General features: G+C 66.8%; 50 protein-coding genes. 45 read left to right on the top strand and 5 right to left on the bottom strand.

From position 1 onward, the window contains the following. The coding region (locus tag AC6H42_RS06575; protein ID WP_497547659.1) for a methyl-accepting chemotaxis protein at positions 1 to 785 on the top strand (785 nt) is incomplete at its 5' end. An 8-nt stretch (positions 786 to 793) separates the two neighbouring features. On the opposite strand, the gene AC6H42_RS06570 is transcribed toward AC6H42_RS06575, so the two are convergent. Continuing rightward, positions 794 to 1873 (bottom strand): porin, encoded by a 1080-nt coding sequence (locus tag AC6H42_RS06570; protein ID WP_497547658.1) that lies wholly within the window; start codon positions 1871 to 1873, stop codon positions 794 to 796. 147 nt (positions 1874 to 2020) lie between these two features. Here AC6H42_RS06570 and AC6H42_RS06565 point away from each other — a divergent pair, with 147 nt between their 5' ends. Further along, positions 2021 to 2512, top strand: a complete 492-nt coding sequence (locus AC6H42_RS06565) for a VOC family protein (RefSeq protein WP_057157074.1) — start codon at positions 2021 to 2023, stop codon at positions 2510 to 2512. On the opposite strand, the gene AC6H42_RS06560 is transcribed toward AC6H42_RS06565, so the two are convergent. After that, positions 2505 to 3461, bottom strand: coding sequence for a 2-hydroxyacid dehydrogenase (locus AC6H42_RS06560; protein WP_497547657.1), 957 nt, complete (start codon positions 3459 to 3461; stop codon positions 2505 to 2507). The genes AC6H42_RS06565 and AC6H42_RS06560 overlap by 8 nt on opposite strands. 103 nt (positions 3462 to 3564) lie before the next feature. On the opposite strand from AC6H42_RS06560, the gene AC6H42_RS06555 reads away from it, so the two are divergent. The 29 genes from AC6H42_RS06555 to AC6H42_RS06415 all read left to right on the top strand — a co-directional run bounded on the left by AC6H42_RS06555 (position 3565) and on the right by AC6H42_RS06415 (position 31886). Then, a complete protein-coding gene (locus tag AC6H42_RS06555; protein WP_057157075.1) occupies positions 3565 to 4530 on the top strand; it encodes a fumarylacetoacetate hydrolase family protein in 966 nt (321 codons plus the stop codon). Next, positions 4527 to 5534 carry an ABC transporter substrate-binding protein gene (locus AC6H42_RS06550; RefSeq protein WP_057157076.1) on the top strand — a complete coding sequence of 336 codons (1008 nt, stop codon included), beginning with the start codon at positions 4527 to 4529 and terminating at the stop codon, positions 5532 to 5534. The genes AC6H42_RS06555 and AC6H42_RS06550 overlap by 4 nt, the downstream gene beginning before the upstream one ends. 1 nt (position 5535) lies before the next feature. Continuing rightward, positions 5536 to 6078, top strand: coding sequence for a VOC family protein (locus AC6H42_RS06545; RefSeq protein ID WP_497547656.1), 543 nt, complete (start codon positions 5536 to 5538; stop codon positions 6076 to 6078). Positions 6079 to 6087: 9 nt separating this feature from the next. Next, positions 6088 to 6831: an ABC transporter permease gene (locus AC6H42_RS06540; protein WP_497547655.1), complete on the top strand. Its 744-nt coding sequence runs from the start codon at positions 6088 to 6090 to the stop codon at positions 6829 to 6831. A gap of 11 nt (positions 6832 to 6842) precedes the next feature. Then, positions 6843 to 7649 (top strand): ABC transporter ATP-binding protein, encoded by an 807-nt coding sequence (locus AC6H42_RS06535; RefSeq protein WP_057157338.1) that lies wholly within the window; start codon positions 6843 to 6845, stop codon positions 7647 to 7649. Continuing rightward, on the top strand, positions 7649 to 8584 hold the full coding sequence (locus tag AC6H42_RS06530; RefSeq protein WP_497547654.1) for an alpha/beta hydrolase: 936 nt from the start codon (positions 7649 to 7651) through the stop codon (positions 8582 to 8584). The genes AC6H42_RS06535 and AC6H42_RS06530 overlap by 1 nt, the downstream gene beginning before the upstream one ends. A gap of 15 nt (positions 8585 to 8599) precedes the next feature. Next, the gene (locus tag AC6H42_RS06525) at positions 8600 to 9517 is read left to right on the top strand and encodes a dihydrodipicolinate synthase family protein (protein WP_497547653.1); all 918 of its coding nucleotides are present in this window, start codon (positions 8600 to 8602) and stop codon (positions 9515 to 9517) included. Beyond that, positions 9514 to 9930 (top strand): RidA family protein, encoded by a 417-nt coding sequence (locus tag AC6H42_RS06520; protein ID WP_057157080.1) that lies wholly within the window; start codon positions 9514 to 9516, stop codon positions 9928 to 9930. The genes AC6H42_RS06525 and AC6H42_RS06520 overlap by 4 nt, the downstream gene beginning before the upstream one ends. Beyond that, positions 9927 to 10529, top strand: a complete 603-nt coding sequence (locus tag AC6H42_RS06515) for a malonic semialdehyde reductase (protein WP_057157081.1) — start codon at positions 9927 to 9929, stop codon at positions 10527 to 10529. Before AC6H42_RS06520 ends, AC6H42_RS06515 begins: the two co-directional genes overlap by 4 nt. A 5-nt stretch (positions 10530 to 10534) precedes the next feature. Then, complete coding sequence (locus AC6H42_RS06510; RefSeq protein WP_057157082.1) at positions 10535 to 11326, top strand: sulfite exporter TauE/SafE family protein; 792 nt, start codon at positions 10535 to 10537, stop codon at positions 11324 to 11326. Positions 11327 to 11336: 10 nt separating this feature from the next. Further along, positions 11337 to 11759, top strand: a complete 423-nt coding sequence (locus AC6H42_RS06505) for a VOC family protein (protein WP_497547652.1) — start codon at positions 11337 to 11339, stop codon at positions 11757 to 11759. A 44-nt stretch (positions 11760 to 11803) separates the two neighbouring features. Then, entirely contained in the window at positions 11804 to 12460 is a 657-nt protein-coding gene (locus AC6H42_RS06500) for a GntR family transcriptional regulator (protein ID WP_057157083.1), read from the top strand. Beyond that, the gene (locus tag AC6H42_RS06495) at positions 12450 to 13442 is read left to right on the top strand and encodes a LysR substrate-binding domain-containing protein (protein ID WP_057157084.1); all 993 of its coding nucleotides are present in this window, start codon (positions 12450 to 12452) and stop codon (positions 13440 to 13442) included. The genes AC6H42_RS06500 and AC6H42_RS06495 overlap by 11 nt, the downstream gene beginning before the upstream one ends. Positions 13443 to 13611: 169 nt before the next feature. Beyond that, on the top strand, positions 13612 to 15084 hold the full coding sequence (locus AC6H42_RS06490) for a 2-hydroxymuconic semialdehyde dehydrogenase (protein WP_497547651.1): 1473 nt from the start codon (positions 13612 to 13614) through the stop codon (positions 15082 to 15084). An 8-nt stretch (positions 15085 to 15092) separates the two neighbouring features. Next, positions 15093 to 15491, top strand: a complete 399-nt coding sequence (locus AC6H42_RS06485; protein ID WP_057157086.1) for a RidA family protein — start codon at positions 15093 to 15095, stop codon at positions 15489 to 15491. Further along, positions 15488 to 16270, top strand: coding sequence for a 2-keto-4-pentenoate hydratase (locus tag AC6H42_RS06480; protein WP_057157087.1), 783 nt, complete (start codon positions 15488 to 15490; stop codon positions 16268 to 16270). Before AC6H42_RS06485 ends, AC6H42_RS06480 begins: the two co-directional genes overlap by 4 nt. 21 nt (positions 16271 to 16291) lie before the next feature. After that, the gene (locus AC6H42_RS06475; protein ID WP_307188295.1) at positions 16292 to 17254 is read left to right on the top strand and encodes an acetaldehyde dehydrogenase (acetylating); all 963 of its coding nucleotides are present in this window, start codon (positions 16292 to 16294) and stop codon (positions 17252 to 17254) included. A 10-nt stretch (positions 17255 to 17264) separates the two neighbouring features. Continuing rightward, on the top strand, positions 17265 to 18311 hold the full coding sequence (dmpG, locus tag AC6H42_RS06470) for a 4-hydroxy-2-oxovalerate aldolase (protein WP_056391062.1): 1047 nt from the start codon (positions 17265 to 17267) through the stop codon (positions 18309 to 18311). A gap of 14 nt (positions 18312 to 18325) precedes the next feature. Further along, positions 18326 to 19132, top strand: coding sequence for a 2-keto-4-pentenoate hydratase (locus AC6H42_RS06465; RefSeq protein ID WP_057157340.1), 807 nt, complete (start codon positions 18326 to 18328; stop codon positions 19130 to 19132). Next, entirely contained in the window at positions 19129 to 19569 is a 441-nt protein-coding gene (locus AC6H42_RS06460; protein ID WP_057157089.1) for a RidA family protein, read from the top strand. The genes AC6H42_RS06465 and AC6H42_RS06460 overlap by 4 nt, the downstream gene beginning before the upstream one ends. A gap of 11 nt (positions 19570 to 19580) precedes the next feature. Continuing rightward, a complete protein-coding gene (locus AC6H42_RS06455; protein WP_497547661.1) occupies positions 19581 to 20111 on the top strand; it encodes a 3-hydroxyanthranilate 3,4-dioxygenase in 531 nt (176 codons plus the stop codon). Then, positions 20108 to 21112: an amidohydrolase family protein gene (locus AC6H42_RS06450; protein ID WP_057157090.1), complete on the top strand. Its 1005-nt coding sequence runs from the start codon at positions 20108 to 20110 to the stop codon at positions 21110 to 21112. Before AC6H42_RS06455 ends, AC6H42_RS06450 begins: the two co-directional genes overlap by 4 nt. A 58-nt stretch (positions 21113 to 21170) precedes the next feature. Beyond that, a complete protein-coding gene (locus tag AC6H42_RS06445; protein WP_057157091.1) occupies positions 21171 to 22550 on the top strand; it encodes an amino acid permease in 1380 nt (459 codons plus the stop codon). 152 nt (positions 22551 to 22702) lie between these two features. After that, positions 22703 to 23941: a kynureninase gene (kynU, locus tag AC6H42_RS06440; protein ID WP_497547650.1), complete on the top strand. Its 1239-nt coding sequence runs from the start codon at positions 22703 to 22705 to the stop codon at positions 23939 to 23941. Between the two features lie 47 nt (positions 23942 to 23988). Further along, the gene (locus AC6H42_RS06435) at positions 23989 to 25029 is read left to right on the top strand and encodes a porin (protein ID WP_497547649.1); all 1041 of its coding nucleotides are present in this window, start codon (positions 23989 to 23991) and stop codon (positions 25027 to 25029) included. 32 nt (positions 25030 to 25061) lie between these two features. Continuing rightward, positions 25062 to 26768 carry an LVIVD repeat-containing protein gene (locus AC6H42_RS06430; protein WP_057157094.1) on the top strand — a complete coding sequence of 569 codons (1707 nt, stop codon included), beginning with the start codon at positions 25062 to 25064 and terminating at the stop codon, positions 26766 to 26768. A 74-nt stretch (positions 26769 to 26842) separates the two neighbouring features. Continuing rightward, a complete protein-coding gene (locus tag AC6H42_RS06425; RefSeq protein ID WP_497547648.1) occupies positions 26843 to 28672 on the top strand; it encodes a methyl-accepting chemotaxis protein in 1830 nt (609 codons plus the stop codon). Positions 28673 to 28751: 79 nt separating this feature from the next. Then, a complete protein-coding gene (locus tag AC6H42_RS06420; protein ID WP_497547646.1) occupies positions 28752 to 30197 on the top strand; it encodes a PEP-CTERM sorting domain-containing protein in 1446 nt (481 codons plus the stop codon). A gap of 192 nt (positions 30198 to 30389) precedes the next feature. Continuing rightward, positions 30390 to 31886 carry a PEP-CTERM sorting domain-containing protein gene (locus AC6H42_RS06415; RefSeq protein ID WP_497547645.1) on the top strand — a complete coding sequence of 499 codons (1497 nt, stop codon included), beginning with the start codon at positions 30390 to 30392 and terminating at the stop codon, positions 31884 to 31886. Here the strand turns inward: AC6H42_RS06415 and AC6H42_RS06410 are convergent. Continuing rightward, positions 31852 to 32742, bottom strand: a complete 891-nt coding sequence (locus AC6H42_RS06410) for a LysR family transcriptional regulator (RefSeq protein WP_057157098.1) — start codon at positions 32740 to 32742, stop codon at positions 31852 to 31854. The genes AC6H42_RS06415 and AC6H42_RS06410 overlap by 35 nt on opposite strands. A 95-nt stretch (positions 32743 to 32837) precedes the next feature. Between AC6H42_RS06410 and AC6H42_RS06405 the strand changes: the two genes are divergently transcribed. From AC6H42_RS06405 to AC6H42_RS06340, 14 genes are all read left to right on the top strand, one after another. Beyond that, positions 32838 to 33320 (top strand): (2Fe-2S)-binding protein, encoded by a 483-nt coding sequence (locus AC6H42_RS06405; protein ID WP_057157099.1) that lies wholly within the window; start codon positions 32838 to 32840, stop codon positions 33318 to 33320. Beyond that, positions 33317 to 35536, top strand: a complete 2220-nt coding sequence (locus AC6H42_RS06400; RefSeq protein ID WP_497547644.1) for a xanthine dehydrogenase family protein molybdopterin-binding subunit — start codon at positions 33317 to 33319, stop codon at positions 35534 to 35536. The genes AC6H42_RS06405 and AC6H42_RS06400 overlap by 4 nt, the downstream gene beginning before the upstream one ends. Before the next feature lie 11 nt (positions 35537 to 35547). Beyond that, a complete protein-coding gene (locus tag AC6H42_RS06395) occupies positions 35548 to 36123 on the top strand; it encodes a UbiX family flavin prenyltransferase (protein WP_057157101.1) in 576 nt (191 codons plus the stop codon). Positions 36124 to 36138: 15 nt separating this feature from the next. Next, positions 36139 to 37311 (top strand): CobW family GTP-binding protein, encoded by a 1173-nt coding sequence (locus tag AC6H42_RS06390; protein WP_057157102.1) that lies wholly within the window; start codon positions 36139 to 36141, stop codon positions 37309 to 37311. Position 37312: 1 nt separating this feature from the next. Next, a complete protein-coding gene (locus AC6H42_RS06385) occupies positions 37313 to 39013 on the top strand; it encodes an ABC transporter ATP-binding protein (protein WP_497547643.1) in 1701 nt (566 codons plus the stop codon). After that, positions 39006 to 40094 carry an ABC transporter permease gene (locus tag AC6H42_RS06380; RefSeq protein ID WP_497547660.1) on the top strand — a complete coding sequence of 363 codons (1089 nt, stop codon included), beginning with the start codon at positions 39006 to 39008 and terminating at the stop codon, positions 40092 to 40094. The genes AC6H42_RS06385 and AC6H42_RS06380 overlap by 8 nt, the downstream gene beginning before the upstream one ends. Further along, entirely contained in the window at positions 40079 to 41011 is a 933-nt protein-coding gene (locus tag AC6H42_RS06375; RefSeq protein WP_057157103.1) for an ABC transporter permease, read from the top strand. The genes AC6H42_RS06380 and AC6H42_RS06375 overlap by 16 nt, the downstream gene beginning before the upstream one ends. A 24-nt stretch (positions 41012 to 41035) precedes the next feature. Next, a complete protein-coding gene (locus AC6H42_RS06370; RefSeq protein WP_057157104.1) occupies positions 41036 to 42115 on the top strand; it encodes a BMP family ABC transporter substrate-binding protein in 1080 nt (359 codons plus the stop codon). An 8-nt stretch (positions 42116 to 42123) separates the two neighbouring features. Then, positions 42124 to 43542, top strand: a complete 1419-nt coding sequence (locus AC6H42_RS06365) for an amidohydrolase family protein (RefSeq protein WP_057157105.1) — start codon at positions 42124 to 42126, stop codon at positions 43540 to 43542. A gap of 266 nt (positions 43543 to 43808) precedes the next feature. Beyond that, positions 43809 to 44729 (top strand): amidohydrolase family protein, encoded by a 921-nt coding sequence (locus AC6H42_RS06360; protein ID WP_497547642.1) that lies wholly within the window; start codon positions 43809 to 43811, stop codon positions 44727 to 44729. 12 nt (positions 44730 to 44741) lie between these two features. Beyond that, positions 44742 to 45656: an amidohydrolase family protein gene (locus AC6H42_RS06355; RefSeq protein ID WP_057157107.1), complete on the top strand. Its 915-nt coding sequence runs from the start codon at positions 44742 to 44744 to the stop codon at positions 45654 to 45656. Between the two features lie 82 nt (positions 45657 to 45738). After that, positions 45739 to 47118 carry a UbiD family decarboxylase gene (locus tag AC6H42_RS06350; protein ID WP_057157108.1) on the top strand — a complete coding sequence of 460 codons (1380 nt, stop codon included), beginning with the start codon at positions 45739 to 45741 and terminating at the stop codon, positions 47116 to 47118. Between the two features lie 57 nt (positions 47119 to 47175). Further along, positions 47176 to 47709 (top strand): hypothetical protein, encoded by a 534-nt coding sequence (locus AC6H42_RS06345; protein ID WP_057157109.1) that lies wholly within the window; start codon positions 47176 to 47178, stop codon positions 47707 to 47709. A 54-nt stretch (positions 47710 to 47763) separates the two neighbouring features. Further along, a complete protein-coding gene (locus AC6H42_RS06340) occupies positions 47764 to 48384 on the top strand; it encodes a type 1 glutamine amidotransferase family protein (RefSeq protein WP_497547641.1) in 621 nt (206 codons plus the stop codon). On the opposite strand, the gene AC6H42_RS06335 is transcribed toward AC6H42_RS06340, so the two are convergent. Together AC6H42_RS06335 and AC6H42_RS06330 are read right to left on the bottom strand one after the other, a co-directional pair. After that, complete coding sequence (locus AC6H42_RS06335; protein WP_057157343.1) at positions 48381 to 49184, bottom strand: enoyl-CoA hydratase; 804 nt, start codon at positions 49182 to 49184, stop codon at positions 48381 to 48383. The genes AC6H42_RS06340 and AC6H42_RS06335 overlap by 4 nt on opposite strands. 103 nt (positions 49185 to 49287) lie before the next feature. Beyond that, a partial coding sequence (locus tag AC6H42_RS06330; protein WP_497547640.1) for an FAD-dependent oxidoreductase occupies positions 49288 to 49860 on the bottom strand: 573 nt, incomplete at its 5' end.

Genomic DNA, 49860 nt, shown 5'->3' with positions numbered 1-49860 from the left:
AAAATTCTCGCCAGGCCAATTTGCTGGCGCAGTCGGCCTCGGAAGTGGCCATCAAGGGCGGCGTGGTGGTGTCGCAAGTGGTGGACACCATGGGCTCGATCAACGATTCGTCCAAGAAGATCGTCGACATTATCGGCGTCATCGACGGCATCGCCTTCCAGACCAACATCCTTGCATTGAATGCTGCGGTTGAAGCGGCGCGGGCGGGCGAGCAGGGCAGGGGCTTCGCGGTGGTGGCCTCCGAAGTGCGCAACCTGGCGCAACGTTCGGCGGCGGCGGCCAAGGAGATCAAGGCCCTGATCGACGATTCGGTGGACAAGGTGGGCAGCGGCGCCAAGCTGGTGGACCAGGCCGGCGCCACGATGCAGGAGATCGTGACCAGCATCCAGCGCGTGACCAGCATCATGAGCGAGATCACGCAGGCCAGCCAGGAGCAGACCATGGGACTGGACCAGATCCATGCCGCCATCACGCAGATGGATGGCTTGACGCAGCAAAACGTGGCGCTGGTTGAGGAGGCAGCAGCCGCAGCCGATTCCCTGAACGAGCGTGCCCAGGGCCTGACCCGCGTGGTCAGCGTGTTCAAGCTCGATGGCAGGCAGGCCGTTGCTTTTGCCCCTGCGGCTGGTTCGGTTCCCACCGCCAAGGTGCGCCCGCTGCCGGTCGCCAAGCCCGCCGCGCCGGTGCGCAAGCTGGCTGGCGGGCCGGTATCCAGGCCCGCCGCCAAGGCAATGCCGAAGCCGCGCGTCGCCAACGGCGCCGAAAGCGACTGGGAAGAGTTCTGACGCCCGGCTCAGAACTTGTGCGTAATGCCCACGCCGAAGCCTGACGGGTCCTGCCCGGCAGCCAAGCCCGGTACCGGGTTGGCGGACAGGTTGTACATGGCGCGGGCTTCGTTGCGCGTGCGGGTGTAGGCCGCCCAAAGCTCGCTGCGCCTGGACAAGGCATAGCCATAGCCTGCGGTGTACTGCGCCGCGCCCGTCCCCGGCCCTGGCTTGCCGGCGCCACCCACGCCCGTGGTGGCGTTGCCCTTGGTGTCCAGCGCGCGGGTCAGCGAGGCGCGCCAGATGTGCGGGCCGCTGTTGTGCGTGGCGGCCAGTTGCCAGGCGTTGCGGCTCAGGTGCTGGCCCGGCGCCGGCGCGTAGCGCAGCCGTTCGAAGGCGGCGCGCAGGCGGGTGCCGCCCAGACTGTAGGCCAGGCCCAGCTTGTGGCCGATGTCCTTGCCCTTGGTGGCGAAGTAGTCGCGGTGGCGTTCCACGCCATAGGCCAGGTAGAGTTTCTCATCCTCATACGTCACCAGGGCGGCCTCCATGCCGGGATTGGCGGCGCCATTCTTTTCTTCGCGCGCGCTGGCCGCCACGCGCGCATTCCAGCCCCTGTAGGACGGCGTCGAATACTGCACCAGGTTCGTCTGGCGGCGGTCGAACGAGGCCGGCACCACGGCGTTGGCCGCCGTGGCAAAGCCATTCCCCATGATGGCGTTGGAGGCGAAGATACCCGCTGCAAAAGGGTCTATCGCATACACCGACGCATAGCGGTAGGGGGATTCCCATATCCCCAGCAGCACCTGGCCGAAGCTGCCGCGCAGGCCGACGGCGGTGTTGCGCGTGAAGTCCCCGCCGCCGCCGGTATCGACCGCCACCGGCATTTCTATCTGGAAGAAGCCTTGCAGACCGCCGCCCAGGTCTTCCGTACCACGGAAACCGAGCACCGACAAGTCGTTCGATACCCGCTGCTGGCGGGCGCCGCCCGCAGCCACGCTCTCCACGTTGACTTTCAGGAAGCCGTAGATGCGCACGTTGTCCGCTGCGCGTGCGCCGCAGCTTGCGAATGCCGTTGCGCCTGCCAGCGCCGCGATGGCCCATCTCGTCATGTTGTCCTCCATTGATGTTGGTGACCGCGATCATAGACGCTTGCTTTTCATCTGTACACATATACATGCACATGTATTTAAATGTATACATATAAATTTCACCTCGTTAGAATGGAGCGGCAGATCAACCACAACACTGGAGAAACCATGAGCACCAAGCTGCGCCACATCGCCATTTCCGTTCCCGATCCATGGAAGACGGCCGAGTTTTACATCAACGCTTTCGGCTTCCGCAAGGTGGGCGAAACCGATTCCTCGCTTGCGCGCGGGGTGTACCTGAGCGACGGCGTGATGTCGATCGCGCTGCTGAACTACAAGACCGACGAGGCGGCGGGGGAGCGCGGCCGCGACTTCGTGGGCCTGCACCACATCGGCATGTGGGTCGACGAAATCGGCGCCGCGCGCGCCAGCGCGGAGGCAGCCGGCGGCACCTACTACATGGGCGAAGTGCCGGTGAAGGGCAATATCTTCTATGAAGTGAAATACCGCGATCCGAACGGCGTGATCGTCGACCTGACCGACCATGGCTGGGGCGGCGCCGTGAAGGACGTGGGCGCCGACGCGAGCAGTGCCGGCCCCGCGTTGCGCAATCCGGACCTGGTTGCGGACCGCGCCGGGATCGTTGGCGGCGCTACGTAAGCGCGTGCCGCAAGGCGCCGCCGGCGAAGTGTGCGGCGAGGTTGGCCAGCAGGACTTCATGCTGCGCCAGCTGCGCTTCCGGCGAGCGGCCCGAGATGTGCGGCGTCAGGATCAGCGTATCCAGCAGGGCTGCTCCCGGCGGCAGTGCCGGTTCGTTCTCGATCACGTCCAGCGCCGCGCCGGCGATGGTTCGCCGCTCGAGCGCCTGCATCAGCGCCGCGGTATCCACCACGCTCCCGCGCGCGATATTGACCAGGAAGCCCTGCGGCCCAAGCGCTTCCAGAACGTTGGCATTCACCAGGTGCCGCGTGGCGGCGCCGCCGGGGCAGGCCAGCACCAGGTAATCGCTCGCGCGCGCCAGTTCCAGCACGCTGGCCACGTGCCGGTAAGGCAGCTGCGGCCTGGCGCTGCGCGTGGTGTAGGCGATCTCCATGTCGAATGCCGCTGCCCGCCGCGCAATCAGCGCGCCGATATTCCCCATGCCGACAATGCCCAGCCGCTTGCCGTGCACGGCGGGCCGCGCCATGCGGTGCGCCAGCCAATGGCCTTCCTTCACGGCCCGGTCCAGGCCCGGAAGGCCGCGCGCGCTGGCGAGCATCAGCGCCAGCGCATGGTCCGCCACGGTGGCGTGGTTCACGCCCGGCGCATGCGTCACCGCGATCCCGCGCGCATCGGCTGCCGCCAGGTTGATGTTCTCGTAGCCGGCGCCGTAGCTGCACACCAGCCGCAGCGCCGGCAGCGCGTCCATCTGCGCCGCCGACAGGCCCGTGCTGCCGTTGGTGATGACCACGCGCACGCCCGCCAGTTGCGCGGCAGTGTCGCGCGCCAGCCGCTCCAGCGCGGCCGCTTCCGGCAACACGGCCATGGGCCAGCAGCTCTGTATTTGTTCCACAAACGGCGCCGCCATGCTGATCAGCAGGAGCACCTGCGGCTTCATCGCCAAGTCCATTTTCATCCCCCATGTTTTAAGTGAGGAAAATTTTCACACATTTAACTTGCTATGTATACGGATAGATATTATCGTATTCCTATCAACAACAAGGAGGCAGACAATGTGGCATGCAATCGCAAGATATGAACTGAAGCAGGGCGGAGCGGGCGCCAAGCTGGCGCTGGTGGTGGGCGGGGCGCTGTACGACGTCGGTCAGTTGGTGGAGGCGGGGGCGCTGGGCGTGGCCGGCAACCAGCCGCGCGTGGCGGCGGACCTGAACGCTGCGCTGGCCGACTGGAGCGCGGCCGCGCCGCTGTTCAGCCAGATGGCGCATGCCTTGCCCGAGCTGCTGCGCGCGGGCCGCGTGGCGGCGCTGCCGCCGCAGTCCTACCGCATTGGCGTGCCGTACACGCCGGGCCGCATCTTCGGCGCCGCGTCCAACTTTTACGAGCACGCCCGCGAAATGGGCACCGAACTGGCACCGCGCGAGGAAAGCGCGCCGTTTTGCTTCATGAAGGCGGAAACCAGCATTACCGCCACCGATACCGACGTGGTCATGCCGGCCGATACGGAGAAGCTGGACTGGGAAGTGGAACTGGGCGTCATCATTGGCAAAACCTGCCGCAACGTCAGCGTGGAAGAGGCATACGACACCATCGCCGGCTACACGGTGTTCAACGACGTCACCGCGCGCGACCTGAACCGCCGCAGCGACTACCCCTTCAAGCACGACTGGTTCCGCGGCAAAAGCCACGACACTTTCGGCCCCATCGGCCCCTGGGTGGTGCCGCGCGCCTGCATCGAACGTGCGCAAGGCCTGCGCCTGCAGCTCTCTGTGAACGGCGAGATGATGCAGGACGATACCGCCGACGCCATGATCTTCAACATTGCCGAGCAGATCGCCTACCTGTCCGGCATGCTGACGCTGAAGCCGGGCGACCTGCTGGCCACCGGCACGCCGAACGGCGTGGGCATGGGGCGCGGGGTCTACCTGAAACCCGGCGACGAGATGGTGGCGACCATCGAAAGCATCGGCAGCATTCGCAACCGCGTGGTTGCGGCGCCTGCGCGCAAGGAGGCCGCATGAGGTCCCGGCGCCTGCTGCGCCGCGCCGTCACGGCTACGGCCGCCGCTGCCGCCATGGCCGGCGCCGCGCCTGTGCTGGCAGCGGACACGGTGCGCTTCAACCTGGCCTGGCTGCCGCAGGGCAGCACCAGCGGCGTACTGGTGGCCATCGCCAAGGGCTATTACGCCGAGGCGGGGCTGGACGTGAGCGCCACGCGAGGCTACGGCGGCCAGCGCACCGTGAATGAGGTGGACCAGGGCCTGTTCGAGTTCGGCTACGGCGATCCGATCAGCGTGATGCTGAACCGCGCGCAGGGCGGCAAGACCGTCATGGTTGGCGCCATCAACACGCGCTGGCCTGCGGCGCTGTGCTACGTCGAAAAGCCGAACCGCAAGATCAAGACCATCGCCGACCTGAAAGGCCTGGTCATCGGAGGCGGCGCCGCATCGCCGCTGCACAACGTCATTCCGGCCTGGCTGGCGGCCAATAACCTGCCGCCGGAGCACGTAAAGCTGCTGCGCCTTGATCCCGCCGTCATCAACACGGCTTTCCTGGACGGCTCGATCGACCTGGCCGAATGCTGGGAAGGCGCCAACAAGCCGGTGCTGGAGCGGATGGCGCAGAAGAACGACATCAGGATCGGCGCGCTGCGCTACCGCGACTTCAAGCTGAACTTGTACGGCAACGGCATCGTCACCAGCGAAAAGCTGATCGCTTCCAATCCGGACCTGGTAAAGCGCTTCGTGGCGGCCACTTACCGGGGCTACGAGTACCAGGCGAAGAACCCGGCCGAGGCAGTGGAGTTGATCGCCCGCCAGCAGAAGCTGATCGACAAGTCCGTGCTGCGCCAGCAGATCGAGGAGACCAGCGAATTGATGCATGCGCCGGAAGCGGGCGCGAAGAAGACCGGCTGGATGCACGACGAGCGCATGCAGGCCACCGCGGACTTCGTGAAGAAAGCTTTCAGCGTGACCGCACCGGTGAAGACGTCCGAAATCTATACCAACCGTTTTGTAGGAGAGTGAGATGGAAAAGCTGCGTCCCAAAAAACTCGGGCACCTGGTGCTGATGGTGCGCGACATCCACAAGTCCGCGCGCTTTTATACGGAAGTGGTGGGCCTGACCGTGTCCGACTGGATCGGCGACCAGATGGTGTTCCTGCGTGCAGGCCAGGACCACCACGACCTGGCGCTGTCGCAAATCCCGCCCGGTTCGCCCGGCATGGACGACCTGCCGCACTATGGCCGTCCCGGCATGGAGCACTTCTCCTATCTGGTGGAAGACCGTGCCGAGATCGACCGCACGGTGGAAGTACTGAAGGCGCACGGCGTGGAGATCGTGCGCGGCATCGGCAAGCACGGCCCGGGCGAGAACCTGTTCCTGGTCTTCAAGGACCCGGACGGCAACAACGTGGAAGTGTATTGCGAAATGACGCAGATTGCCCCAGGCAGCGGGTACGAAGCCAAGGTCTGGGAGCGCAACATCGAGTCCTTCGACCAGTACCGTTTCAAGCATTTCGTGGTGCCGCCGCCGCAGGCGGTGGTGGATGCGAAGTCCGGCAAGAGCTGAGGAGGGCACATGAAACGGACCATGGAAACGGTGCTGTTCTGGGGCGCGTTCGCGCTCCTGTGGGAATACGGCGTGGCGCTGAGCGGCGTGCGCAGCTACCTGATGCCGCCGCTGAGCAAGGTATTGGCGGCGGGCTGGGAGCAGCGCGAGCTGCTGCTGGCCGAATGCTGGGTCACGCTGCTGGAAGTGCTGGCCGGCTTCGCGCTGGCCGTGGTGGGCGGCGTGGTGCTGGGCGTGGCGATCCATTTCAACGGCTTCGCGCGGCGCACGCTGTATCCCTTCATCACGGCGCTGCAAAGCTTGCCGAAGATTGCGCTGGCGCCGCTGATGATCGTGTGGTTCGGCTACGGCTTCGCGTCAAAGCTGGCATCCACCTTCCTGTTCGCCTTCTTCCCGCTGGTGATCGCCACCCTGGGCGGACTGTCGGGCATTGCCGCCAACCTGGACGAGCACTTTCGTGCACTGGGCGCGTCGCGCTGGGACACCTTGCTGCGCCTGCAGTTGCCGTCCGCGCTGCCCAGCTTCGTGGACGGCGTGAAGATCGCCATGCCGCTGGCGGTGATCGGCGCCATCGTCGGTGAGTTCATTGGCGCGGAAAAGGGACTGGGACACTTGATGACGCTGGCCACGGCCAACGCCCAGACGGATCTGATGTTTGCCGCCATCCTGGCGATCACGCTGCTGGCCAGTTTGCTGTACTGGGCGGTGGAAGTGGCGTCGCGCGCGGTGTGGTGGAGGGGGCAAGCGGTATGAACCTGAAGATAATGAACAAGCCGGATGAGCTGGCGCAGGCGGCGGCCGGCGCGGCCTGCCAACCGGAAGTCATACGGGTGGCCAATGTGGTGAAGCGCTTTCCGGGCAAGCAGTCGGTCAACGCGCTGGAGGACGTGTCGCTGGCGGTACGCGACCGTGAGTTTGTCTCCATCCTCGGCCCCAGCGGCTGCGGCAAAAGCACCTTGCTGCGCATCGTGGCGGGCCTGGTGCCGCACAGTGAAGGGCTGGTGCAAGTGTGCAACCGCGCCATGGTGCAGCCGGTGCCGGAGATCGGCGTGGTTTTCCAGGCCAGCAATATGCTGCCATGGCTGACCGTGGAGCAGAACATGCTGCTCGGCGCGGAGTTGCGCAAGCTGCCCCGAGAGGCGCTGGCCGCCAAGGTGCGCGAGCTGGTGCGCACGCTGGGCCTGTCCGGTTTCGAGAACAGCTATCCGCACCAGCTGTCGGGCGGCATGCGGCAGCGCGCCTCCATCGGCCAGATCCTGGCGCTGGACCCGAAGATCTTGCTGATGGACGAACCGTTCGGCGCGTTGGACGCCTTGACGCGCGACCTGCTCAACGTGGAGCTGCTGCGCATCTGGCAGGAGCACATGAAGACGGTGCTGCTGGTCACGCACAGCATCCAGGAGGCGGTGTTCCTGTCGGACCGGGTGCTGGTGATGTCCGGCCGTCCGGGCCGCATCATCCACGATATCCGCATCGACCTGCCGCGCCCGCGCAGGCCGGAGCACGTGAAAACCAACCCGCGCTATGGCGAATACATCGCCCAGCTGAGCCAGATCATGGGGGTGTATTGATGCGGCCATTCGAAGGCCTGCCGGCTGCGGTGGCGGCGGTGCTACGAGCCATGGGGCCGGTGTGGGCGGACGACATCAACCGACACCGCAAACAGGTGGTGGAGATCTACACGCCGCTGCTGTCCGCAGCAGACCGTGCCGGCATCACCGTCGATGCGGGGCTGGCTTATGGCGGCCACGCCCGGCAGCGGCTGGACATCTACCGCAGCGCAGCGACGCCGCTGCGCGGCGCGCCGGTAGCGGTATTCGTGCACGGCGGCGCGTTCATGCGGGGCGAGATGAACAGCAATGCCGAAATCTACGGCAACGTTGCGCGCTATCTGGCGCGCCATGGCTACGTGGGGGTGAACCTGGAATACCGGCTGGCGCCCGAAGCGCCATTCCCCGGCGGCGCGGACGACGTGGCGCTGGCAATGGCCTGGCTGCGCACCCATATCGGCGGCTATGGCGGCAATCCCCGCCACATCGTGCTGATCGGGCATTCGGCCGGCGGCGCCCACGCGGCCAGCTACGCGCTGGATATTGGCGGCAGCGGCGGCATTGGAGGCGCAGGCGCGGGCCACGGGCTGGCCGGCCTGGTGCTGGTCAGCGCGCGGCTGCGGGCGGATGCGTTGCCGAGTAACCCGAACGCGGCGGGCGTGCGGGCCTACTGGGGGGACGACGCCGCGCTTTACGAGCAGCGTTCGCCCGTCACCCATGCCTGGCGCCTGGACCTGCCCACGCTGGTCGCCATCGCCGAATATGAGAACCCGCACCTGGACGCTTACGGCGCCGAATTCTTCCACCGCGCGCTGCAGGCCGGCGCGCAGGGACTGCGCTTCGCGCAAGTCCCCGGCCACAACCATACCTCCATCGTCGCCCACCTGGACACGGCGGACCGCAGCTTCGGCCCAGCGCTGATCGACTTCCTCGACAGCACGCGCCCAACTATATAAACAGGAGAGATCACCATGGCAGCACCACGGCTGAGCGGCGCCTTCGCGCCCGCCGTCACCCCTTTCACACCCAGCCTGGAAGTCGACTTCGACGCCTACGCCGCGCACTGCCTCTGGCTGCAGCGGCACGGTGCGGGACTGGCCATCTTCGGCACCAACAGCGAGGCCAACTCGCTGTCGCTGGCAGAACGCATGATGCTGCTGGACCGCCTGAGCGGGCGCGGCATCGACTTGTCCCGCACCTTGCCCGGCACCGGCGGCTGCGCGCTGCCGGATACCGTGGCGCTCAGCCGCCATGCGCTGCTGCACGGCTGCGCCGGCGTGCTGGTGCTGCCGCCATTTTTCTACAAGGGCGTGAGCGACGACGGCCTGTTCGCCTACTACTCGGAACTGATCGAGCGGGTGGCCGATGCGAACCTGCGCCTGTTCCTGTACCACATTCCCGCCTTCTCGGGCGTGCCGATCAGCCTGGGCCTGATCGAGCGCCTGGCCAGGCATTACCCGGATCAGATCGCGGGCGTGAAAGACAGCAATGGCGACTGGGCCAACATCGAAGCCATGCTGCGCAATTTCCCGCAGCTGTCCATCTTTCCCGCTTCCGAGAGCTTCCTCGCCCGTGCCATGCCGCTGGGTGCTGCCGGCTGCATCTCCGCCACCATCAACGTCAATCCGGCCGCCATCTCGGCGCTGTGCGCCAATTGGGCGGCGCCGGGCGCCGCAGCGGCGCAGCAGCAGGTGGACCGCATCCGGCAGATCTTCCAGAAGTACCCGATGATCGCTGCGCTGAAATGGGCCATTGGCCATGGGCGCGGCCAGCAGCAGTGGCAGGTGCAGCGTCCGCCGCTGTCGCCGCTGAGTGCGCAGCAGCAGGCGTCGCTGCGGGCCGAGCTGGCGGCCGCCGGCTTCGCCATGGCCGCGCTGGAGCAGCCGTGAGCGCGGCCGTGCAGCGCATCGCGCCGCTGGGACGCTACCCGGCATATTGCCGCGCGGGAGACTTCATCCATGTCTCGGGCATGAGCGCGCGCCAAGCCGACGGCAGCATTGCCGGCGTGCGCCATTTGCCGCAAGGCGGCGTGGTGTTCGACGCGGCGCACCAGACCCGCGTCGTGATCGCCAAGGTGGAGGCGGCGCTGGCGCAGGCGGGCGCCCGCCTTTCCGATTGCGTGGCGGTGACGGCTTACCTGACCGACATGGCGGACTTCCAGGCCTATAACGCCATCTACGCCGAACACTTCAACGGCCGCGCCGCGCGCACCACGGTGGCCGTGCACCAGCTGCCGCATCCGCACATGGTGGTGGAGTTGACGGTGGTGGCCTACAAGCCGCAAGCCGGGGAGGGCGCATGACCGCCGCGCCAAGCCGGGTGGCGGAAGACGCCCTGGACCTGCTGTTCCGCCATGCACGCTCGCACAACGCCTGGCTGCCGCGCGCGGTTGACGACGCGCTGCTGGTGCAGCTGTACCAGCTGGCCAAGCTCTGTCCCACCAGCGTGAATGGCTGCCCGGCGCGCTTCCTGTTCCTGCGCACGGACGAGGCCAAGGCGCGCCTGCTGCCGGCACTTAGCCCCGGTAACGTGGAAAAGGTGCGCAGCGCGCCCGTGGCGGCGGTAATCGCCTACGACACGCGCTTTTACGAACACCTGCCGCAGCTGTTCCCGCACAGCCCCGGCGCAGGCGCCATGTTCGAAGCCAGTGCGGCGCTGGCCGAAGCCACTGCCTTCCGCAACAGCAGCCTGCAGGGGGCCTGGCTGATACTGGCTGCGCGCGCGCTCGGCCTGGACTGCGGTCCGCTGTCCGGCTTCGATGCGGCGGCCGTCAACCGCGAGTTCTTCCCGGACGGCCGCCTCAAGGTCAATTTCGTTTGCAACCTGGGCTACGGCGACCCCGCCGGACTGTTCCCCCGCAGCCCAAGGCTGGATATCGGCCAGGCCTGCACCTTTTTATAGAAACCATGGACATCCTCTTATACATCGCGCTCGGCGCCTGCGCCGGCGTACTGGCCGGGCTGCTTGGCGTCGGCGGCGGCACTGTCATCGTGCCGGTGCTCACCTTCGTCTACACCGCCCATCATTTTCCGCCCGAGTACACGCTGCACCTGGCGCTGGGCACCTCAATGGCGTCCATCCTGTTCACCTCGGTGGCCAGCCTGCGCTCGCACCACAAGCGCGGCGCGGTGGACTGGATGGTGGTGCGGCGGCTCACGCCCGGCATCGTCGCCGGCACACTGGCGGGCGTCTGGCTGGCGGCCGGCATGTCCACCAAGGTGCTGAAGCTGATCTTCGTTTGCTTCGCCTACTTCGTCGCGGCGCAGATGCTGCTGAACATCAAGCCCAAACCCAGCCGGCAGCTGCCAGCAACAGGCGGCATGCTGGCCTCGGGCGGCGCCATCGGCGTGGTGTCGAGCTTCGTCGGCATAGGCGGCGGCACCTTGTCCGTGCCCTTCATGACATGGTGTAATGTACCGCTGCATACCGTGATCGGCACCTCGGCCGCGCTGGGCTTCCCCATCGCCGCCGCCGGCGTGGCGGGTTATGTGCTCAACGGCTGGCGCGTGGCGGCGCTGCCCGAGCACAGCCTGGGCTTTGTCTACCTGCCCGCGCTGGCCGCCATCGCCGTCGCCAGCATGCTGACCGCGCCGCTGGGCGCGCGCATGGCGCACGCGCTGCCGGTGGCCAAGCTGAAGAAACTGTTCGCATGCCTGTTGCTGCTGGTCGGCACCCGGATGCTGGTATCGTTGTTTTGAAAGGATGAATATGCAAGCCCTGTTTCCCTTCCACCTGGCCTTCTTCGTGCGCGACCTGGACGAGGCGCGCGCCTTCTACGGCGGCGTACTCGGTTTTACCGAAGGCCGCAGCACCGAACGCTGGGTCGATTTCGACTGCATGGGCCACCAGCTCTCGCTGCACTTGAAGCCGGATCTGCAGCCGGCCGCCGGCAGCGGCCAGGTGGACGGCGATGCCGTGCCGATTCCGCACTTCGGCATCGTGCTCGACATGCCGCACTGGAACGCGCTGGCCGAACGCGCCCGCGCCGCGAGCCTGAGCTTCGTGGTAGAGCCGCACGTGCGCTTTGTTGGCCAGCCCGGCGAACAGTCCACCATGTTCTTCTGCGACCCGTCCGGCAACGCGCTTGAGTTCAAAGGACTGGCTGCCCTGAACCGCCTGTTCGCGATATAGTGTGGGGCGGACGATATTCACCAAAACAACAAGATCAGAGAACCATGGAAACCATTTCGATGCGGCTTTATCGCATCCTTGCAGACGAAATCATCAACGGCGCCGTGGAACCGGGTGCGAGCCTGGAGGAAAACGCCATTTCCGAGCGCTTCAAGGTGTCGCGCACGCCGGTGCGGCAGGCATTCCGCGAACTGGCCAACGCCGGCCTGATCGAACTGCGGCCGCGCAAGGGCGGCATCGTGGTCAGCATCAGCCTGGAGGAGCTGGCTGATACGCTGGAGGCGCTCGGCGAGCTGGAGGCGCTGTGCTGCCGTATCAGCGCCGAGCGCATGAGCGCGGTGCAGAAGAAGCAGCTCGAGCTGTTCCATTTGCAGGGCGTGGAGTGCATGGAGCACGGCGACGAGGACGGCTACCTGGAGATCAACGCCAAGTTCCACCAGCTGATCTGCACCGGGGCGCACAACCGCAGCCTGGCCGAGAGCATCGACAAGCTGCGCGCCAAGCTGAACCAGTTCCGCGCCGCGCAGGGCGGGGTGGAGCGGCGCCTGGCGCAGTCGCACGATGAGCACGAGGCCATCGTCAATGCGATCCTGGCCTCGGACGCGGAGCGCGCCTACCTCGCCATGCGCAACCACGCCAACCGCCTCAGCGTGCACGTGCTGGAAGTGATACGCGAACGCCAGGCAGGCCATGGAAGCTGACGACCGCCAGCCGCCTGCAACGGACTTGTCGCGGCCGAACATGCCGCTGGCCGACGGCATGCTGCGCCGCCTGAAGCTCAAGCCCTTGCTGATCTTCGACCGCGTGCTGGCCTCGCACTCGATTGCGCGCGCGGCCAAGGAGCTGAACCTCACCCAGCCCGCCGTCACCAAGGCCATCCAGGAACTGGAAGGCGACCTGGGCGTGGAGCTGTTCGAGCGCACCAACCGCGGCGTGGTGCCGACTTGCTACGCCACCCTGCTGGGGGCGCGCGTGAAGTCCGTGATCGCCGAGCTGCGCTACCTGACCGACGAGTTGAACGCGTTCCGCAGCGGCGACTCCGGCCACGTGGTGGTCGGCACGCTGATCTCCGCCTCGGCGCGGCTGCTGCCGCTGGCCATCTCAAAGCTGAAGGCCGAGCGGCCAGGCATCCTGGTGACGGTGCGGGAAGGCCCGCTGGACCGCCTGTTCCCGGCGCTGGCTACCGGGGAGCTGGACCTGGTGGTGGGCCGGCTGCCGGAAGCGGACTTGCCGCTGGCGCGCATGTACAGCTTCCACCACGCGGAACTGTTCAAGGAGGCGCTGTGCGCGGTGGTGTGGAGCGAGCACCCGCTGGCGCAGCGCACCAGCATCGACCTGCGCGAACTGATGGCCTGGCCCTGGCTGCTGCCGCCGATGGAGTCGCCGGCGCGCATCACCGCCGAGCGCCTGTTTTCGGACGCCGGACTGGCCATGCCGGGCAATATCGTGGAGTCGCTGTCGCTGCTGACCAATATCGGCTTGATGCAGGCCATGCAGGCCATCAACCTGATGCCGCGCGCCGTGGCGCAGCACTTCGCGCAACTGAAGCTGCTGGCGATCCTGGAGATGGGCGACATCGGCGCCTTCGGCCGCATCGGCTACTCGGTGCGCGAAGACCGCGCCAGCACGCCGGCCGCCGCGCGCTTCATCGCCTGCCTGACGCAGGCCGCCGCAGAGCTCTAAGGCACCCCTGGCCGGGCGCGCGCCTGGTCAGCCGCGCTCGATTGCAGGATCAGCCACAGGCTCTGATATCAAAATTAGGCATGTCCAGAGCATAATTATTCATTATATTTTATTGCCAGGTCTTCTTATACTCGTTTCCAAGTTGTACACGAGAACATAGGAGACCGACTTGAAACCTGCATCGCCAGCACTGCTGCGCAACTATGTCGACGGTGAATTCGCCGGCAGCGCGGCCACCTTCGACAACATCAATCCGGTCGACGGCAGCCTGATTAACCGGGTCTGCGAAGCGGACCGTGCCACCGTGGAAGCGGCTGTCGCTGCCGCGCGCCGCGCCCTGCAAGGGCCTTGGGGCGCCATGAGCGTGCAGCAGCGCGCCGCCATGCTGCACAAGGTGGCTGACGGCATCGCCGCCCGTTTCGACGAATTCGTGGCCGCCGAAGTGGCCGACACCGGCCGCCCGGTCGAGCAGGCGCGCCAGCTCGACATCGCACGCGGCATCGCCAACTTCCGCACCTTCGCCGACCTGGCCGCCGGCGCCAACACGGACGCCTTCGAGATGGCCACCGCCGACGGCGCCGGCGCGCTGAATTACACGGTGCGCAAGCCGCTCGGCGTGGTCGGCATCATCGCGCCATGGAACCTGCCGCTGCTGCTGCTGCTGACCTGGAAAGTGGCGCCGGCGCTCGCCTGCGGCAACGCGGTGGTGGCCAAGCCGTCCGAAGAATCGCCGTCCACTGCGACGCTGCTGGCCGAGGTGATGCACGGCGCCGGGGTGCCGCGCGGCGTGTTCAACCTGGTGCACGGCTTCGGCGCCGATTCGGCCGGCCAGTTCCTCACGCAGAGCGCCGGTATCGACGCCATCACCTTCACCGGCGAGTCGCGCACCGGCAGCACCATCATGAAGGCGGTGGCGGACGGCGTGAAGGAGGTGTCCTTTGAGCTGGGCGGCAAGAACGCTGCCGTGGTGTTTGCCGACGCCGACTTCGACGCGGCCGTGGCGGGCGTGATGCGCTCCTCCTTCACCAATTCCGGCCAGGTGTGCCTGTGCTCCGAGCGCGTCTACGTCCAGCGGCCCATCTTCGAGCGCTTTGTCGCCGCCATCAAGGCCCGGGTGGATGCGCTGAAGATCGGCTATCCGGGCGACGAAGGGGTGGACATGGGCCCGCTGATCTCGCACGGCCACCGCGACAAGGTGCTGGGCTACTACCGCCTGGCGCTGCAGGAGGGCGCCACCGTGGTGGCGGGCGGCGGTGTGCCGCATTTCGGCGACGCGCGCGACCGGGGCGCCTACGTGCAGCCTACCGTCTGGACCGGCCTGCCTGACAGCGCACGCTGCGTGACGGAAGAGATTTTCGGCCCGGTGTGCCACATCGCTCCGTTCGACACGGAGGAAGAAGTGGTGCAGCGCGTGAACGCCAGCGACTACGGCCTGGCCTGCGCGCTGTGGACCACCAGCCTGTCGCGCGCGCACCGCGCGGCGCGCCGCATTCACGTCGGCCTGGTGTGGGTCAACACCTGGTACCTGCGCGACCTGCGCACGCCGTTCGGCGGCGTCAAGCTGTCCGGCCTGGGCCGCGAGGGCGGCCGCTATTCGCTCGATTTCTATTCGGATGTTGCCAACATCTGCATCAAACTGTGAGGTCCCACATGAATCGCATCACCGTGCAATCGCCCGCCATCGCGGCGCCGCGCTTCCGCTACAGCCCTTGCGTGCGCATCGGCGGCACCGTCCAGCTGTCCGGCATGATCGCGCTGGACTCGGCCAGCGGCGAACTGGTGTCCGGCGGGCCGGGCGCCGAAGCCGCCGCCATCCTGCGCAGCCTGCAGCGCGCGCTGCCGGACTACGGCGTGTCGCTGGACGAGCTGCTCATTGCCCGCATCTACACCACCCGGCTGGACCTGTTCGGCGAGATCAACGCCGCCTGGGAAGCCGTGTTCACTGCCGACACCATCCCTCCGGCGCGCACTTCCATCGGCGTGAGCGCGCTGCCGCTGGGCGCCTCGGTGGAAATCGAGTTCACTTTCGTGCAGGCGGGGCGGGCATGAGCGCGAACATACAACAGGCGGCGGACCTGCTCTGGGACGCGCACCAGTACGGCGAGCCATGCCAGCCGGTGCGCGCGCTGCTCGGCGACGGTGGCGTGGAAGCGGCGTACGCGGTGCAGAAACTGAACACGGACCGCTGGCTGGTGCGCGGCCGGCGCCTGGTGGGACGCAAGATCGGCCTGACCTCGCTGGCGGTGCAGAAGCAGCTGGGCGTCGACCAGCCGGATTTCGGCATGCTGTTCGCCGACATGGCGCTTTGCGACGGCGAGGAAGTGGCCCCGGGCCGCGTGCTGCAGCCCAAGGTGGAAGCGGAAATCGCGCTGGTGCTGGAGCGTTCGCTGCCGCATGAGCGCAATACGGTGGCCGACATCCTGCGCGCCACGGCCTATGCCTTGCCGTCGATCGAAATCGTCGGCAGCCGCATCGCCAACTGGGACATCAAGCTGGCCGACACCATCGCCGACAACGCCTCCAGCGGCTTGTTCGTGCTGGGTTCCCGGCCGGTGAAGCTGGACGCCTTCGACGTTGCCGGCTGCGGCATGGTGATGGAGCGGCGCGGCGAGCAGGTGTCGGTCGGTGCGGGCGCCGCCTGCCTGGGCAATCCGCTGCGTGCGGCGATCTGGCTGGCCGACACCATGGCCCGCCTCGGGAGCCCGCTGCAGGCGGGCGACATCGTGATGACCGGCGCGCTGGGTCCGATGTGCGTGGCGCAGGCCGGCGACGTGTTCGAAGCGAATATCGAAGGACTCGGCAGCGTGCGCGCCGCGTTCGGCAGCTAAAAAATGCAACTGGAGACACTCATGTCACTCATGGAAAACACACAACTGGACGACCGGCGCTGGCCGGTGGCCATCATCGGCTCCGGCAATATCGGCACCGACCTGATGATCAAGGTACTGCGCAATGCCAAGCACTTGAAAATGGGGGCCATGGCCGGCATCGACCCCGAATCGGACGGCCTGGCCCGCGCGGCGCGCCTGGGCGTGCCCATCACCCACGAGGGCGTGGCGGGCCTGGCCGCGCTGCCCGGCTTCGACAAGATCAAGCTGGCCTTCGACGCCACGTCGGCCGGCGCCCACGCGGAGCACAACCGCCTGCTGCAATGGCACGGCGTGCGCGTGATCGACCTCACGCCCGCCGCCATCGGCCCCTATGTGGTGCCGGTGGTGAACCTGGAACAGCACCTGCACAGTCCCAACCTGAACATGGTCACCTGCGGCGGCCAGGCCACCATCCCCATCGTGCGCGCCGTGTCGCAGGTGGCGAAGGTGCATTATGCCGAGATCGTGGCGTCCATTGCCAGCAAATCGGCCGGTCCGGGCACGCGCGCCAATATCGACGAGTTCACGGAAACCACTTCCCGCGCCATCGTCTCGGTGGGCGGCGCGGAGCAGGGCAAGGCCATCATCGTGCTCAATCCTGCCGAGCCGCCGCTGATGATGCGCGACACCGTGTTCTGCCTGGCCGACGCCGCCGCCAGCGAGGACGATGTGCGCGCCTCGGTAGAGGCCATGGTGCGGCGTGTGAACGCCTACGTACCCGGCTACCGCCTGAAGCAGCAGGTGCAGTTCGAGCGCATTCCGGCCACGCGCCCGCTGAATATCCCCGGCATCGGCATGATGCACGGCTTGAAGGTGTCGGTATTTATCGAAGTGGAAGGCGCGGCGCACTACCTGCCGGCCTACGCGGGCAACCTGGACATCATGACGTCGGCGGCGCTGGCCACGGCCGAGCAGATTGCCGCCAGCGCGCTGGCGCAGTAAAGGAGCAGACATGAGCAATAACAACCGCAAAGACGGCAAGATCTACGTCTCCGACGTGACCCTGCGCGACGGCATGCATGCCATCCGCCACCAGTATTCGCTGGAGCAGGCGGTCGCCATCGCCAGGGCGCTGGACGCGGCCAGGGTGGACAGCATAGAAATCGCCCACGGCGACGGCCTGCGCGGCTCCAGCTTCAACTACGGCTTCGGCGCCCACACCGACCTGGAATGGATAGAAGCGGTGGCCGATGTCCTGCAGCACGCCCGCATCGCCACGCTGCTGCTGCCCGGCATCGGTACCGTGCACGACCTGGACGCTGCCTACAGCGCCGGCGCGCGCATCGTGCGCATTGCCACCCACTGCACCGAGGCCGACATCTCGCGCCAGCACATCGAGCATGCGCGCAAGCTGGGCATGGATACCGTGGGCTTCCTGATGATGTCGCACATGACCACGCCGCAGGCGCTGGCGCGCCAGGCCAAGCTGATGGAGTCTTACGGTGCGCAGTGCGTGTACGTGGTCGATTCCGGCGGCGCGCTGTCGATGACCGACGTGGCAGAGCGCTTCTGGGCCTTCAAGGACACGCTGCGCCCCGAAACCCAGACCGGCATGCACGCCCACCACAACCTGTCGCTGGGCGTGGCCAACTCCATCGTGGCGCTGGAAAACGGCTGCGACCGGATCGACGCCTCGCTGGCCGGCATGGGCGCGGGCGCCGGCAACGCGCCGCTGGAAGTGTTCATCGCCGCCGTGGACCGCATGGGCTGGCAGCATGGCACCGACTTGTTCGCGCTGATGAACGCGGCCGACGACCTGGTGCGCCCGCTGCAGGACCGCCCGGTGCGGGTGGACCGCGAAACCCTGGCGCTGGGCTATGCCGGCGTGTATTCGAGTTTCCTGCGCCACGCCGAGGCGGCTGCCGCGCGCTACGGCGTACCGGCCATCGACATCCTGGTGGAGCTGGGCAAGCGCCGCATGGTGGGCGGGCAGGAGGACATGATCGTGGATGTCGCGCTGGACCTGCTGCGCCGTGGCGGCCAGGAGGTGGCGGCATGAGCGGCGCGGCAGAAATGCTGCGCGGCGCGGACTGGCAGGGCGTGCGCGCCGGCCTGGTCGCCGGGCTGGCTGCCACGCTGGACGATGCTGCCCGCCTGCGCCGGGAGACCGACCCGCTGGCGCCGGTGCACGGCTTCACGCTGGCACAGGCTTACGAGATCCAGCGTGCCTCCATCGCGCTGCGCCACGGGCGCGGCGAACAGCCGGTGGGCGTGAAGCTGGGCTTTACCAGCCGCGCGAAGATGGTGCAGATGGGGGTGGACAGCCTGATCTGGGGCCTGCTGACGGACGCCATGCTGTACGAGGAGGGCGCCACGGTGCCGCTGGAGCACTTCATCCACCCGCGCGTGGAGCCGGAGCTGTGCTTTCTCACCAGCCGCGCCATCGACCGGCCGCTGACCTTGCTGGAGGCCGCAGGCTATCTGGCCGGGGTGGCGCCGGCCATGGAAATCATCGATTCGCGCTTCCGCAATTTCAAGTTCAACCTGGAAGACGTGGTCGCGGACAACTGCTCGTCGGCCGGCGTGGTGGTGGGCGAGTTCTCGCCGGATGTGGGCAACCTGGCCAACCGGGGCGTCACGATGCGCTTTAACGGCCGTCCGGTGGCCATGGGCAGCACCGGCGCCATCCTGGGCAACCCGCTGCGCAGCGTGGTGCAGGCCAGCCGCCTGGCCAGCGCCGCTGGCTTGACGCTGCCCGCCGGTTCGCTGATCATGGCAGGCGCCGCCACGGCGGCCGAGGCGCTGGCGCCCGCGCTGCACGTAAGCGTGGAAATCGGCGGCCTTGGCCGCGCGGAATTCTCGACCGGAGGCGCAGCATGAGCCATGGCACGAATCACGGCACCGCCACCCAGGCACACCTGGTCGAGGGCAAGGCGCGCCCGCGCGGCAAGTTCCCGCACCTGAAGCGCGCAGGCGATTTCCTGTTCGTGTCCGGCACCAGTTCGCGCCGGCCCGACAATAGCCTGGCCGGCGTGGAAGTGGACGCCATGGGCACCACCCGGCTCGACATCCGCGTGCAGACCCGCGCGGTGATCGAGAACATGCGCGACATCCTGGCCAGCGCCGGGGCAGGGCTGGACGACATCGTCGAAATCAGCACCTTCCTGGTCAACATGAACGATTTCGGCGGCTATAACGATATCTACGGCGAGTACTTCGACTACGACGGCCCCACCCGCACCACGGTGGCGGTGCACCAGCTGCCGCACCCGCACCTGCTGATCGAAATCAAAGCCATCGCCTACAAGCCTGCATAATGGACGCAACCATGTACAAATACGGCAAACCATTCAATTTCCAGCAGTGGATCGCGGAGCACGCGCACCTGCTCAAGCCTCCCGTCGGCAACCAGCAAGTGTGGCAGGACGCGGACTTCATCGTCACCGTGGTCGGCGGCCCCAACCAGCGCACCGACTACCATGACGATCCGCTGGAGGAGTTCTTCTACCAGTTCAAGGGCAACGCCTACCTGAACATCATGGACGGCGGCCGAATCGAGCGCATCGAGCTGAAAGAAGGCGACATCTTCCTGCTGCCGCCGCATGTGCGCCATTCGCCGCAGCGCCCCGAGGCGGGCAGCCTGTGCCTGGTGATCGAACGCCAGCGGCCGCAGGGCATGCTGGACGCCTTCGAGTGGTACTGCCTGTCGTGCAACCACCTGGTGCACCGCGCGGAGACGCAGCTGCAGAGCATCGTCAAGGACCTGCCGCCGCTGTTCGAGCGCTTCTACGGCGACGCCAGCCTGCGCGTATGCCCGCAGTGCGGCGAAGTCCACCCCGGCAAGCTGGGGGCCAAATGACGCAAGCGAACCAGGTAATCGACATCCACAGCCACTTCTTCCCGCCCATCACGCAAGCCGAAGCGGCCGCGCTGGACAAGCACAAGGCGCCCTGGCTGCGCGTGGAGGACAACGGCCACGGCATGATCATGACCGGCGACCAGCCCTTCCGGCCGGTGTATTCGGCGCTGTGGGACCCGGCGCGCCGGGTCGAGGAAATGGACCGCTCCGGCGTGGACGTCCAGCTGATGTGCGCCACGCCCGTGATGTTCGGCTACAGCTACCCGATCGGCCTGGCGCTGCCGTGGGCCGAGCGCATGAACGACTACGCGCTGGAGCTGTGTGCGCACAATCCGCAGCGGCTCAAGGCGCTGGCGCAGGTGCCGCTGCAGGACATCGACGCGGCCTGCCGCGAAGCGAGCCGCGCCAAGGCCAACGGCCATGTGGGGGTCCAGATCGGCAACCACCTGGGCAACCTGGACCTGGACGACGAGGGCTTGCTGCGCTTCCTCGCCCATTGCGCGCACGATGGCATTCCGCTGCTGGTGCACCCGTGGGACATGATGGGCGGCGACGCGCGCATGAAGAAATGGATGCTGCCCTGGCTGGTGGCCATGCCGGCCGAGACCCAGCTGGGCATCCTGTCGCTGATCATGTCCGGCGCCTTCGAGCGCTTGCCCGAGTCGCTGAAGATCTGCTTCGCCCACGGCGGCGGCAGCTTCGCCTTCCTGCTGGGCCGCGTGGAAAACGCCTGGCACCAGCGCGACATCGTGCGCGAAAACTGCCCGCAGCCGCCGTCGTCCTACGTCAAGCGCTTCTACGTGGACTCGGCCGTGTTCGACCAGCGCGCCCTGGGCCTGCTGGTGGACGTGATGGGCGAGCAGCGCGTGATGCTCGGCTCGGACTACCCCTATCCCTTGGGCGAGCAGGAGGTCGGCAAGCTGATACGCGATTCCGATTTCAGCGCGCAGCGCAGGGCCAGGCTCCTGGGCGGCAACGCCAGCGAGTTCTTCGGCATCTGACCCTACACCCCACAAGAGCCGCGCGCACCCTGCGCCAAGCGGCCAACTGGAGACACACATGACACACCCTGACAGCGGCTTCGCCGCGATCGCCGCGCGCGAGGACGGTTTGCAGCGCGGCCTGACCAGCGGCCAGATGTCGATGATCGCCATCGGCGGCGCCATCGGCACCGGCCTGTTCCTCGGCAGCGGTTTCGCCATCGGCTTTGCCGGTCCCAGTGTGCTGGTCAGCTACGCCATCGGCGCGCTGATCGCCATCCTGCTGATCGGCTGCCTGGCCGAGATGACCGTGGCCCACCCCACCGCCGGCTCCTTCGGCGCCTACGCCGAGCACTATGTCAGCCCCTGGGCCGGCTTCGCGGTGCGCTATGCCTACTGGGCCTCCATCGTGCTGGCGGTGGGCACGGAGGTCACGGCGGTGGCGCTGTACATGCAGTACTGGTTCCCCGGCACGCCGGCGTGGATGTGGATCGCGCTGTTTTCGGCCGCGCTGGTGTTCGTCAACGCCATGAGCGTGGACGTGTTCGGCAACGTCGAGTACCTGTTCTCGACCATCAAGATCGCCGCCATCGTCGCCTTCATCGTCATCGGCTCCTGGCTGGTGTACGCGGCGCCGGCGGCGGGGCCGATCGGCTTCAAGAACTACCTGCAGCACCAGGGCTTCTTCCCCAACGGCGGCGCCGGCATGTGGACCGGGGTGATCGTCTCCATCTTCAGCTACCTCGGCATCGAGATGGTGGCGGTGGCGGCCGGCGAGGCGAAAGACCCGCAGCGCGCCATCACCGGGGCGTTCAAGGCGGCCATGCTGCGCCTGGTGGTGTTCTACATGCTCACGCTGGGCCTGATGCTGGCCATCGTGCCGTGGACGGCGGCGGGCAACGGCCACAGTCCCTTCGTGATGGCGATGGAAGCGCTGCACGTGCCCGGCGCGGCGGGACTGATCAACTTCGTGATCCTGGTGGCGGCGCTGTCGGCCATGAACAGCCAGCTGTACATCACCACCCGCACCATGTTCAGCCTGTCGCGCGCAGGCCAGGCGCCGGAGCGCTTCGGGCGCCTGAGCAAGCGCGGCGTGCCGGTAGCGGCGCTGTCGCTGTCGTGCGCCGGCATCGCCATCGCGGCGGCGCTCAGCGTGCTGTATCCGAAGGGCTCCTTCATGCTGATGATGGCCATCTCCATGTTTGGCGCCATGTTCACCTGGCTGATGATCTTCGTCACCCACTACTGCTTCCGGCGCCGCTGGGGCAGGGAAGGGCAGCCCAGGCTGGCCTTCCGCATGTGGGCCTTCCCCTGGCTCACCTTGCTGGGTGCGGCGCTGATGCTGGCCATTATGGCAACCACCGCCTTCACCCGCGAGTTTGAAATGACCTTGCTCACCGGCGTGCCCTTCATGCTGGCCCTGAGCGCCCTGTATTACCTGCGCTACCGCAAGCGCTGATCCCTGCTCCAGCCGCGCCTTGGCCGCAGCCTTGCGGCGGCCCTTGCACGCCCCGTTCTGGAATAAAGAACTGGAATAGCTGGAGCCGAATTATTCATTTTCGCTTATTGCAACACCTCTGCATACTAGATTCATCGATAGGAGCAACTGTAATGAAATTGACCAAGCAAGACTGCATCGACCTCGATGCCCGCGACCAGCTGGCCGCGTACCGCAGCAAGTTCACCCTGCCGGAGGGCGAGGTTTACCTGGACGGCAATTCCCTGGGCGCCATGCCCGCCAGCCTGCCGGCCCGCATGCAGGAAGCCGTGGCCAGGGAATGGGGCCAGGGCCTGATCCGCTCCTGGAACGACGCCGGCTGGATCGACCTGCCGCAGCGCGTGGCGGCCAAGGTAGCGCCGCTGATCGGCGCCGGCGCCGACGAAGTGATGGTGGGCGACTCCACCTCCGTGAACCTGTTCAAGGCGCTGGCCGCCGCGCTGCGCATCAACAGCGGCCGCACGGTGATCCTCACCGAAAAGGGCAACTTCCCCACCGACCTGTATATCGCCCAGGGCGTGGCGGAGCTGTTCGGCAGCGAGATCCGTTACGTGGATTCGGACGCCTCGGCCATCGCAGACGCGCTGGACGACAGTGTGGCCGTGCTGATGCTGACCCACGTGAACTACCGCAGCGGCGCCGTCTACGACATGGCCGCGCTGACCCGCAAGGCGCAGGCCGTGGGCGCGCTGGTGATCTGGGACCTGGCGCACAGCGCCGGCGCGCTGCACGTGGAGCTGGACGAGGTCAACGCCGACTTCGCGGTCGGCTGCGGCTACAAATATCTGAACGGCGGCCCCGGCGCACCGGCCTTCGTGTACGCCGCGCGGCGCCATCTGGAGCAGGTGCGCCAGCCGCTGTCCGGCTGGCACGGCCACCAGAAACCGTTCGACTTCGTGCAGCAGTACCAGCCCGCGCCCGGCATCAACCGCATGCAGTGCGGCACGCCGCCGCTGTTGTCCATGCTGGCGCTGGACGCGGCGCTGGATGTCTTCAGCGGCATCGACATGCAGCAGCTGCGCAACAAGAGCAAGGCGCTGGGCGACCTGTTCATCCGCCTGGTGGACGAGCGGCTGTCCGAGTACGGCTTTGGCATCGGTTCGCCGCGCGACTGCAACCAGCGCGGCAGCCAGGTGGCGCTCACCCATCCGCAAGGCTACGCCATCGTGCAGGCGCTGATCGCGCGCGGCATCACCGGCGACTTCCGCATGCCCGACATCCTGCGCTTCGGCTTCGCGCCGCTGTATGTGCGCTATATCGACGTCCATCACACGGTGGACACCCTGCAACAGATCATGGCCAGTGGAGAGTGGAACCAGGAGAAATTCTTGACCAAAAAAGCAGTGACGTGAGTTTTTTAGCTTGCCCTTGATACAAAATATAAAACGAGGAGACAAAGATGCAACTGAAAGCAACGGGAGTGGCAGTACTGGCGGCGCTGTCCGCCATGGCGGCCGGCGCGCAGCGGGCCGAGGCCAGCAACGTGACGATATCGGGCGTCATCGACATCAACGTGGAGCGGCTGTCCACGCCCAAGGAAAGCGTGACGCGCGTTTCCAGCGGCGGCTTGAGCAACTCGCGCCTGGAGTTCAGCGCGACGGAGGACCTGGGGGACGGCAACCAGGCCTTCTTCCTGCACCAGATGCAGCTGGCGGCCGACACCGGCGGCGGCCCGACCCCGCGCGAAACCTACGTGGGCATGCGCGGCAAATGGGGCCAGTTTGCGCTGGGCCGCCAGAACACGCCGTCCTACTGGATCGTCGGTTACGCCGACCCCAGCTGGTCGGGCGACTACAGCCGGGTGAGCAACAACCAGTATTTCTACGCCCCGTGGCGCGAAAGCAATGCCATCTCCTACAACACGCCGGTACTCGGCGGTTTCAAGGGCCGCTTCATGGTCACCACCGGGCAGGAAACGGCGGACCACAACGGCCGTGTCATCAGCACCGGCGTGGAGTACCGCAGCGGTCCGCTGTACCTGGGCTTCGTGTCCGACCACAAGGACATCAGGAACATCGCCAGCCCGAAGATGGAAAGCTCGCGCGACAACTACCTTTCCGCCACTTACCGCTTCGGCAGCGTGGAGCCGACCTTCATTTACCACACCTACAACGGCTACTACGCCTATCCGCCCTACGTGGGCTTCCAGACCCGGGGCTGGGACATGCAAGTGGGCGCGCGCTGGAAGAGCGGCGGCCCGCACGGCGCCTACATCAGCGTGGTGCGCCGCCACGACGACGTGGGCAGGGACCTGACCGACGCCAACAGCTTCCTGGCCGGCTACAACTACCGCTTCTCCAAGCGCACCGACGTGTATATCAACCATGGCCGCGTCATCACCAAGGGCAATCCGAAAGTGCCGTACCCGCTCACCTTCAACTACAACGGCAGCGCCAACCCCGAACGCGGTACGCAAGTGGGCCTGCGCCACTCGTTCTGATCTCCGACTAACCTGAATAGAAAGCCCACGCTATGAAGACGAAGTTTTTGCCCCGCCTGACCATCACCCTGTGCGCCGCCGCCGTTGCCGGCAGCGTACTGGCCCAGCAGCCGCGCAGCGGCGCCAACCTGAACGCGCCGGACGCACCCGGCCCGAACACCAAGGAGATCAAGCTGCTGCCCGGCGAACCGCCGCTGCCGGCGCCCGGCTCATGGGGCTACGATGAAAAGACCGGCAAGTTCAAGAGCCCGGACATGACGCCGGACGTATACGGCGCGCACCCGGTGGCGGGCAGCCTGAGCTACCTGGACCAGAACCAGTACGCCAAGAACGTGAAGCTGGAAGGCTTCATTCCCGAGGTGGCGGGCGCCGGCCACAGCTGGCAGGCCACACTGGACTGGGAAGGCCGGCGCTATCTGTACGACTACGAGACCTGGATGTACAACCTGTTCGACATCACCGATCCGAAGAACGTAAAGGTGGTGCAGAAGAAGACCTTCAAGACCAAGGAAGGCGAGCACCAGTTCGGCCCCTTCAACGTGAAGTTCAACAAGAAACTGAACAAGATGATCGCGGTGCAGTGCTACGAGATTTCGCGCTACGGCCTGATCTGGAACAAGTACACCAATCCCGAGCAGGTGGAGAACGCGCGCAAGAAACCGATGCTGCGCGGCTTCCGCATCTACGAGGTGACCAGCCCGCAGTGGACCGACTGGAAGCTGCTGTCCGAGACCGCGCTGGACGAAAGCCACTCGGCCAAGGATCCGGTGCAGGAAGGCTCCGGCTGCCAGGACGTGCCGGTGTATAACGGCGATCAATACCTGTTCGTGGCCGGCGCGCCGGACAACAGCTTCGCCAACACCGAGTACAAGACTTATCTGCACGCCGGTGCGCAGCTGGTGTACGACGTGTCCGACCCCGCCAAGCCGAAACGCCTGTCGATGTGGTGGGCGCCGGGTTCCCGCGTGGGCGAGGAAGAGGAATATAAGAAGAACCCGCGCGCCGGCAACAAGACTTCGTGGATGGGCGCGCGCATGCCGCTGTTCATTCCCAAGCCGGTGGAGCAGGGCGGCAAGTACGGTTACGCGGCAATGGGCGGCTTCGGTTTCTACGTGATCGATATTTCCGATCCGAAGAACATGAAGCAGGTGGCGCATATCGACATGCCGGTGAGCGTGACCGGCACCGAGGGCGACAACATCGACGTGACCAAGGTGGAATCGACCGGCATGGTCTACTACAGCGGCTACCCGATGTCCGAGGACTGCTACGAGCCGCTGAAGGCGATCTACTCGATCGACGTGCGCGACCCGCTGCGGCCGAAGATCGTCAACGTGCTGCCGACGCCGACTCCGCCGAAGGAAGCGCCGTTTACCGACTACTGCCAGCGGCGCGGCAGCTTCGGTCCGAAGCGTAGCGGCTACACGGCGATCCAGCCGGGCACGCCGAGCCCGCGCTACATGCCGTACTCGTACTACAACGCCGGCCTGCAGATCTTTGACGTGAAAGACCCGCTGAAACCGGTCATTGCGGGCTACTTCGTGCCGAAGATGGTCGATGCCGGGAAGAAGACCACCGATGGCCAGACGCTCTCCATCCGTGCGCTGCCCAACCCGGTTCACAGCATCTTCGTAGAGTGGGACCGCAACCTGGTGTGGGTGTTCTCGAACCACGGCATTTACACGGTGTCCACCGAACTGCTGGGCAAGCCGGTATTCGGCATGCCGCCTAAGAAGTAGCCCCCCCCCCCGCGCTGCCCCTGCCTCCGTTGCCGACAGCGGCAGGGGCAGCGCTCAACTTTCCCCAATTTCCCATGTTCGCTACCCTGCGCGGCCGGCTGATCGGCCTGTGCGTGTCCATCGTCGTGCTGGCCATGCTGGCCGTGGTGGCCGCCAACTATTTCACCACCCGCAGCCGCATGGCCGCGTCGCTGGACAATCAGATGCGCCAGCTGGCTGCAAGCCAGGCGGCCGGCATCGGCGAATGGGTCGGCTCGCGCCGCGCCATCGTGGCATCCCTGCGCGCCGCTGCCGCGAGCGCCGACCCCGTGCCGGTGCTGAAGGCCGCCGCGCTGGCCGGCGGCTTCGACAACGCTTACATAGGCTACGCGGACAAGCGCCTCGCCTCGTCGCGCGATGAAGCCGCGCCGCCCGGCTACGATCCCACCGCGCGGCCCTGGTACCAGCTGCCGGTGGCGGCGGGCGCGCCCATCGTCACCGCGCCCTACGTGGACGCGGGACGCGGCCAGCTGGTGGTCACTTTCGCCGAAGCGGCGCTGTTGCCTGGTGGCGGCGATGCGCGCGGCCAGGCCTTGCAAGCCGTGCTGGCGGCGGACGTGGCGCTCACGGCCGTGGTGCGCCAGGTGCGCGCGCTCCATCCCACACCCAACAGCTATGCCTTTCTGGCCGACAGCGACGGCCGCCTGATCGCCCATCCGGACGCCAGCCTGGCCATGCGCCCGCTGGCGGCACTGGGCGCCGGCCTGGAACCCGGCATGCCGGGGCGCGCCGGCGGCGTGTCCGCCCGCCTCGGCGGACGCGATACGCTGCTGCACGCCGCCGCCATTCGCGGTACCGGCTGGACCCTGGTGCTGGTGCTGGACCGCGCGGACGCTGCGCAGGATCTCGACGCGCTGCTGCGCAGCTCGGCCGCCGCCTCGCTGCTCGCTGCCGCCGCCGCGTCCATGCTGCTGCCGCTGCTCATCAGCCGCATGCTGCGCCGCCTGCAGCAAGTGCGCGATGCGCTGATCGGCATTGCCGACGGTGAAGGCGACGTGACGCGCCGCCTGGATGAAAGCGGCAGCGACGAGCTGGCGGCGATCGCGCGCGCCTTCAACCGTTTCGCCGGCAAGATCGGCAGCGTGCTGCTGCACATCCGCGCCGCCAGCGAGGAGGTGCGGCGGACCGCCGCCGAAATCGCCGGCGGCAACAACGACCTGTCCTCGCGCACCGAAGTGCAGGCGGCCTCGCTGCAGCAAACGGCCGGCGCCATGCAGACGCTGACCGGCGCGGTGCGGCAAAACACGGACAACGCGCGCCAGGCCGACCAGCTGGCGCGCCGCGCCTCAGAGGTGGCGGCGCGGGGCGGCGAGGCGGTAGCCCAGGTGGTCGATACCATGGGCTCGATCAACGAGTCCTCGCGCAGGATCGTGGACATCATCGCCGTCATCGACGGCATCGCCTTCCAGACCAACATCCTGGCGCTGAACGCGGCCGTGGAAGCGGCGCGGGCCGGCGAGGACGGGCGCGGCTTCGCGGTGGTGGCGGCCGAAGTGCGCAATTTGGCCCAGCGTTCCGCAGCCGCCGCGCAGGAGATCAAGGCCCTGATCGGCGACTCGGTCGGCAAGGTCGGCAGCGGCGCCAGGCTGGTGGACCAGGCTGGCGCCACGATGCAGGACATCGTCGCCAGCATCCAGCGCGTGGCCGGCATCATGAGCGAAATTACGCAGGCCAGCCTGGAGCAGAGCACCGGCCTGGAGCAGATCCATGCCGCCATTGCGCAGATCGATGGCCTGACGCAGCAGAACGTGGCGCTGGTGGAGCAAGCCGCCGCCGCCGCCGATGCGCTGAGTGAGCGCGCCCAGGGCCTGGCCCGCGCCGTCAGCGTGTTCAAGCTCGATGGCCAGCGCGCCACGCACGGTTGAGCTGGCTGCCGGCGCTTGGCATGCCAGTTTGTGATTTAATTAATTTTATTTTAATAAAATTAATTATAAGGGTATTAATATGAAAGCGAAAAAGCTGGTCGGGTTGATGCTGATATTGGGCTTTTCCTGTTTGTCAGTAGTAAATGTTCATGCTGCTACCGCAAAATCAGAATTAAACAAGTTCAAAATGGAGATCATCGATCTGAATTTGTCGGACGGCATCGTTCCTTCTATTACGTTCAGTCAAGCCCAAGGGGATGTCGCCCAGGCTGGCTATGCTGTGTCAGGCAGGGGAGCCGATGCGACGGAGTTCATCTCCGGATTCGGTTCCGTTGGACGGGAATATGGGGGCGGCAGCGTCAGCAGCACGGTATCGGCCGCCGGTCTGGCCACCCAGGCCTACGCGCCGGGCGCCGATTTATGGTTCCAGGCAAGCAGCAGCTGGCGTGGCGATTTCATACTGTCGCCGAACACCGCGGTCATTTTTACGGCGTGGGCAGAGGTAGGCTCGGCATTGGAGGGCGGCCATATTGCGCAAGGACAGGCCAGCATGGAGGGCCGGCTTACCGGGGGACCAGGCTTCGGCGATCGGCTGTCGACCAGTTTTGCGCTGCCCAGCGATTACGCCGAAGGCGTTTTGTTCGGGGAGCTGCATAGTGGCGCCAGCGAGGCAGCGGGCTCGGTGTCCCTCTGGTCGGCAGCGTACGCGTCGGTCGAGGCCATGCCGCCGGTGCCCGAGCCTGGCACCGGCGCGATGCTGGCGGCAGGGCTGGCGCTTTTGGCTGCCGTAGCGCTGCGGCAGCGCCGCGCGAGGCGGGTGAGCGGGGCGGCGCTGCTGGCCACCATGACCTTGGTAGGCGGAAACGCAACGGCGGCAGGAGGCGGGATGGTGGATTTGTCCGCATGGCGCTATGCGCTGATTGATCTGGCGCCACAGGATGGCATTTCACCCAGCATCGTGATTTCCGAACTGAGCAATGGTCTCAGTTATCGCAGCAACATCCTGTACCAATCCGGCTCCGAGCAGACGTGGGGCTCGCTGCCGTTGAGCTGGACGGGCCCGGGCGGCAGTGCCTCGGCGGTCAGTTCCGCCTCAGGCATGGCGCTGGCGGTGCACACGACAGGCCCGCGTGCCAGTGCAAGCGGGGAGCGCAACTATGAATTCAGTTTGTCGCCGAATACAGCGCTCCAGCTGTATCTGGACGGCCGCGCCAGCGCTGACTGGGACGACGCAACCACGGTGCAGGTCTCTGCCTCCATGCGGGCCCGGCTGGATTCCACGCATGCCGACGGGTTCACGGTCGATAGCATGACGCTGACCGTGCCTGGCAGCCGCGACTTTGTGTTGTTCGGCTCGCTCGCCTCGAAGGGCGAGCAGGCAAGCGGCATTATCTCGCTGGATGCATTGGCCTTCGCCTGGCCCACCCCTTTGCCGGCCGTGCCCGAGCCTGGAAGCTACGCGATGCTGCTGGCAGGGCTGGGCATAGTGGGGGCGAGCTGCCGGCGCAGGCGCTATCCTGGCTAGCCGCCGCGTGAGCGAGGCGCTGTCCGAGCCAGCTGAGCGGTCCCCAATTTAAGATCGTGATTTAATTGACCTCCATGTTTTGCGGGTCAATTTGTTGCGTTCATAAATGATTTATCAGGGGACATTATGATTAATCTGAAATGCACTAAGACGCTGGTGGTTGGCGCCTTACTGGCCGTTACCAGCCTTTCCATGACTCAAGCCAGGGCCGACCGCGCCAAGGCCGAGATCAGCGGCTTTACGATACAGTTGATCGACCTGGACCTGGCCGACGGCGTTAGCCCGAGCTTTGCTTTCCTGTCGCAATCCCAGCACGCCTATTACAGCCTGGTGCGGGACGGCATAATCGACGCCGATGAGATATACGGCCATGGCAGCGTGGGTCGTAACGACGCCGGAGCAGTCCTTTCCAGTTCCGTCGGCGGCGACGCCCTGTCCAGCACGGTCGATGCCACCGTGGGCGGCACCTCGTTCCTTGCGAGCAGCGACTGGTCCGCCCGGTTTCACCTTTCGCCTGCCACCGCCGTCATCTTCCGCGCATTGACGCGGGTCGATGCGGTGCTGGGGCTGGGGGGCGAGGCCTTGTCCCAGGCGGGCATGAGCGGCGATCTTGTAGACGTGGGCGTCCCCGGCAGCAGCGGCGGCTTCTATAGCTGGCTGGTGGGCAATGGCGCCGCGCCGCCGTCAGCCAGCGAGGGGCTGCTGTACGGCGAGCTGCGGTCCGGCAGCGGCAGCGCGGGGGCCGACGGCTATCTGTCGATGTACACCAGCGCCAGGGTTGTCACCTCGGCGGTCGCCTCGCCGGTGCCCGAGCCGGGCAGCGCCGCCATGCTGCTGGCCGGGCTGGCGGTAGTGGCAGGGCTGGCGCTGCGGCGCCGGCTGGACGGGCCACGGAAAGGGGGGCTGCGGCAACAGGGCAGGCGGGCCAAGCGCTTACGTCTGCAGGCTCCCGGGCTTGCGGCCGCACTGGCGCTGGCCGCCGGCGGTGCAGCGGCGCAAAGCAGCGCTTCCGTCAGCCTGACGCCCTGGCGCTACACGCTCACCGACCTGGCGCCGCTGGACGGCATCGCGCCCAGTATCACGCTGGCGCCGCCGGCCGGTTCGCCGGCATACCAGAGCATCGCGTGGCACGGCCGTCCGTTGGTGGAAGGCGCGGACTGGGAAGGCGAAACCGACGATACCGGCGCGCCCCTTTACTGGGAGCGCGGCGGCAATACGTCTGCCGCCTGGAGCCTGCCGGCTGGCATCGAAGCTGCCGTGTACAGCGAGGGAACGCCGGTGCTGGCGTACGGCAAGCGGGAGTTCTCATTCACTCTGTCGCCCTTTACGCAAGTGTCCTTCTTCCAGGACGGACACCAGGCCAGTTCCGGCCTGCTCGGCGCACCCGGAGCGCGCGCCCGCCTGGCCGTGACGCTGAACGGCTACCCGAGCGGCGCCGCCGGCTGGGACGAATCGGAGCTGGCCGGCGACCAAGGGGAAAGGGATTTCACGCTGTTCGCCGCAGCGGCATCGCAAGGCGCAAGCGTGACCGGCGCCGTGGTGGTCCAGGCCACCAGCTACGTGCTGGTGCCGATACCCGAGCCGGAGCAGTATGCGATGCTGCTGGCCGGACTGGCGCTGCTGTTCGGCGCCGGGCGGTATGGCCGGCGCAACGCTACCGGTCCGGCACCTCTATCATCTCGCGCATGATGTTGAGGAAGACCTGCAGCACGGGCGAGGGATCGTCCTTGCGGTAGGTGGCATACAGCGTGGTGCCCGGCGCCGGCTGCGCCAGCGTGCGGTACACCACGCCCGCGTGCCCGAACTGCCCGGTCGAGGCGGGCAGCAGGCCGATGCCCAGGCCCGCGCGTACCAGGCTAAGCAGGGTCTGCACCTCCACCACCTGCTGGTATACGTGCGGCGTAAAGCCCGCTTCGATGCAGCTCTGGTACAGGTAGGCCGCAAAGCGCGACTGGTCCAGCTTGAATGAAATGAAGCGCTCCTCGGCCAGGTCCTTCAGCGCCACCCGGGTGCGCTTTGCCAGCCGGTGCTGCTGCGGCAGCACCACCGCGATTGCCTCGCTCGACAGCGGCTCGCTGGTCAGCTCCGGGTCGTTCGGCCCCATGCGGTAGAAGCACAGGTCCAGCCTGCGCTCCTTCAGCGCCGCCTGCTGCGCCGCCGGCTGCAGCTCGTGCAGCGTCCATTTCACGTCCGGGTAGCGGTCCTGGAAGATGCGCAGCGCCTGCGGCAGCAGGCCCACCATCAATGAACTGATCATCCCGATTTCCAGCGTACCCCAGTGGCCGCGTCCCGCCTGCCGCGTCAGGTCCACCGCGCGCTCCATCTGCGCGAATACCAGCGCCGCCTGTCCCTTCAGCGCCACACCGGCCGCCGTCAGTTCCACCCGCCGCTGCGTGCGGGTAAACAGCGGCGTGCCCAGTTCCGTCTCGAGCAGCTTGATTTGCTGGCTGAGCGGCGGCTGCGACATGTGCAGCCGGGTGGCGGCGCGGCCGAAGTGCAGTTCCTCGGCCAGGACGGTGAAGTAGCGGAGCAGGCGCAGATCCATATTCCCTCGATATCAATCGGTACTCAAGAATATATTGTACAAATAATTCGGCGCTCACCATACTCATTTCAACAACAAGACTTTGGGAGACGGAGATGCAACTGGATGTCAACGATGAAGTGCGCAACGTGAAGGTGTCGGGAGACACGCCCCTGTTGTGGGTGCTGCGCGACCAGCTGGACCTGACCGGCACCAAGTTCGGCTGCGGCGCGGCGCTGTGCGGCGCCTGCACCGTGCACCTGGACGGCGAACCGGTGCGCTCGTGCAGCACGCCGGTGTCGGCCGCCGTGGGCCGCAAGGTCACCACCATAGAAGGTCTGTCGGAGAAAGGCGACCACCCGCTGCAGCAAGCCTGGCTGCAGGAAGACGTGCCCCAGTGCGGCTATTGCCAGTCCGGCCAGCTGATGTCTGCCGCCGCGCTGCTCAGGCGCAGCCCGAAGCCGAGCGACGACGAAATCACCAATGCCATGTCCGGCAACATCTGCCGCTGCGGCACCTACGAGCGCATCCGCCGCGCCATCCACGTTGCGTCCGCCATGCCGGTCGCCGCCGCGCCAGCCGCGCAGGAGAAGCCATGAACACCCGTCTGCAGGCTGATAACGCCGGCGCCAGCGCACCATCGCGCCGCAACTTCCTCAAATCGGCCGCCGCCCTCGGCGCCGGGCTGGCGGTGGGCTTCGTGGTGCCTGGCGCGGGCGCCGCGCAGGCTGGCGCCGCCGGGCCGCTGTCGCCGAACGCCTTCGTCCGGGTGTTCCCGGACGACACCATCAAGCTGGTGGTGCACAAGCACGATTCCGGCACCGGCACCCGCACCGCCCTCGGCCTGGTGCTGGCCGAAGAGCTGGAAGTGGACCTGGATCAGGTGGAAATCATCACGCCCGAGCACCCCTTCTTCAAGGACTATATGCACCCGCAGTGGCATGTGTTCTCGACCGGCGGCAGCACCAGCGTCATGCTGGAATATGAAACCCTGCGCAAGGCCGGCGCCAGCGCGCGCATGATGCTGGTGCAGGCTGCGGCGAACCGCTGGCAGGTGCCGCTGGCCGAATGCAGCGCGCAGGGCGGCAAGGTGCTGCATGCGCCCACCCGCCGCCAGCTCGGCTACGGCGCCCTGGCCGGCGAAGCTGCGCTGCTTGAGCCGCCCAAGGAACCGGTGCTGAAAGCGCCGCAGGATTTCCGCCTGATCGGAAAGCTCAGCCGCAAGCTCGATGCGCGCGCCAAGGTGACCGGCAAGCAGCGCTACGGCATCGACGTGAAGCTGCCGGGCATGCTGGTGGCGGTCATTCTGCACGCGCCGGTGATCGGCGGCCGCGTCAAGCGCATCGACGCCAGGAAGGCGCTGGCGATGCCGGGCGTGCGGCAGGTGCTGAAGGTGCCCGCGTCGCCGGCCGCTCTGCTGGGCGGCAACCAGGAGGGCGTGGCCGTGCTGGCGGACAGCTACTGGGCCGCCAAGCTTGGGCGCGACGCGCTGCAAGTGCAGTGGAACGACGGCGCTTTCGCGCGCTTCAACAGCAAAGACCTGCCCGCCATCCAGCGCGCCTACCACACCAGGCCGGACGCGCAGCTGGTACGCACCGTCGCGAAGGGCGACGCGGCGCAGGCGCTGAAGCAGGGCGCAAAGGTCTTGAGCGCCGAATACACCATGCCGTACAAGGTGGCGCAGCCGCTGGAGCCCGAGTGCGTGGTGGTGGAGATCAAGGATGGCACAGCCACCTACTGGGGCGGCTTGCAAGTACCCAGCAATGTTCAGGTGGCGGCCAAGGAGGTGGCCGGCATCGCCGAGGACAAGCTGGTGCTGAAGGAGCTCACCGGCGGCGGCAGCTTCGGTGCGCGCGAGTCGCGCCACTGGCTGCTGGAGGCCACCTGGCTGGCCAAGGCCACCGGCAAGCCGGTCAAGCTGATGTACAGCCGCGAGGACGCAACGCGCGGGCTGTTCTACCACGCCGCCAGCTACACCAAGGTGTCCGGCGCGCTGGACGCGCAAGGCCGGCTGACCGCCTTGCAGCTGCGCGCCGTGTCCCCCGCCTCGCCCGAGGAGTGGGAGCCGGGCTACTACGACCGCAAGGACAAGATGGACTACAGCACCACGGAATCCATCAACAAGTGGGACTTCGCCTACCAGCCGGACCACGTGGACGCGGGCTGGGTGCGGCACGAAACCGGCATGCCCACCGGCTGGTACCGCGCCGTGAGCTTCATCCCCAACGTGTTTGCCACCGAGAGCTTCATGGACGAACTGGCGCACGCAGCTGGCAAGGACAGGCTGGCCTTCCGCAAGGAGTACATGAAGGGGCGGCCGCGCCACGTGGCGGTGCTGGAGCAGGCGGCAGCCAGGGCCGGGTGGGGCAAGCCGCTGGCGGCCAACCGGGCGCTGGGGCTGTCCACCAACCAGGCCTATAACAGCTACATCGCCATCGTGGCCGAGGTGGTGAAGGTGGACGGCACGGTGAAGGTGCGCCGCATCACCTGCGTGGCGGACTGCGGCCTGGCGGTGCATCCGGGCAGCGTGCAGGAGCAGCTGTACGGGGGCATCATGTGGGGACTGGGCCACGCGCTGTACGACAAGCTCGACATCGTGAAGGGCCGCGTGGTGCAGGCCAACTTCCACGACTATCCGGTGATGCGCATGTCGGACATGCCGGAGGTGGATATCACCATCGTCCAGGGCGACGTGAACAAGCCCAGCGGGGTGGGAGAACTGTCCAATCCCGGCGTGGCGCCCGCCATCGCCAATGCGCTGTTCGCGCTCACCGGCAAGCGGCAGCGCAGCACGCCGCTCGACTTCTCGGCATAGCGGAGGCGGCCATGAAAAAGCGCCTGGTCATCGCCATCACCGGCGCCAGCGGTGCCATCTACGGGGTGCGCATGCTGGAGGCGCTGGCGCAACTGGACGAATGGGAGAGCCACCTGGTGCTGTCCGCGTCCGGTGCGCTCACCGCCATGCACGAGCTGGACATGGGCAAGGCCCGCATCGAGGCGCTGGCGGACGTGGTGCACAGCGTGAAGGACATCGGCGCCAGCATCGCCAGCGGCTCCTTCCTGTGCGAGGGCATGGTGATCGCGCCGTGCTCCATGCGCACCCTGGCTGCGGTGGCCCACGGCCTGGCGGACAACCTGGTGACGCGGGCGGCGGACGTGATGCTCAAGGAGCGCCGCAGGCTGGTGCTGCTGGCGCGCGAGACGCCGCTCAACCTGGCGCACCTGCGCAACATGACGGCGGTAACGGAACTGGGCGGCATCATCTGCCCCCCGGTGCCCGCGTTCTACAACCGCCCGGTATCGATAGAAGACATTGTGGCCCACACCGTGGGCCGCACGCTGGATCTGTTTGGCGTACCGCACGAAGGGATGGTGCAGCGCTGGCAGGGTATCACTGCATAACAACTCGGAGACAATATGAATCACAATAATATGATGCATAGCACCGGCGCGGCAGGCTTGATCCCGGTGACGATACTGACGGGCTTTCTCGGCTCGGGCAAGACCACGCTGCTGAACTACATCCTGACGGAGAAGCACGGCATGCGCATTGCCGTCATCGAGAACGAGTTCGGCGAGGTGGACGTGGATTCGGACCTGGTGCTGGCCTCGGACGAGGAAATCTTCCAGATGACGAACGGCTGCATCTGCTGCGTGGTGGACGTGCGCAAGGACCTGGTGCGCATCCTGCAGGCGCTGCTGGCCAGGCCGGAGCAGTTTGACCACATCATCGTGGAAACCAGCGGACTGGCCGATCCCACGCCGGTGGCGGCCACCTTCTTCATGGACAACGACGTGGCGCACCGGCTGCGGCTGGACGGCGTTGTCACGCTGGTGGACGCGCTGCACATCGAGCGGCACCTGGACGACCCCGAGCTGGAAGGCGTCGACAACCAGGCGGTGGACCAGATTGTGGCGGCCGACCGCATCATCATCAACAAGACCGACCTGGTGGACGCGGACGTTTTGCCTGCGCTGGAGCTGCGCATGCGCCGCATCAACCAAGGCGCGCAGGTGCTGCGCTCCAGCCACGCGCAGGTGGATCTGAACTTGATACTTGGCATCGGCGGTTTTGATTCGGGCGCCGCGCTGATTGATCCGCATTTCCTGGACGAGCACCATGGCCATGGCAAAGACGGCCACGAATGCAGCGAGCGTTGCGGGCATACCGCCACCGCTGCCGCCGCACCGGAAGGGGTGTGCGGCTTGCCCGGCAACGGCGGCGATGGACGCGGCCACGCGCACGACCCCGCGGTGGAATCGGTCTCGCTGACCTTCTCCGCCCCGTTCGACCGCCGCCAGCTGGACGCCTGGCTGGCGCAGCTGCTGGCCGCGCAGGGCGACGACCTGTTCCGCCTGAAAGGCATCCTGGCCATTGCCGGCGACAGCCGCCGCTACGTGCTGCAAGCCGTGCACCGCGTGCTCGATTTGCGCCCCGCCGACGCATGGCCCTACGGCGAGCCTCACCTGAGCAAATTCGTCTTCATCGGCCGCAATCTGGAGCGCGACACGCTGAAATCGGGTCTGGACTGGTGCTTGGCGCTGCCTCAGCTGCAGACTCCGCCGCAGCCGCAGCTGCAGGAGGCCTGAGATGAGCACCATCAATAATACGCCCCGGCTTGCGCTGCGCAGCATCAGCAAGGTCTATCCGTCGGTGGTCGCCAACGACGGCGTGGACTTGCGCGTCATGCCGGGCGAAATCCACGCGGTGCTGGGCGAAAACGGCGCCGGAAAATCCACGCTGATGAAGATCATCTACGGCGTCACCCAGCCGACGTCGGGCGAAATGCACTGGGAAGGCGAGGCGGTGCGCGTGGCCAGCCCTGCGCATGCGCGCAGCCTGGGCATCGGCATGGTGTTCCAGCACTTCTCCCTGTTCGAAACGCTGACGGTGGTGGAGAACGTGGCGCTGTCCTTGCCCGGCAAGCCGGACCTGGGCGACCTGGCGAGCCGCATCCGCGCGGTTTCGCAGCGCTACGGCCTGCCGGTCGATCCCTGCCGCCTGGCGCACGGCCTGTCGGTCGGCGAGCGGCAACGGGTGGAGATCATCCGCTGCCTGCTGCAGAATCCCAAGCTGCTCATCATGGACGAGCCGACCTCGGTGCTCACGCCGCAGGCGGTGCGCACGCTGTTCAACACCTTGCGCCAGCTGGCGGCCGAAGGCTGCAGCATCCTGTACATCAGCCACAAGCTCGATGAGATCAAGGAGCTGTGCCACCGCGCCACGGTGCTCAGGGCGGGCAAGGTCAGCGGCGGCTGCGTGCCGGCGCAGGAATCGCTGGCGTCGCTGGCGCGCCTGATGATAGGCAAGGAGCTGCCAAAATGCGCGCGCGGCGCCGCCGCAGAGGACGGCGAGGTGCGCCTGAGCGTACAGGCGCTGTCGCAGGAGTCGCTCGATCCCTTCGGCGTGGAGCTGAAGGATATCGGACTGGAGGTCAGGGCGGGCGAAATCGTCGGCATCGCGGGCGTGTCCGGCAACGGCCAGCAGGAGCTGCTGTACGCGCTGTCGGGCGAGGCGCCGCTGAAGGACGCGCAGGCGATCCGCATCTGCGGCGTCGCGGCCGGGCGCATGCCGCCGGGACGCCGCCGTGCGCTCGGCCTGTGCTTCGTGCCGGAAGAGCGGCTGGGGCGGGGCGCCGTGCCGCGCATGTCGCTGGCCCGCAACGGCCTGCTCACCGCGTATGGCAGCGGCCTGCTGAAGTACGGGCTGATACGTTTTGACGCCATGCGCCAGCTGGCGCAGAACTGCATCGAGAAATACAACGTGAAATGCGGCGGGCCGGACGCCCAGGCGCGCTCGCTGTCCGGCGGCAACCTGCAGAAGTTCATCGTGGGCCGCGAGATCATGCAGTGTCCCAAGCTGCTGATCGTGGCGCAGCCCACCTGGGGCGTCGATGTTGGCGCGGCAGCCTTCATTCGCCAGGCGCTGCTCGACCTGCGCAGCGCGGGGACGGCGGTGCTGGTGATTTCAGAGGAGCTGGACGAGCTGTTCGAGATTGCCGACCGCATCGCCGTCATCGCGGGCGGGCGCCTGTCGTCCGCCACGCCGGTGCAGCAGACCAGCGTGGAGGAGGTCGGCATGCGCATGAGCGGCGTGTGGGCCGAAGGCGCCGCCGCCGTTGCGGACCCCGGTGCCGCCGCCCATGCCGGTGCGGTCCCGGCCGGAGCGCTGCCCGGCGAGCCGATGGCCGGCGAGCTGTCGCCCTGGGCGCAGAAGACGCACGGGATGCACGGGCCGCACGGGGCACATTCGGCGCGGCCGGCCGGAAAGGAGCGCTTCCATGCTGCTTAAACTCGAAGCGCGGCCGGCCGCGTCGGCCCGCATGCGCTACTGCTCGCCGCTGGCTGCGGTGGCGCTGACACTGCTGGCCAGCCTGTTCCTGTTCGCCGCCCTGGGCAAAGACCCGTTCACCGGCTTCAAGGTGTTCTTCCTCAATCCGCTGCGCGACACCTATGCGCTGACCGAATTGCTGCTCAAGGCCACCCCGCTGATGCTGATCGGGATCGGCCTGGCCGTTGGCTACCGCGCCAATGTGTGGAACATCGGCGCCGAGGGCCAGTTCATCATGGGCGCCATCGCCGCCACCGGCGTCGCTTTGCAAGCCGGCGAAGGCGGCCCCCGGACCTGGATCCTGATGCTGGCGGCCGGCGCGCTGGGCGGCGCCCTGTGGGCTGCGGTACCGGCACTGCTGCGCACGCGCTGGCGCGCCAACGAGATCCTGGTCACGCTGATGATGGTCTACATCGCGCAGTTCGCAGCGTCGTGGCTGGTGCACGGCCCGTGGAAAAATCCGGAGGGCTTCAACTTCCCGCAGACCCGCATGTTCGCCGACGGTACGCTGCTGCCCATCCTGGTCGAGGGCACGCGCCTGAACGCCGCCTTCCTGGTGGCGCTCAGCGCGCTGGCGGTGGGTTACGTGTTCCTGGAGCGCAGTTTCTACGGCTACCAGATGCAGGTGGCCGGCGAGGCCGACGCGGCGGCGCGCTACGCCGGCTATTCGGCCAGCCGCGCCATCTGGATCGGCATGCTGGCCGGCGGCGGCATGGCGGGACTGGCAGGAGTGGCGGAAGTGGCGGGGCCCATGGGCCAGCTCACCGAGTCCATCTCCAGCGGCTACGGCTTCGCCGCCATCATCGTCGCCTTCGTGGGACGGCTGCACCCGGCGGGCATCTGCCTTGCCAGCCTGCTGATGGCGCTGCTGTTCCTGGGCGGTGAACAGGCGCAGCAGTTCATCAACCTGCCGTCTTCCATCTCCAAGGTGTTCCAGGGGATGCTGCTGTTCTTCCTTCTCGGAGCGGACCTGTTCATCGGCTACCGCCTCCGTATCGACCGCAATGCCAGCCTGGGGAAACTGCTATGGAAACCAATCTGATCGCCTCCATGCTGGCTGCCACCATCATCTCCGGAACGCCGCTGATCCTGGTCGCCATGGGCGAGCTGGTGACGGAGAAGGCCGGGGTGCTCAACCTGGGCGCCGAAGGCATGATGTCGATCGGCGCGGTGACTGCCTTCGCGGTTGCCTTCTCCGGCGGCGGCGCGGTGCTGGCCGTGGCGGCCGGCATGGCTGCCGCGTGCGCCATGTCGCTGGTGTTCGGCTTCCTCACGCTGACGATGATGGCCAACCAGGTGGCGTCCGGCCTTGCGCTGGCGCTGTTCGGCGTCGGCCTGGCGGCGTTCATCGGCAAGCCGTTCGAATCGACTCCGTTGCCGATGATCGCGCCATTGCCCATCCCCCTGCTGGCGGACATCCCGCTGATCGGGCCGGCGCTGTTCAACCAGCAGTTCATGGTCTATCTGTCCTGGGCGGTGGTGGCGGCGGTGCTGTACTTCCTGTACCGCAGCCGCTGGGGCCTGGTGCTGCGCGCGGTGGGCGAGTCGCCGTCGTCCGCGCACGCCGTGGGCTACCGTGTGATCGCGCTGCGCTATGCCGCAGTGGCCTTCGGCGGCGCCATGGCGGGCATGGGCGGCGCCTTCATGTCGGTGTTCTACACACCGCTGTGGGCCGAAGGCATGGTGGCGGGGCGCGGCTGGATCGCCCTGGCGCTGGTGGTGTTTGCCACGTGGCGGCCGCTGCGCGTGGTGCTCGGCGCCTACCTGTTCGGCGGCGTGATGATCTCGCAGCTGTTCGTGCAAGGCTCGGGCTTGCGGCTGGACGTGCCGCCGCAGCTCATGTCTTCGCTGCCTTATCTGGCAACCATCGCTGTACTGGTTCTGATTTCACGCAACGCCCACACCATCAGGCTGCATTCGCCCGCCTCGCTGGGGCAGCCATTCCGGCCGGACGCCTGAACACTACAATAAAGGAGACCCATCATGCCGTACAAATTCACCCGGGCCAAAGCCGCAGCGCCCATGCTGCTGGCAAGCCTGGCAATGTCCGCGCAGGCGGCAGAGCCCATGAAGACCTGCTTCCTGTATTCGAACCCCATCGGCGAGAGCGGCTGGACCTACCAGCACGAACTGGCGCGCCGCGCGCTGGCCGCCAGCATGGCCGACAAGATCACCACCAAGTACGTGGAAAATGTGGCGGAAGGCCCGGACGCCGAACGCGTGATCCGCAACTTCGTGCAGGAAGGCTGCAAGCTGATCTTCACCCCGTCGTTCGGCTTCATGGAGCCTACCATCAAGGTCGCCAGGCAGGCGCCCAAGGTGATCTTCATGAACGGAACCGGCTACAAGACGGCGCCCAACGTCGGCGCCTACAACGCCCGCTATTACGAGGGCCGCTACCTGGAAGGCGTGCTGGCCGGGCATGTGAGCAAGAAGGGACTGGCCGGCTATGTCAGCGCCTTCCCCATTCCGGAAGTGCTGCAAGGGCTGAACGCGTTCACGCTGGGCATGCGCAGCGTGAACCCCAATGCGCAGGTCAAGCTGATCTGGGTGAACGCCTGGTACGACCCGGGCAAGGAGCGCGAAGCGGCCAACACGCTGGCCACGCTGGGCGTGGACCTGCTGACCTACGACACGTCCTCGGTGGCGGTGGTGACGGCCGGCGAGGAGAAGGGCATTCCGACGGTGGGCTATTACTCGGACATGTCGCGCTTCGGCCCCAAGACCAACCTGACCTCCGTGGTGCAGACCTGGACCGGCTATTACACCAGGGTGATCGAGGACGTGCTGGCCGGACGCTGGAAACCGGCCCAGACGGTAGGCGGCCTGCGCGAAGGCATGATCAAGATGGCGCCGCTGAACGCTTCCGTGCCTGCCGAGGTGCGCGATAAGTTCGCCGCAGTGGAGAAGGATATAGCGGAAGGCCGGCTGCATCCCTTCGCAGGGCCGATCTTCGACCAGGCTGGCAAGCAGCGCGTGGCGGCGGGCCAGGTGCTGGGCGCCGCAGAGCTGGACAAGATGAATTTCCTCGTCAACGGCGTCGACGGTACACCACCGAAATAGGAGAGCACATGAGCAATCTCGTTCTCATCAAGGACGCCCACAGTATCCTGACCGGCGCTGGCGGCGAAGCGGCCCGCAGCGCCGCCAGCGATGTGCGCATCGCCGACGGCGTTATCACCCAGATGGGCAACGGCTTGCGGCCGCAGCCCGGAGAGCGGGTGCTGAACGCGCGCGACTGCGTGATCTATCCCGGCTGGGTGAATACGCACCACCATTTGTTCCAGTCATTGCTGAAGGGCGTCCCGGCGGGCATCAACCTGACGCTCAGTCCATGGCTGCAGGCGGTGCCTTTCATTTACCGGCGCGCCTTCAACGAGGAGCGGCTGCGGCTGGCGGCGCGCATTGGCATCGTGGAGCTGATGCTGTCCGGCTGCACCACCATCGCCGACCACCACTACATCTACTATCCGAACATGGGCTACGACGCTTCCGCCGCGCTGTTCGAGGAGGCGGACAAGCTGGGTGTGCGTTTCATGCTGCAGCGCGGCGGCGGGACCGTCACCCGCAAGCTGGAGGCCGACCGCAGCACCTACGTGGAGCCGGAAACATTGGACGGCATGCTGGCCGACGTGGAACGCGTCGCCAGCCGCTACCACCAGGGCGGGCCGAGGCCGCGCACCAGGGTGGCGCTGGCGCCGACCACCGCCACGGTGTCCGTGGCGCGCGGCGAGTTGCGCGAAGTGGCGCGCGCGGCGCGCCGCATGAAGCTGCCGCTGCACACGCACATGTCGGAAACGGTGAGCTTCCTCGAGCACTGCCGCGCGGAGTTCGGCTGCCTGCCGATCGAATTCCTGGCCGAGCACGAATGGCTGGGGCCGGACGTGTCGCTGGCCCACCTGACGCACCTGGCCGACGCCGAACTGCGCCTGCTGGCGCAATCGGGCACCGGCATGGCGCACTGCCCGCAGAGCAACGCGCGCCTGGCGGACGGCGTGGCGCGGGCGCCGGACTTGCACCGCCTGGGCGGGGCGGTCTCCATCGGCGTGGACGGCGCCGCGTCCAACGAAGCTGCCGACATGCTGAGCGAGGTGCACTTCTGCTGGCTGATGCACCGGGCCCATGCGGGGGCCGCCACCCGGCCCCGGCCGCAAGGCGGCGGCGAGGCGGGCGCGGACAGCGTCTCGGTGGAGCAGGTGGTGAACTGGGCCAGCGAGGGCGGGGCGCGCATGCTGGGCTTCGACGGCGTGGGCACGCTGCAGGTGGGGCAGGCCGCCGACCTGGCCGTGTACGACCTGGATTCGCCGCGCTACTTCGGCCTGCACGACATGGCGATAGGACCGGTGGTGGCTGCCGGCCGTCCGCGGCTGAAATGGCTGCTGGCAGGCGGCCGGGTGCTGGTGGAGGACGACGCGATTCCGGGCATGGACATGGCGGCGCTGCGCGCCGAAGCCAGCGCCGACGTGCTGCGCCTGATGCAGCAGGTGTGATGGAAGTGTGGCGTGCATCAAAATTCCGTTGACAGCATAGAGCGAATAACGGTATAAATAGTTTTAGTAAGTGGGTAGAAGCGTTCAACTGGATTCCGCAGCGGTGCAATGCCGGCGCGGGGGACAGTGGGAGATTGCCTGCTGGCGGAGTACCCGTCAGTGGCCATTTGTCCTTCGCAAACGCGCCCCTGACAGTCCTCCAGATAAGCGAGGCGCACAGAGCAAGTGCGCTATCCCAACCTGAAGTATTGTGAGGAGATAACCCCATGATCATCGACACCAGCTGCTACCCGACCAACCTGGTCGACCTGGCCTGGCGCCACGATGGCGACCCATTCACCGGCGAACGGCTGATCCAGATGATGGATGGCCCCTACATGGTGAACGGCAAACCACGCCGTATCGACAAGGCCTTCATCCAGCCGCCGCAAGGCAACACCATCTACACCTACACGGACGGCGAAAAGACCGGCACCGAATCGATCGACGCCTACATGGCCTACACGCTGGAGATGGTGCGCAAGTACCCGGACCGGCTGATCGGTTGCTTCGTCTACAACCCGCGCTGCGGCGTGCAGAACGGCGTGGAAGCCATCGAGCGCTACGTGACGGAGTACGGCTTCAAGATGGTGCAGTTCCAGGCCAATATGCACGCCTACCGGCCCGACCGCGCGCTGGACTGGCTGCGTCCCGCGCTGGCCAAGTGCGCCGAGCTGGGTGTGCTGGTCAAGCTGCACACCGGCGACGGCCCGTACAGCATCCCCACCGAATGGGTGCCGATGATGAAGGAGTTCCCGACCGTGAACTTCATCATGGCCCACTTCGGCGTGCAGACCGGCGGCGTGTATTGCTTCGAGCCGTTCCAGCTGGCCATGGACATGCCGAACGTGTACTGCGAATCGGGCTGGTGCCTGCAGTCGCGCATCGTTGAATTCTCCAAGGTCCTGCCCAAGCACAAGATCCTGTATGGCTCGGACACGCCGCCGAACGAGCCGGGCATGTGGCTGCGCCTGCTGGAAGTGCTGTGCTTCGAGCCGCCGCAGGGCCTGAACCTGGACGAGGACACGCTGGAGGACTACCTCGGCAACAACGTGGCCCGCATGTTGGGCCTGGAAACCAGCCCGCCGCCGCGCACCGTGGCCGAAGCCGAGGAACGCCTCGGAATGAAACGTATCAACGACCGCTAACCGGAGCCACACATGATTATCGATACCCATCTGCACCCGACCAACCTGGTAGACGAAGCGTGGCGCCATACCGGCGAGCCGTTCAACGGCGAGCGCATGCTCAAGATGATGGACGGCCCCTACATGATCAACGGCAAGCCGCGCCGCATCGACATGGGCTTCATCCAGCCGCCCCCTGGCAACACCGGCTACCGCGACGGCAACCGCCGCGGCCGCGAAGGCATCCGCGACTACATGGCCTATATCTCGGAGCTGTGCCACAAGTATCCGGACCGCTTCATCGGCAACTTCACCTTCAACCCGCGCTGGGGGCCGGAGGAGGGCGCGCTGGAACTGGAGTACCACGTCAAGGAATACGGCTTCAAGATGCTCAAGCTGCACGCCAACATGCACGGCTACCGCCCGGACCGTGCGCTGGACTGGCTGCGTCCGGCGATGAAGATGTGCGCCAAGTACAACATCGTGGTGCTGATCCACACCGGCGACGGCCCGTACACCATACCGACCATGTTCTACCCCATCATCCGCGAATTCCCGATGGTGAACTTCATCATCGGCCACTTCGGCATCCAGACCGGCGGCAACTACTCGTTCGAAGCTTTCTGGATGGCGATGGATACGCCGAACGTGGTGTGCGAGTCCGGCTGGTGCTTCCAGTCGCGCATCGTGGAATTTGCCAAGCAGCTGCCGCGCAACAAGATCGTGTTCGGTACCGACACGCCGCCGAATGAGCCCGGCATGTGGCTGCGCGAGCTGGAAGTGCTGTGCTCCCAGCCGCCGCACGGCATGGGGCTGGACGAGGACGGGCTGGAGGACTACATGGGCAACAACATCGCCCGTCTTTGCGGCATCAAGACCACGCCGCCGCCGCGCACCCTGGAGGAGGCGCAACTGCGCCTGACCGACACTTACGCCGGCGTCAAGTAGCAAGCGGTAGCGGCGGCGCGCTCCCGTATGGGCGCTCCGCCGCTCCGCTGCATTATCCGCGCATCAACTGAAAAGGGCAGACATGATCTCGCAAGACTTCCATCAATTCCTGCGCCAGTACCGCGAACTGCACCCCGAGGATGTGCTGGCGGTGCGCGAGGAGCTCGAGAGCGGGCAGGACGCAACCGCGCTGGTGTGGCAGCTGGCGGCGCAGAACCGCCATCCGCTGCTGGTGTGCGAGCGCGTGCGCGGCATCGACACGCCGCTGGTAACGAATATTTTTGCCTCGCGCGAGCGCGTGGGGCGCATGCTGGGCGTGGCGCCGGCCGGCATCCACACCGAGTACCAGGCGCGCAGCCGCAGGCTGGTGGCGCCGCGCCTGGTGGCGCACGGTCCGGTGCTGGACAGCGTGGTGCAGGAAGGTGTGGGAGCGGGCCGCGTCGACCTGCGCACGTTGCCCATCATCCAGCACTTCGCCACCGACCGTGGTCCTTACATTACCAACGCCATCCTGGTTGCCGAACATCCCGACACCGGCGTGGGCAACATGAGCTTCCACCGTTCCACGCTGCACTCGGCGAACGAGATCGCCACCAGCCTGCATTCGCGCGGCCACTTGTGGCGCCTGCTGCAGATCGCGCGCGAGCGCGGCCAGCCGCTGCCGGTGGCGATGGTGATCGGCGCCCATCCGCTGTTCATGCTGGCCGGCGCCGCGCGCCTGCCGTTCGGCGTGGACGAGCGCCACGTGGCAGGGGGCCTACTGGGCGCTCCGCTGGACGTGGTGCGCACGCCCAAGTACGGCCTTGCCGTTCCGGCCTACGCCGAATTCGTGCTGGAAGGCGTGATCGACCCGGAAGCGCAAGTGCCGGAAGGCCCGTTCGGCGAATTCAGCGGCTACTCGTCGGACCGTTCCACCAACAACCTGCTGCGCGTGCACTCCGTGCTGCGGCGGCGCGACGCGGTGCTGGTCGATGTCGTCGGCGGCAATTCGGCCGAGCACCTGAACCTGGGCCGTATTCCGCGCGAGTCCGAGATGGTGGAAAAGCTGCGCGAGCGCTTCCCGAGCGTGACCGCCGTGCACTATCCCAGTTCGGGCACGCACTTCCACGCCTACGTGGCGGTGAAGCAGATGCGTCCCGGCGAGGCGCGCCAGATCATGCTTGGCTTGCTGGGCTGGGACCCCTACCTGAAAACCGTGGTGGCGGTGGACGAGGACGTGGACGTCACGCGCGACGAGGAGGTGCTGTGGGCGATGGCCACGCACGTGCAGCCGCACCGCGACGTGCTGGTCGTGGACGGCCTGCCGGGCAGCGCGCTCGATCCGTCCGCGTCCGGCATCGGCACCACTTCGCGCATGGGCGTGGACGCCACGCGCGGGCCGGATTTCGACGGCATCCGCGCGCGCATCGCGCCGGAGGCGCTGGCGCGCGCCAGCGCCATCCTGGCGCGCGCAATGGTGTAGCCAAAGTTGCAAGCTATGGGGTAGGATGCTGCCAACAAAACATATTTGAGGTGCAGCATGATTTCACTAAAACTGCTGGCCGCCGCCGGCCTGGTGGCAGTCTCCACGCTGGCGCTGGCCGCCGCCCCGGCCGCAGCCCCCGCAAGCACGGCGGCGCCCAGCGCCATGCAGGTCAAGGCAGCGTACGACCTGATGGCTGCGATGCAGGCGGAAAAGCTGACCCGTACCGTGGCCGGCGGCAGCCGCTTCGCCAACGAGCAGCAGCGCTCGGCCTTCATGGCCAAGCTCGATAAAGTGCCCGCAACGGAAGTCTACAGCCGCCTGTCCGCGCCGGTGGCCAAGCTGGTTTCGGCCGAGACGGCGGTCGAGATGACGCGCTTCTACCAGTCCACCTATGGCCAGAAAGTACTGCAGAAGACCTACAACGGCGGCCCGAGCATGTACGACTTAGCGCCCAAGCCGACGCCCGCCGAAAAGGCGGAGCTGGCCAAGCCGGCCTACATCAAGGCCGACAAGGAATTCCAGGCCGCAAAATCCGCCATCCGCCACGAAGTATTCGTGCTGGTGAGCCAGCTGGCGAAAGCGAAGTAAGGCGGAATTGGGCTAGCATGTGCCCATGACCGACTCTAATCCGTGGAGGTTGCGATGAAGATATACCTGGTTGTTCTGAATACCCTGGCCGATTGGGAAATCGGTTATTTGACGGCGGAGCTGCACAGCAAGCGCATGATGGCCGACCCCGGCGTGGCATGCGAGATCGTGAAAGTGGGCCTGACCCCGGCGCCCATCGCCACCATGGGCGGCATCAGCATCACGCCCGACATCACCTTCGACGCGGTGCGCATGGAGGCGGATGATTTGCTGCTGATGCCGGGCGCGGACTCGTGGCAGGAACCGCCAACCGCACCATTGCTGGCCTTCGCCAAGGACATGGTGGTGCGCGGCCACCGCGTTGCCGCCATCTGCGGGGCCACCATCGGCCTGGCGCAGGCCGGCGCCCTGGACGACAGGCAGCACACCAGCAACGACAAGGGCTACCTCAAGACCGTCTGCCCCGGCTACACCGGCGAGCAGCGCTACGTCGACTCGCCAGCGGTACGCGACGGTAACCTGATCACCGCGTCCGGCCTGGCGCCGCTGGAGTTTTCGTATGAAGTGATGAAGATGCTGGGCCTGTTCCGGCCCGCCACGGTGGACGCCTGGTTCAAGCTGTATTCCACCCGCGAGCCGCAGTACTACGAAGCCTTGATGGCGTCGATGGGCTAAGAGGCTGCGCGCCAGGCCGGCTGGCGTTTTTCCAGGAAGGCGTCGATGCCCTCGCCGGCGTCCTCTTCCATCATGTTGCGCGCCATGACGTCGCTGGCGTAGTCATAGGCGTCGCCCAGCGGCATCTGCCGCTGGCGGTAGAACATGGCTTTGCCGTGGCGTATGGCTGCCGGGCTCTTGCCGACGATGTCGGCCACCTTGCGCGCCACGGCCGCGTCCAGCGCATCGTCGGGAACGGCGTCGTTGATCAGGCCGAAGTCCGCCGCCGTGGCGGCGTCGATGAAGCGCCCGGTTGCGAGCATGTCGAAGGCGCGCTTGGACGACACGTTGCGCGACAAGGCCACCGCCGGCGTGGCGCAGAACAGGCCGACGTTGATGCCCGAGACGGCAAAGCGCGCACTGCTGGCGGCAATCGCCAGGTCGCAGCTGGCGACCAGCTGGCAGCCCGCCGCCGTGGCAATGCCGTGCACCCGGGCGAGGACCGGCACCGGCAAGGCCTGGATCGCTTGCATCACCCGGCCGCAGCGGGCGAACAGCGCCTGGTAGTAATCCAGGCTGGGTTGCGCGCGCATTTCACGCAAGTCGTGCCCCGCGCAGAAAGCCTTGCCTTCGCCGGCCAGGACCACGCAGCGCACGGCCGCGTCCGTGGCCACCGCATCCAGCGCGTTCTGGAGGGCGTCCAGCATGGCTTCGGACAGCGCGTTGAACTGCGAGGGCCGGTTCATGCGCAGCGTGACAACGCCGTCGCGGTCTTCCCGCAGCAGCAAAGGGGTTTGTTCGGTCTGCATATTGGTCTCCATGTTGTTTTCCATGTCTGTTTCCATGTCTGTTTCCATGTGCTCCGCGCTGTCAAATTGTACAGACATTGCGGAGCACAGGGGAGAGCACGCAGCCTGGCCGGACTTACTGCTCCAGGTAGCGCTGGGCATCCAGCGCCGCCATGCAGCCGGTGCCGGCGCTGGTGATGGCCTGGCGGTAGATGTGGTCCTGCACGTCGCCGGCGGCGAACACGCCCGGCGCGGAGGTGGCGCTGGCCATGCCTTCGGTGCCGGTGCGGGTCTTGATGTAGCCGTTGTGCATGTCCAGCTGGCCTTCGAAGATGCCGGTGTTGGGCTTGTGGCCGATGGCCACGAACAGGCCGTGCACGCTGATCTTGGTCTTGGCGCCGCCGGCGGTGGCCGCCAGCGTCAGGCCGGTCACGCCGCCCTGGTCGCCGGTCACCTCTTCCAGCGTGTGGTTCAGTTTCAGCTCGATTTTGCCTTCGCCAACCTTGGCCATCAGGCGGTCGATCAGGATGGCTTCGGCGCGGAACTTGTCGCGCCGGTGCACCAGGGTGACCTTGGTGGCGATGTTGGACAGGTACAGCGCTTCCTCGACGGCGGTGTTGCCGCCGCCGATGACGGCCACTTCCTGGCCACGGTAGAAGAAGCCGTCGCAGGTGGCGCAGGCGGATACCCCGCGCCCCATGAATTCCTG

This window comes from Massilia sp. NBRC 108631, from assembly GCF_059704565.1.
The sequence above is the reverse complement of the archived record's forward strand: the minus strand, read 5'-3'. Positions and strand labels throughout refer to the sequence as shown.

Excerpts from the sequence above, each read along its gene's own strand:
- AC6H42_RS06395 (WP_057157101.1), top strand. The coding sequence starts at position 35,548 with ATGAAAAAGCGCCTGGTCATCGCCATCACCGGCGCCAGCGGTGCCATC.
- AC6H42_RS06480 (WP_057157087.1), top strand. The coding sequence starts at position 15,488 with ATGAGCGCGAACATACAACAGGCGGCGGACCTGCTCTGGGACGCGCAC.
- AC6H42_RS06465 (WP_057157340.1), top strand. The coding sequence starts at position 18,326 with ATGCTGCGCGGCGCGGACTGGCAGGGCGTGCGCGCCGGCCTGGTCGCC.
- AC6H42_RS06450 (WP_057157090.1), top strand. The coding sequence starts at position 20,108 with ATGACGCAAGCGAACCAGGTAATCGACATCCACAGCCACTTCTTCCCG.
- AC6H42_RS06425 (WP_497547648.1), top strand. The coding sequence starts at position 26,843 with ATGTTCGCTACCCTGCGCGGCCGGCTGATCGGCCTGTGCGTGTCCATC.
- AC6H42_RS06500 (WP_057157083.1), top strand. The coding sequence starts at position 11,804 with ATGGAAACCATTTCGATGCGGCTTTATCGCATCCTTGCAGACGAAATC.
- AC6H42_RS06405 (WP_057157099.1), top strand. The coding sequence starts at position 32,838 with ATGCAACTGGATGTCAACGATGAAGTGCGCAACGTGAAGGTGTCGGGA.
- AC6H42_RS06415 (WP_497547645.1), top strand. The coding sequence starts at position 30,390 with ATGACTCAAGCCAGGGCCGACCGCGCCAAGGCCGAGATCAGCGGCTTT.
- AC6H42_RS06430 (WP_057157094.1), top strand. The coding sequence starts at position 25,062 with ATGAAGACGAAGTTTTTGCCCCGCCTGACCATCACCCTGTGCGCCGCC.
- AC6H42_RS06365 (WP_057157105.1), top strand. The coding sequence starts at position 42,124 with ATGAGCAATCTCGTTCTCATCAAGGACGCCCACAGTATCCTGACCGGC.
- AC6H42_RS06435 (WP_497547649.1), top strand. The coding sequence starts at position 23,989 with ATGCAACTGAAAGCAACGGGAGTGGCAGTACTGGCGGCGCTGTCCGCC.
- AC6H42_RS06370 (WP_057157104.1), top strand. The coding sequence starts at position 41,036 with ATGCCGTACAAATTCACCCGGGCCAAAGCCGCAGCGCCCATGCTGCTG.
- AC6H42_RS06565 (WP_057157074.1), top strand. The coding sequence starts at position 2,021 with ATGAGCACCAAGCTGCGCCACATCGCCATTTCCGTTCCCGATCCATGG.
- AC6H42_RS06570 (WP_497547658.1), bottom strand. The coding sequence starts at position 1,873 with ATGACGAGATGGGCCATCGCGGCGCTGGCAGGCGCAACGGCATTCGCA.
- AC6H42_RS06560 (WP_497547657.1), bottom strand. The coding sequence starts at position 3,461 with ATGGACTTGGCGATGAAGCCGCAGGTGCTCCTGCTGATCAGCATGGCG.
- AC6H42_RS06445 (WP_057157091.1), top strand. The coding sequence starts at position 21,171 with ATGACACACCCTGACAGCGGCTTCGCCGCGATCGCCGCGCGCGAGGAC.
- kynU (WP_497547650.1), top strand. The coding sequence starts at position 22,703 with ATGAAATTGACCAAGCAAGACTGCATCGACCTCGATGCCCGCGACCAG.
- AC6H42_RS06515 (WP_057157081.1), top strand. The coding sequence starts at position 9,927 with ATGACCGCCGCGCCAAGCCGGGTGGCGGAAGACGCCCTGGACCTGCTG.
- AC6H42_RS06460 (WP_057157089.1), top strand. The coding sequence starts at position 19,129 with ATGAGCCATGGCACGAATCACGGCACCGCCACCCAGGCACACCTGGTC.
- AC6H42_RS06510 (WP_057157082.1), top strand. The coding sequence starts at position 10,535 with ATGGACATCCTCTTATACATCGCGCTCGGCGCCTGCGCCGGCGTACTG.
- AC6H42_RS06455 (WP_497547661.1), top strand. The coding sequence starts at position 19,581 with ATGTACAAATACGGCAAACCATTCAATTTCCAGCAGTGGATCGCGGAG.
- AC6H42_RS06335 (WP_057157343.1), bottom strand. The coding sequence starts at position 49,184 with ATGGAGACCAATATGCAGACCGAACAAACCCCTTTGCTGCTGCGGGAA.
- AC6H42_RS06495 (WP_057157084.1), top strand. The coding sequence starts at position 12,450 with ATGGAAGCTGACGACCGCCAGCCGCCTGCAACGGACTTGTCGCGGCCG.
- AC6H42_RS06535 (WP_057157338.1), top strand. The coding sequence starts at position 6,843 with ATGAACAAGCCGGATGAGCTGGCGCAGGCGGCGGCCGGCGCGGCCTGC.
- AC6H42_RS06375 (WP_057157103.1), top strand. The coding sequence starts at position 40,079 with ATGGAAACCAATCTGATCGCCTCCATGCTGGCTGCCACCATCATCTCC.
- AC6H42_RS06505 (WP_497547652.1), top strand. The coding sequence starts at position 11,337 with ATGCAAGCCCTGTTTCCCTTCCACCTGGCCTTCTTCGTGCGCGACCTG.
- AC6H42_RS06525 (WP_497547653.1), top strand. The coding sequence starts at position 8,600 with ATGGCAGCACCACGGCTGAGCGGCGCCTTCGCGCCCGCCGTCACCCCT.
- AC6H42_RS06400 (WP_497547644.1), top strand. The coding sequence starts at position 33,317 with ATGAACACCCGTCTGCAGGCTGATAACGCCGGCGCCAGCGCACCATCG.
- AC6H42_RS06355 (WP_057157107.1), top strand. The coding sequence starts at position 44,742 with ATGATTATCGATACCCATCTGCACCCGACCAACCTGGTAGACGAAGCG.
- AC6H42_RS06485 (WP_057157086.1), top strand. The coding sequence starts at position 15,093 with ATGAATCGCATCACCGTGCAATCGCCCGCCATCGCGGCGCCGCGCTTC.
- AC6H42_RS06345 (WP_057157109.1), top strand. The coding sequence starts at position 47,176 with ATGATTTCACTAAAACTGCTGGCCGCCGCCGGCCTGGTGGCAGTCTCC.
- AC6H42_RS06350 (WP_057157108.1), top strand. The coding sequence starts at position 45,739 with ATGATCTCGCAAGACTTCCATCAATTCCTGCGCCAGTACCGCGAACTG.
- AC6H42_RS06550 (WP_057157076.1), top strand. The coding sequence starts at position 4,527 with ATGAGGTCCCGGCGCCTGCTGCGCCGCGCCGTCACGGCTACGGCCGCC.
- AC6H42_RS06360 (WP_497547642.1), top strand. The coding sequence starts at position 43,809 with ATGATCATCGACACCAGCTGCTACCCGACCAACCTGGTCGACCTGGCC.
- AC6H42_RS06385 (WP_497547643.1), top strand. The coding sequence starts at position 37,313 with ATGAGCACCATCAATAATACGCCCCGGCTTGCGCTGCGCAGCATCAGC.
- dmpG (WP_056391062.1), top strand. The coding sequence starts at position 17,265 with ATGAGCAATAACAACCGCAAAGACGGCAAGATCTACGTCTCCGACGTG.
- AC6H42_RS06545 (WP_497547656.1), top strand. The coding sequence starts at position 5,536 with ATGGAAAAGCTGCGTCCCAAAAAACTCGGGCACCTGGTGCTGATGGTG.
- AC6H42_RS06340 (WP_497547641.1), top strand. The coding sequence starts at position 47,764 with ATGAAGATATACCTGGTTGTTCTGAATACCCTGGCCGATTGGGAAATC.
- AC6H42_RS06410 (WP_057157098.1), bottom strand. The coding sequence starts at position 32,742 with ATGGATCTGCGCCTGCTCCGCTACTTCACCGTCCTGGCCGAGGAACTG.
- AC6H42_RS06555 (WP_057157075.1), top strand. The coding sequence starts at position 3,565 with ATGTGGCATGCAATCGCAAGATATGAACTGAAGCAGGGCGGAGCGGGC.
- AC6H42_RS06390 (WP_057157102.1), top strand. The coding sequence starts at position 36,139 with ATGAATCACAATAATATGATGCATAGCACCGGCGCGGCAGGCTTGATC.
- AC6H42_RS06420 (WP_497547646.1), top strand. The coding sequence starts at position 28,752 with ATGAAAGCGAAAAAGCTGGTCGGGTTGATGCTGATATTGGGCTTTTCC.
- AC6H42_RS06475 (WP_307188295.1), top strand. The coding sequence starts at position 16,292 with ATGTCACTCATGGAAAACACACAACTGGACGACCGGCGCTGGCCGGTG.
- AC6H42_RS06540 (WP_497547655.1), top strand. The coding sequence starts at position 6,088 with ATGAAACGGACCATGGAAACGGTGCTGTTCTGGGGCGCGTTCGCGCTC.
- AC6H42_RS06530 (WP_497547654.1), top strand. The coding sequence starts at position 7,649 with ATGCGGCCATTCGAAGGCCTGCCGGCTGCGGTGGCGGCGGTGCTACGA.